Source organism: Pseudomonas sp. BN515 (genome assembly GCF_029873155.1).
Lineage (GTDB): Bacteria > Pseudomonadota > Gammaproteobacteria > Pseudomonadales > Pseudomonadaceae > Metapseudomonas.
The window spans coordinates 1-55363 of record NZ_SSOH01000025.1; the positions used below are offsets into that span (position 1 = coordinate 1).

The following is a 55363-nucleotide window of genomic DNA, read 5'->3' on the forward strand; positions in this document are numbered from 1 at the left end:
CTGGTGATTGTGGGTGCGACTGGTTGAAGTCGACAGACCGAAAATTGGCCTGAACCGCAAAAACAGACTGTCACATACCTGATTCGGGGGCGCGTCCTGGACGATCCCCCCACCGAATTGCTTGACGACCATAGAGCGTTGGAACCACCTGATCCCATCCCGAACTCAGCAGTGAAACGACGCATCGCCGATGGTAGTGTGGAGCTTCTCCATGTGAGAGTAGGTCATCGTCAAGCTTCTATCCCAAACCCCCGATACGCCCAGGCGTGTCGGGGGTTTGTCTTTGCGCGCAAGAAAACTCAAGCTCGCGAAATACAACCAAAAGCCCGTAGGCCAGGGCACCGAGCGGGATTAGGATGGCTGGGACTGCAGTACAACAAGAACGGAGAAACCATGTCCCCCTCCCGCAAGCTCCTGGTGCTCTATACCGGGGGCACCATCGGCATGCAGATGACCGACGCAGGCCTCGCACCCGCTTCCGGCTTCGAAGTACGGCTGAGAGCCGAGCAGGCCGCACACCCCGAGCGGCTCGTTCCTGATTGGATATTCCGTGAGCTGTCACCAATCCTCGACAGCGCCAATATGACCCAGGCTAACTGGCTGCAAATGCGGGATGCGATTGTCGAGGGTGTGGAAAAGGAAGGCTGCGATGCCGTCCTGCTCCTGCACGGCACGGATACCCTGGCCTATAGCGCCGCCAGCCTTTCCTTCCTGCTCTTGGGGTTGCCCGTACCGGTGGTACTGACCGGCTCCATGCAGCCAGCAGGCGTCGAAGGTGGCGATGCCTGGCCTAATCTCTTCGGCGCCCTGGAGCGACTTCATACCGGCATCGAGCCTGGTGTGTACCTCTATTTCAATGGCCATCTATTGCCGGGTACACGGGCTGGCAAGCAGAAGAGCGACGCCTTCGACGCCTTCACCGAATCACGGCGCCCGGCACGTGGCATTCGTGCCAGCAGCGTTCCTGACGCCCTCAACTATCGCCACCCCCGTCGTCCGGCGGTATTGGCAGTACAGCCGCTGTATCCAGGCCTAGGCGCGGCCCAGCTGCGCGCAACACTGGAAACGGGCGTCCAGGGCTTGCTGCTGGAATGCTACGGCAGTGGTACCGGCCCATCCGACAATGCCGAGTTGCTTGCTGCCTTGAAGGATGCTCACGCGCGGGGCGTGGTGCTGGCGGCGATCAGCCAATGCCCCGAAGGATCTGTCGAGTTCGACATCTATGCCGCTGGCAGCCTGCTGGCCAGTGCCGGACTGGTTTCCTGCGCCGGGATGACCCGGGAAGCTGCCCTGGGCAAGCTGTTCAGCCTGATCGGGCTTGGGCTTTCCCAGGCTGATGTCGAAAGCTGGCTGGTCCAGGACCTCTGCAGAGAGCTGGCGGGCTGACGCATCTCGCTTCAGTACCCTGCGCTGTTAGTCCCCTCGCCTGAGTCGACGGGCCAGCCACTTGCGTGGCCCGCTGTCTTCACCCGCAGAGTCCTTCCCCGCCACCTGGCAGCTTCTCCCTGGCCTGTCATCGAAGTGTCATGGGCTGCGCGGCACCATTTCCCATCCTTTTTATATGTTCATGGGTGGCCGCAGTAGTCGCCCGCTTGCCAGCCAGACAGGGACTCTCTGCATGAAAGGCGATGCTTCGCTGTTTGCTGCCGTGGATCTCGGCTCCAATGCGTTTCGCATGATGATCGGCCAGCGAGTGCTTCGGGATAAGCGCCTGGTCATCGAGAAGATCAAAACACTCCGCGAACCCGTTCGTCTCACCGAAGGCCTGCAGGACAATGCCCTCGACTCGCGCGTACTGGAGCGTGGCTGGCGGGCCCTGGGGCGATTCGGCAAGCGCCTGCGTGGCTTCGAGGAGGCGCGCGTGCGTGCCGTAGCCACCAGCGCCGTCCGTCAGGCCAGGAATGCTTCGACCTTCCTGGTGGGGGCCGAAGCGCGCCTGGGATTCCCCATCGACGTCATCTCCGGTCAGGAAGAAGCCACGCTTGTCTACGCCGGCATCGCCCATACGATGCCGTGCGAATCCACCACCCGCCTGGTGGTCGATATCGGGGGCGGCTCTACCGAGCTGATCATTGGCCGTGGAAGTCAGCTGATCTTCACCGAAAGCGTTGCCGTGGGAAGCGGCACCTTCGGTAAACGCTACTTCTACGACGGGCGCGTCGACAGCCGATCCCTCCAGATGGCCGAACAGGCGGCCTGCGTGCAGTTGGCGCGTGCAGCCCGGCAGGTGCGCCAGCATGGCTGGCACATCGCGGTTGGCTCCTCCGGCACGGCGCGCATGCTTGCCAAGGTACTCAAGGCCAATGAGCTCAACGACTGCGGTCGTGATGGCATCACCTATACCGGGCTGCTGCGCCTATCGCTGCAACTGCTCGAAGCGGGCCAGGTCAAGCGCCTGAAGCTGGATGGGCTGCAGACACACCGGCTTGGCACGCTCCCGGCCGGACTGGCCGTCATGCTGGCCGCATTCAAGGTATTCGGCATCGAGGAAATGTTCCCCTCCGAGCCGGGATTGCGTTTCGGCCTGCTGCACGGACTGATGCATGGCGGCGCCCGGCATTGCTGAGCGTCCATCCGCACGCGCACGCATGAATCTCGGCATGCTTTCAGGTCCCCAGGACGCCGACCTCCACGGTCTGCTCTATGGCTTCGTATTCCGTCCGGGGGAGTCGGGCCAGGAAGTCGACTCGGCCGAAGCCCTGCGCTGCCTGCACAATCCACGCTCGCCCGATGAGTTCCTCTGGCTGCATCTCAACCTGGCCCATGCGGCGTGCGAGCGCTGGATGAAGGTCAACCTCGACTTGCCGGAATCCTTCTTCGAGACCCTGCGAGAAGGCTCGCGCTCCACACGGATCGAACACGTCGAGGCCGCCCTGCTGGCTGTGGTCAACGACGTGGTCTTCAACTTCGGAATGGTTTCCTCGGACGTGTCCACCCTCTGGGCCTGTGCGCGCAGTCGCCTGCTGGTGAGCGCGCGGCTGCAACCGCTGCACTCGGTGGACAAGCTGCGCTCCTCGGTGAAGAAGGGCGAGCGCTTCAGCTCGCCGATCGAGTTGCCGGTCCACCTGCTGCGCGACCAGGGCGACCTGCTCACCCAGATCGTTCGGGAGGCCGGAATGAACGTCGACCGTATCGAAGACCAGATGCTCTCCCAGCGCCTCGCCGACAACCGCGCCGAGCTGAGTGCCATGCGCCGCGTCCTGGTGCGCCTGCAGCGGCTGCTGGCGTTGGAGCCGGGCTCTCTGTTGCGATTGCTCAACCGGCCTCCCGAATGGCTCCGGGAGCGGGACGTGCAGCAGTTGCGAGCGGCCACCGAGGAGTTCACCTTGATCATCAGCGACCTCACCAGCCTCGGCGAGCGCATCAAGCTCCTGCAGGAAGAGATCGCCGCCAAGCTCAACGAGCAGACCAACCGCACGCTCTTCACCCTGACGATGGTCACCGTGCTCGCCCTGCCGATCAACATCATCGCCGGCTTCTTCGGCATGAACGTCGGCGGCGTTCCCCTGGCGGGTGATCCCCACGGCTTCTGGGTGCTGGTGGCGCTAGTGGCCTCCTTCACGGTACTGGCCGGGCGCTGGGCGTTCCGCAAACGCGGCGACTACTGATCCAGTCAGTTCCCGTAATCCCCGTCGGCATCCTGCCGGGCTTCGGCACCGCTAGCATCCGCGTCCGGGTCTACAGGTAGGTCGCCCCTGCCGGTTCATGACATCGGATTTATCCGAAAACGAAAAAGGCCCCAGGATTTCTCCTGGGGCCTTCTCGTGTATGGCGCTCCGGCGGGATTCGAACGAGCTTTATAAGTCTCTGATATATAATCTATTTATGCCCTGTAGAAGGCGGCGGGATACATGAAGGGATACAAAGTATTGCTGATTCTCGCCCGCTGCTTTCAACTGAGCGACTTCATAGCAGCGGAAAAGTAGACCAAGCGGCTTAGCCTCCATGGAATCGTTCTGCCTCCGCCATCAGTGTCAAATTATGGATGAACTCTTCCGACATTCCAAATTGTTGTGTAAAGCGGTTCAGGTTGCACACATAGATGGTGTATCCACCCTCTGGACTATTTTCAAAATAGAGAAATCCCGCCTTAATTATATTACTGGAGTAGTCATCTAGGTGCGGATGGAAGATTCGATAATTTTTCTTGTCAGTCGGATACTTTTTCTTCGGGTTTGTTTTAATTGCAGGGTCTGCTAATACTTCTCTCTGGCTCTTGTATTCATTGCAGTCTGGGCAAGTGACACAGAGATTTTTGGGCTCAAACATGAACTGGGGGTAGATCGACTTTGGAACAATGTGGTCAACATGCGCTCCTTGAGCGGACCTGGCTGTAACTGGATTAAGGCAGTATGCGCAATTTAGGCGCTGTTCCTTTCTGTAAAAGTCCCTGACCTCGCACCTTATTGCCTCGAGATCAGGGTCGCTCCATCTTGTGTGGCTAAATTTAGGTTCTCGCTTCACTTCGCCGATCTTTATATTGCTTTGCTCAGTGAATTCAACTGAATTATTAATTGCTGGCATAGTGCTGATACAGCTCGTAGACGGAGTTGATTAGCGCAATGGTAGGGTCGCCGACGCTAAGTTTTTCTCTTAACTCAAGCAGTTTGTTTAATTCGTTTGTTGTTTCTGAGTCGATTGTCTTTCTAGCTCTCAGTTTTGCCATTAGGTTGAAACTAACTCTTGAGATGTACTCGTTCATTAGCCCAGGGGCATCAAATAGCTCTGCAAGTTGAAAATCAGCAGACTTGTTGTTGAAATCTTTTGAGCTGTATAGTCTGTCCTTGCTCAGGGAGTATATGTATGACTCGCAGTTGTCCATTCTGGCGACTATCTGGGGCGAGTGGGTTGCTACAATGAAGTGGCAATAACGATATCCAGAAAATGCCGATGTCAGAAGGCGCATAAATTCCTCTTGCCATCTAGGGTGCAAGCTTATCTCGGGTTCATCTATAAGGATAAGAGAGCCGTCTTCAATGTGCCCTGCTATTCCCAACATCATAACCATTAAGCACTGCTCGCCAGAGCTTGCTCTCTTCAAGTTTAGCTGCCCGTAGTCTTCTTTGTGGAGCCTAAGGTCCATCAGTCTGACTAGGCCAACATCCATTAATATTTGAATTGAATGGACAATATGAGGGTGCGTGCGAGAGCCACTCAAGTAAATTTCGTTTGTTGAAAAGTCAACTTCCAAGACGAGTGCTTTTCGCTGGTCGAAATGGCTGGCAAGATTGCTCATTGCATTTACGGCATTTGATTGGTCTTCCATGTCCAATCTTTGGTATGCATTTAGATATCTCTCGTCCAGGAATATGGCATCTAGTTCTTCGGCGGTGCTAATGCGGGCATAGTTAGGGCTAGGAGGGGCGAAAGCATCGTCGCTAGAATATTTGAAGAAAGCAGGCTTGAAAACAAAACCAACAAATGGCGAGAACGAGAGAGCCTCAAAAACTTCGAGGAAGTTTGCGTTGTTGTTTTGTTTTAATAGTTTGTTGAGCAAGCCCCTGGAGGCTGATGAAATAAGTGATACTGCAGAAGATGCGGAATATGGCCCCTCTCCCCTCATTCCTACGTACCGATAATTGCTAAGTTCAGAACTGCTTTTACTGCGATGGTTAGGGAATTTATCAAATGGGCTTGTTGATACAGCGATGACCATAGGGGGGTATTCGTAATAATTTCTATAGCCGACCCCATCAAAATCAATCATGCGGTAATAGTCTCGAGTAATTTTACTCTTTGCGATTGATGCTAGTAGGCGACTTTTTCCAACTCCGTTTTTTCCAACAACTACGGTATAGCTGTTTTTATCAATAAGCCGGGCGCTTTCTGGTAGCAGGCTAACCATTCGTTGATCGTGTAAAATTTCAGATACTCGCAGCATTAATCGACCTCTAGAGTGACTTTCTATGCGATGTGCTCTTCTGTTCCCGCTCTATTGCTGGAGAGCAAGTTTGGATAATTACTTTGGTTGATTTAGCTATTTGAGGCTAAATTTCCGACTAGCTACCAGTTGCTTTTTTGCGGCGCTGCCGAGTTCGTTGATTATTTTCGGTCGAAAGAAAGTCAACTATGCCTTGCATCCACGCTGGTCGCTCATTTGGGTTGGAAAGTTCAATGTACTTGAGAGCGAATTTGACTTTAAATCCGGCCATGGAAAATAAATCATCAATAATTTTCAGTTCAAGTCGACGTAGGTTAAGCGAAAATGAAGGGGGCATATTTTCATCTTGAGAACTCAGGCCCCCTATAATTTTTATTATCTCGGGCCCATAAATCTCGTCGCCTTGGAAACTCTTGAGTGTTTGAAGAAAGTAACGAGGTATTAGTGTGTCCTCGATTACAGTGGCTGGATGGAAATCGTTATTGTTCGTGTCGATTAACTCGGTTCTCTGAGTTTCTTCGTTGTTTTTTATTCGTTTGATTAGAATTTCTTTTATTGAGTCTTTGGAGTCGAATCTTTCATACTTCTTGTCTGTGTCAAGTAGCAGGAATACTCGCCCACTAATGTCGTCTTTGGCATCACTAAGGGCAAGTTCAAGATAGGTGTGTATTTTTTTTAGGGCGGGACTCCCACCAACAGCAACGATTAGATAGCCTTGACCTTTCAAGTAATGGTCAAGGTAGATTTTATCTGCGGACCCTTCACAGATAATCCATCTGTAACTTGCGGCCGTTATTGATGCCACGATGGATTGGACGAGGTCATTAACCCCTTTCAGTTCTAACTCTGCTGGCAGTCGACCACTGGTTACCTTTCTGAGCTTTTTTATGTCCTCTCGGAAGCACCTGAGGTCTATCAGAACTGGCTCACCCTCTATTTTAGGGCAGTAAACTGCGACTCCGCTCGATAAGATTGGCATGAACCCATACCAATGCGTGGTGACGAGCACCTGGACGCCACTCTCAGAAACGTCTCTAAGTTTCTCAAACTGATTGAAACATGCAGAAACATGCAAGGATAATTCGGGTTCATCAATAGCAAGAATTAACTGCTGACTCGTAGATGCAGTGGAAGAGGTTAGAAAGGCTTGTGCAACATCGATTAATGCCTGTCGCTTTTCGCCGGAGCTGAGATCGGCTGCTGGAACCGTGTTGTCTTTGCCGGTTTTCTTATTTAATACCTTTGATCCAAAGTAGGACTCGATAATCGTCTCGGTGAAATGGGTTAAGTTCACTAAGCTCTGCTTCAATGCCGGCTTACGGTACTCGTAATGGACAAGTCGCTCAGATAAGCTGTCAAGAAACTCTCCTAGCTTAGTGTTGATATCTGCGATAACGCTTTTGTCTATTAGCCCACGGACGATTTGGTCTATCTTTTGTCCCAACAAGGCTTGCATGGTTCTACTTTCAAGCTTGGTGTGCTCTCTAAAGTCAAGTTCCGACGGGAGGTATATGTAATTGTAGTAGGCTTGGACGCTTCTCTGGAGTTCTATTATCGCGTCCTGATACGTGGAGTAGTTTTGTAGTGCGGCACAGTCAGGTAGCGTTTCAAATATTGAAAAGTAGCTTGTTGGAGCTGCGGTTCTGTTGGATTTCAATATGCCGAATGGAAATAGATAGTGAGTGCTCTCATTGATTCCTGAACTGGAAAGCTCACCCCTTTGCTGGAAGAAGAGTTCCGCGTGAATCTTAACTGATGGGTTGAAGTCGGCTATTTTTGATTTCCATGTCATTTCACTGAGCTTGTTTATTAGCCAGTCATGACTGAGAGCGGGGAGGCGTGACTTTTCTATTAGCAGAATGGGGCATATAAATGGTTCTCGCTCTTGAAATCCCTTCGAAAGAGTGTGATTAAAGTTCCAGTCGGCACTATTGAAGTAGCTGTTGAGTGCCTCGAGTACCGAACTCTTCCCTGCTCCATTTTCTCCCACTAAGGCGCTAAAGGTTCTGCCATTTGAAAGAGCAATGTAATTAATGCCTTGGTAAGTTTTGAAATTTCTAAGTAGCAAGCTAAAAATCATAGTGCGTCCCTGCGGAATAAGTTCCTAAAGCCCGCTCAAGCCTTCTTGAGCAAGGTGGCCAAATGGTGGCAATTTGGTTCCACAACAATGGAGCATGTCAAGCACAGCTTCCCCGCGTACTGTGCAGAGATTTGCAGGGAAGGAGCCTTCGTAAATCCGTGGCCAACAGGCGCACCAAGGCCGGCTCAGGGGCTCTTGCAGGCATGCAGAAAAATCACCCTATCTAGCCCGCAGGCGTGGTGGGGGGACGACAGCGCGCGCCAGGAGATGGCGGCGGTGGCCGGGGTGGCTGCTCGCCAAGGGGACAGCTAGCGCCCCAAGTCGCTCCAGGGCGCACAAGAAAGCCGCCCGAGGGCGGCTTGATGGGGAAAGGGTAGGGGGCGGGTTACTCGGCGCTTACCGGCTGTTTCCGAGCGCTTAGCAGGGCCTCCAGTTCTTGGCGGCGGTTCTTGCGGTTCATGGGTCTGCCGATCTGTTCCTCCGGCAGCTCATATTCACTCAATGCTTCCGGTTCCAGTTGCTGCCAGATCGGGTCGTCCTGGTGCTCAACAGGATCGGCCGTGGCTTTCTGTACCAGGTCATTGAGTGCCTGGCCCTGGCGCAGTTGGAGTGCTTCGCGGATCTGCTTTTGCGTCGCCGCTTGGCCATCTGGTTCATAGGCAGGGTGCTTGGCCAGCTCGCGACTTATGGTGGGCCGGTAGCGGGCGAGGGCTCTGATGAAGGCCTGGCCTTCGGGCAGGGAGAGCAGGGCGGTGGCGGTGCTGTCCAGGCAGTGGCGCGCGTACAGGTCATGGACACTTTCCCGGCGTTGATCGACGCACAGGAATGCCTCCGCTGTGTCCAACTGCATCAGACCGAACTCCGGCTCAAGCTCCGCCACCAGGTGGCCGTACTCCTCGGCAAGCTCACGGGCATCCAGCTCTTCCCGCTTCAGGTCACGGATCTCCTTGCTCAGCTCGCCATCGGCGGCGCGGAACTTGGCGCGCCAGGTGGAGCCGGCCAGTTCCGATTGGGCCTTGGCAGCAGCCTCGGTCTTACGGTGTTTCTCCAGGCGCTCGCCAAGGACCTTCAACCGGTCGCGCAGGATCCAGTAACTGGCCTTGGCTTCCTGGTGGCGTTCCAGGGCGTCACGGATGGCTTCAGGTAGTGCAGAGGTGTGGTCGGTCATTTCTGATCTCCAGGGTAAATGGCCGAGGTTGCCGGCCAGGGAAAGGTGCTCGAGGAGGCGGAAGTGCCCCTCGAGCAGAAGGCTTGCCAGAGGTGGCGTGGAACGAGAGTCGAGAGTTGTGTCAATAAAAATCTCTCACACCCCCCTTGTTCACACGTCTGATTTCGAAATCGGTGGGAACGTGGCCCGAGGGGAACAACCCAGTAACCATGCGGGTTTCAGAGGTGCGTTTTGTTCCCGGCGTTTTTTTGGTGGGAACAGACAAGGCAAACTGGCTATTAAATGAACAGAGTTGTGTTCCCACGTTCCCACTCATCTCTAATAGGTGGGAACAGCTGTAAGCCCCGCCGTTGCTGGCTTGTTCCCCTGTTCCCACGTTCCCAGTGAATTTCCATCTAACTGGCAGGCGTGCTTTGCACCTTGTCATTGACTTTCTCCCTCCTTCTCCAATCGCTCGGGGTCGACGACGTAGAAACGGGAACTGCCTCCTCCTGGCAGGCGGTACTTTTTCGAGCGGCGGCCGCCCTTGGCATCTCCATCCGTTTTGGCCAGCGCTTTCGCTGTCATCAGTGCGCGCACAACTCGCTCAGCACCAAACCCTGGCGCCGCCTGTGCCAGTGCCGGCGAGTTGAACAGGAACAGGCGCCGGTCGAACTCCAGCTCGAAGTAGCCGGCCCGCTCGCGCACGGTGTTATCGGCGACTTGGGCGTGGATGCTGGAGAAGCGGCTGTCGCCGTGCAGGGCGATGAAGTCGGCGATGCCGCGCAGGATCTGCCGATCCTCCGCGTTGCCGTCGCCCATCCTGGCGAGCCATTCGTTGAACAGCTGGCGGCGCGCTTGCTCGGCTGTGCCGGCGGGCCAGTCCAGGAGCTGCTGAGAGATGGCCATCTCCCCGGCGAGCGCCATGATGGCGAAGCGGTCGGCCACGCGGCCGGCCTGCGAACTCTCGGTGTGGAAGCGCTCCCGCACTTGTTGGAAGGCAGCCAACAGGGCGTCCCGTTCTGGCTGCTCCACCAGCTGCTCGACGAAGCTCGGGCCGAGGTGGCCGTAGTGCTGAACCACTGTGTCGCTGAGCACGCGGTGGAACTCCTGGCCGGTCATGCCATGCACCTCATCGAAGGCGCGGAAGGGGCGGGTGCCGGCGTTCACGTCCACTAGGCGTAGCTCGGCGCCGGCGTGGGCGCTGTTGCCGCTGATGGCGGCGTGCTCGGACAGCGAGCGCTCGCCACTGGACAGAGCCAGCACGCGCCAGGTGAGCTTGGCGCGGCCTTCGCGCTCGCGGGTCATGGTGCCTTTGCCCATGCCGTTGGCGATGGCGTAGGCCATCTCCTGGACGCGCTTGGGGTCGGCGCGCTTGATCTCGTCCAGGATCAGCACCGTGTCGTTGCGCGAGGCGGCCTCGATCTCCACACCACCTTTGGACACGTCCCAGGACGCCGCGAAGGTGCCCGGGTTGCCCCACACCGAAGCGGCCACCAGCTGCGCCAGTGACTTGCCGCTGGAAGAGTCGCCCACCAGGTGCACGCCGCCACCGTTCACGCCCACCTTGGCCAGCAATGGCCCGGCCAGGGCGCAGCACACGGCGAGGATCAGCACCGGGTTGCCGAGGCAGTAGCGGCCCACCTCGGCGCGCCAGCCGTCCAGGGTGCCGCGACTGGTGAACAGGTTCACCGCGCGACCGGAGTCCTGGAAGCGCACGTTGTCGCCGCCAATCACCCGCGACGGCAGCACGAACGCCCCGGATTCATGCCAGCCCGGGCGGGTGGTGGTAGCGATCACCAGGTCGGGTGAATGCTGGCTCGCCAGATAGGGCGCCACATAGCGCCGCTGCTGGTATTCGATGGTCAGGCCCTGGCGCATCAGCGCCTTGAGCACTTCATCCGCCTTGCCGGCCAGCGCCTCCATGGGCATTGCCCACTCAATGCGTCGGCCGCGGTAGTGGAAGCTCAGCAGGCGGCCGATGCTGCCGTCCTCGCTGTTCACCGTCTCCGCCTCGATGTGCAGCGGGGCGCAGATCCAGTGGTCCACCGGAATCGTCTTGTCATCAGGGCCGCTCTGCCGCGCGCCGTGGTACCAGGTGCCGGCGCGATAGTGCTTGCCCTCGCGGTGGGTGTCCTGGTCGTACACGGCAAAGCAGGGCCGCTCGATCTTCTCGGGCGTGGGTTCAGAGGGCTCGCCCACCAGACTCAGATGAGGCTTGTGGTCCTGGTCCTTCATGGTCAGTGCTCCTTGTACTTGCGCGTCTGCCAGAGGTGCAGGTCGTTGAAGTCGGAAAGCTCGAGCGGGGCATCGGCCGGCCACTTCGGGTAGACCACCAGCGCCTCAGCGGCGAGCGCCGCGCGGTTGGCGGCAACGCGGCCCGGGTTGCCCTTGCTCTGGCGGTCGTCGTCGCCGGCAATCACCAGCTCGACGTCTGCGCCGTGCTGCGCACGCATGGCGATGGCCACCGCCTTGAGGTTGCCGGCGTTCATGGCACACACCACCGGGCAGCCGGTGTGGGCGTGCAGCGTGGCGCCCGTGGCCCAGCCTTCGCAGACGAACAAGCGGCCGGGGCCTTCGACTCGGCCCAGCGGCGAATAGGCGCCCTTCACGCGGCCGCCACTGAGGAAGCGCTTGTCGCCCTGGCTGTCGATGAATTGCAGATTCACCAGATGGCCATCCAAGCACAGAGGAACCAGCAAGCGGCCGCCGCGCAGTTGGCGCAGGTTGTAGGGCACTACATCCTTGGCTTGTAGGTAGGGATGGTGACGGTCAGCTGGCCGCGCCATCTCCCAGAGCCGCGAGGCTTCTGCGGCAACGGTCCGGTGACGCTGCTCCAGACGTTCCCGCTGCTCGCGCTGATAGGCCTCGCGGGCCAACCGATCGGCGTCGCTTTCCTGGGGCAGGGCCATGGCGTTGCCAGCAGAGCCAAACACGCCCAGGGCGAGGCGCTGGTCGATGGCTTGCGCGGCTTCCAGTTGGCCGCTGCCCTGCAGGTAGGCCAGCAACGACACGAGATCGCTGCCGTGGGCGCTGTCATCGGCAAAGTCGTTCCAGCGGCCACTGTCCAGGGACACGCCGAAGGAACCGGCGCGCCGGTCCCCTCGTACGGTGTTGCGCGCTACCCATTCGCGGCCTTGGCGAGTGCCTTCCGGTAGCCACTCCGGCAACAGTGTGTCGGCGGTGCGCAGGGCGTGCTCGGCCACGAGGCGAATCAGCTCCGGGATGCTTGGCTTCGTCATGGCTCACCTCCATCGCGCAAGGCAGCTTTGCGAGCGGCCTGGAACAGATCACTGGCGTCTTCCAGCAGCACGTAGGCGGCGTCGGCCACACGGCTAACGTCCTTGCCATCAGCGTGCGTGATCACCATGGACGACAGGCTCCAGAGCAGATCCCGGGCAGTGCTCAGGCGTTGTTCAGCGGCCTCCTGGAGCTCGAGGTAGGGGCGGGCAGCATCGATGAGCAGCACCGGCGCATTGGGGGCGTTAGTGGTGAGGGGCACGAGCTTAGTCATGGCGTTCTTCCTCCAGCAGCAGGCAGTGCAGGGCGACCAGGGGCACACCGTCGATGTGCTGTGCGCCGTGTTGGCGAGCATCGGCCACGGCGGCACGCAGCTCGGCCTTGGCTTCGGGGTTGTCGTTGAGGATCTCGATGGCGTCCATGACGCGCTCGAGGGCAGGGCGGGGCGCACCTTCACCAGGTGCCCAGTTCTGGAAGGCGCCGATCAGTTGGGCGAGAGCAGGAATGACGTCAGACATGACTCACCTCCCTGGCCAGCGATTGGCTTGAGACAAGGGGGTGTGAGAAGGGATGGCGGGATGAGTGAGGGCTAGACATGGCGCACCTCCTCGGCAACCTGCTCGGCGGCAGCGAGGCGGGCGAGATGCATGTGGTGGTTGTAGCGGGCGAGACGGGTGGAAAGGCTGGAGTTTGCGCGGAGTGCAGCGAAGGCCATGGCCCGGTGTGCGAGTGCGCGGGTGAAGCGTGGGGACGGATTGAGGGCGTGCAGAAGACGCATGGTGAGGCTCCAAGTTCGTAAATGGAGCTGCCACCAATCGTCGCCAAACGATTTAGGGTGGCAGCTGTGCGCAGGTTGGCGAACCGGAGAACTTGGAATCCGGCAGACCCGAAGGTCTCCCACGCACAGCTGCCATAGCACGACACTGCGGGCACAAAAAAAGCGCCTGCAATGGGGTATGGGCGCTCGTGCGCCAAGTTCTCAGATGGGTCGCCAAACCCACTCGCGGATTTTGCCGCGAGGTCGGGAATATAGGTCTGCTGGCCCGAGCTTGGCAAGGCTCCGGCGAGCTGTTGCAGGTTGTCAGAACATTCCGATGCCAGCGGGTGAAGCGCGCCAACAGGGGCGAAAGCCCTGGCCGTCGTGATAGGTTGCGGCCCGCGAGTTCTGCGGTAATTGGCCCTGGCAGCGTTGGCGCGCTTGCCGGGGCTTTGTCTTTTCTGAGGCATGAGAATCCCCTGGCCGCCCGGCGCGAGGCCGGGCAGCGGTTAGGCATTGAGTGGGCGGGTTAGCAGTCGGTGAGGATCTGGCCTTGCTGGCTCAGGAACTGGCGGCCGCCAGGCGGCGTCGGCGACTTCAGGCGACCGGGTGTGGCGCCCAGCTCCAGGGTGGCTGAGATGCGCCCTGAGCTGGAGTCGCGGAAAGCTTCTTTCCCCGGCTTGCGAGCGGCCTCGAGCATGACGGCCTCCAGAGCGGCGAAGTCTTCCAGGGTGAAGCGGATCGACTGGCCGTTGATGTTGAGGGTGTAGTGGTTCATGGCTGGATCTCCTGAGTGAGTCGAGAAGTGCGAGCCCCCCGCATCGCGCTTGCTCGGTTGCGTTCTGCCAGGCGGTCGGAGATCCACTGATCGACCTCCGCCTCCAGCCAGGCCACGCTGTTTCGCCCAATGGGCACCGGCTCCGGGAAGGTGCCGGCACGGATCTCTGCGTAGATCGCCGCGCGGCTCTTGCCCGTCTTCAACTCCACCTCACGCCGGCGCAGCAGGCGGTTGCCCAATTGCAGGCCTTGGTGCGGCTGAAAGGTTGCTGCTCGGCCCCGGCTCATCGGCATTCCCCCCGCGCCTCGATGCGCCCCTGAATCCACGCCTGCACCTCACTCAGCACGAAGGCAACCGGCGCGTTGCGAGCCTTGCTATCGCTGAGCTTTACGGGCTTGGGGAAGGTGGGGTCGCGCTTGAGCATCTTGTAAACGGTGGGTCGAGCCAGGCCGGTAAGCGACATCAATTCGGGCATGCGCACCAGGGCAAGCAGCGGCGAGGGCGTTTGCGGCTGGCCGCTCATAGCTCAACACCCTGCGGCCTTGGCAGACCCTTAAATTCAGGCGCCTGGTTCTCCATCTCACTTGGCAAGCCTTGTTGCTCGAGCACGCCACGGCGGAGCGCACTGGGTGCAAAGGGCAGAGTTATCGCTGGATTCGGCCGGCTTGGCGGACTCAGTCGGTGTGTGATCTCGTCCACCCCCGTGAAGGTCGCGCCGCACACCGCGTTGTGGCAGACGAGGTAGGTGGTGGACATGAGCAGGTGCTTGCTCTCGGAGCTGCGCTTGACCAGCGACGCTCCGCAGTCAGGGCAGCGTCGTTTGAAGATCCTGGTCGTGGGTTGGCGTTGGTCGAGTGGCTCGGTCATGAGCTGTGGGCCTCCGTTTTCTGGACGGCCCAAGCATCGTCAGGACTGGTGAGGAATGGAACGAGAGCGGGTTGTAGGAGGCGTTGCTACAAGGATTCCTTGGTGGCATGGTCTAGGTCCATGGCCCTGATGGAACGATGGGACGTGGACATCAAGGGGAGTTCGCTCGACAGGGCGTCAGATTCTCAGCTCGTGTTTTCACCGGCCTGATAGACTTTCTTGATGATTCAAAAAGCAGAAAACCGAATGGATGTCGGCATGCACCAAGATGTAGAGCGCGCCCGAATACTCGCCCGAGCACTCAGTCGACCCATATTCACTTCTTTGGCGAAAGGTGAAGAGCCCAAACGTGTGTTCAAGAGCCTGGTCGCGGCAGGTGTGACCACGGATTTTCGGACAGTCGGTGAGCTTTTTTCGGGGGCATATAAGGCTCTTCGTTCGACCTATCGAAATGAATATGTTTATAAGTCTGCGATAGCGAATCGAATAGTTTTCGGTCGCCACAGCCCAAGAACTACAGCGCTGTCGGTGGAGTTGCCGGTTGGTCGATCAATAGTCGATGTTGCTGTCTTTAATGGTACATCCACTGCGTACGAAATAAAGACTGAGTTTGACTCTCCTCGTAGATTGGTTACTCAAACTCCTGACTATCTGAAAGCGTTCGATCGGGTTTACGTTGTGACCCATCCTGACTTGGCGCAACGGTATGCTAGTTCATGCGATGAACGAGTTGGGGTTTTGTCACTGGACTCTCGTGACAGACTTAAGACTGTACGTGAGGCGGCGCGGAACATAGAGAATGTTGATCCGCGCGCTGTGTTTAGAATGCTCCGCCGGGACGAGTATGTTTCGGCTTTAGAAAAGAAGTTCGGCGTGAAAATAGATCTGCCGAATGGTTTGATTGCCAGCCATTGCGAAGAAGTTTTCTCAGAGCTTAATTATGATTTTGCTCATTATGCGTTTCTGTCAGCAATGAGAAAACGAACGATAAACGAAGAAGTTGTCGGCTTTCTAAGCGCCTTGCCAGAATGCTTGCGCGTTTTAGGATACTCATCTCCTTTGTCAAAGCCTCAGCGGCAACGAGCCTTAGCAGCATTGGAGATGCCTTGTAATTAACTTGGTCAACCAGGGAAGGATGTAATGTATAGCCCCTATTTGTACGCTCGTGCATCAGAACTGCTTGCTTTGAGGAATTTGCTTAAGAACGATGTCGACTTGTCCGCGCTCCTACCAATACTGGAACCGGTGGTTGCCAACGTCTCCAGTCTGCTCCGCTGTATGGACGAGTTTGGGAAGGCGGAGCGGCCGTTAATCATTGTCGTTAATCCGCTTCAGAATGAGTTTCACGATAATGTCGGAGCGCAGCAGCAATTCCGCGCTGATCTGGACGGGGTTTTCGCTAAATACCCGTCCTTGATTCCGGGTTACCTTGTTGGGCCGCATTCGACGAAAGCAAAAATAGAAAATTTCTGCGAAAAGTATGCAGGTCGTGCTTTGGCATTGCTCTACAGCAGCACTCCTCTAGATGATGCCGAATTCAAGTCAGTTATCTCTAATGCAAGAGTTGCGTATCATGCGGTTCTGAATGAGCGAATAGCTGCTGCTCAAGTGGCTATGCTGCCAAAAGAAAAGCTTATTGATGTTCGTGATGAGTTTAATAAGCTGCCTCGTAATGCTGACTATGATGGCGCTGAATTCTTCACGGATCGTCATAAGAATATTGGTAAGTCGTTTGCTGTCATAGGTGACTACACCATTACCGGGCGAGTCCTTGAAGTTGGCGGCGGCAAACCAGGTGCTATTGCTATCCACGCTACTTACAAAAATCAGAAGACTGCTGATGTGTGGGTGGAGCATTTCGTTTCCGATGATCGTGATCGGGATATAGGTGATGCGGCCTCAAAATTTCTTCAGGCGGCTCGGAAGCTCGTCGGCCAAGCGAAGAAAAGACCACGAGAGTTTGGGAGCGATGCTGCGTTGGACATGTACGCCGAGCACGTTGAGAACGGGACGTTCTCGGGCCTTCCGAAAAACAAGGAATACCAGCTCTATCATCACATCTGCCTGATGCTCTCGGTCGTCACCGGCAAGCTTTGAGGTCCGCGTGAGGCGGGGGCAACCCCGCCTTCGGCTATACCATTCCCCCCTTGAAATCACCCTGAACGACGTTTCCGCGTTCGAGCTCATCAAGATAATCTGCATACCACTGCATCATTGTCTTGCGCTGCTCCAGGTATATCGCCTTGTTGTAAACACCCGACACACCTTCCTCAACATGTGCGAGTTGGGCCTCCACATGTTCCCGAGGAAAGCCGTGCTCACGTAGCGTCGTCGACGCGATGTGTCGAAATCCGTGTCCGGTTTGGCGACCTTCATACCCCATCCGACGTAGCGCCATATTGAAGGCCATATTGCTACGTGGCTTCTTGCGATCGCTCCGGCCGGGGAAGAGAAGAGGGTAGCGCCCGGACATCACATGCAACTGTTTGAGCGCATCCAGCGCCTGGCGAGAAAGCGGTACCAGGTGATCGCGGCGCTTCTTCATTCTCGATGCCGGGATGCTCCAAAGAGCTTTGCGGAAATCAATCTCCTCCCATGGGGCCTCACGCAACTCGCTTGGCCGGACGCCTGTCAGCATCAGGAGACGAAGGCCGAGTCGTACGTCCTGGGCGTGAGGATAGGCACTAATGGCGCGCAGAAGTTCTGGCAGCTCCCGGGCCGTGACGTGTGCGTAGTTCTCCGCAGGTTTGGTCTGCAGAAAGCGATTGAGGCCTTCGAGCGGATTGTGAATGGCGCGGCCGGTGACGCGGGCGAGGTCGTAGATTTCCTTGCAAGAGCGACGCACACGGCTCATCTGCTCAATGATGCCCTTCTGCTCCATACCTCGGAGGAACTCCATCCACTCGATGGGCAGGATCTGCGCAAACGGGCGCTTGCCGAAGACGGGGAAGACATGAAGCTCCAGGGCGCCGACTGTGCGGACAGTAGTGTTCTCTGCCCAACCGGGTGTTCGGATCTTTATCCACTCTCTGGCCAGTTTCTCGAACGTATTGGTTGCCGCCTCGAGTTCGGCTGCCTGTTGCTCCCTCTTTATTAATAGAGGGTCGTTGCCGTGGGAGATTTCCTTCCGCAGTTCGGCTGCTTTCTTCCTAGCCAGCGCAGGGCTGATGGCGGGGTATCCGCCCAGACCCAGCCAGCTCCATTTCCCAGCCTGATTCTTGTAACGCAGCTGCCAGGACTTCTGGCCTTCTGGTTTCACCCGCAGGTAGAGGCCATTGCCGTCATGCTCGCGGTACTCCCGCGCCTCAGGCTCCAGGCCAGCTACAGCCGTGTCGCTGAGCGGCCTGCGCTTGATTTCTGATCGTTTCACACGCTTGTATCCCTTCAGTTCGATTTATCCCCAGGGGTACACAAGGGGATACACCAAGACCGAGTATAGGGAGACACAACGGGAGACAACCAGAAACGACAAAGCCCGCACTAGGCGGGCTTTTCCGATCGTTTCGTAGGCATCTGGAGACAACTAGAAACTATGCAATGGCGCATCCGGCGGGATTCGAACCCACGACCCCTGCCTTCGGAGGGCAGTACTCTATCCAGCTGAGCTACGGATGCTTATGGGGGCGCAATAATACCGATGTCAGGGCTTGGCGTCCATGCGGGTTCCTTTGTTCGTGATGTTGAACGATGGTCCAGCATCTGGTCATCTTTGATCAGGATTTCGACAAACAGTAACGACTTTTTGTTGATTTTATCGAACGGGCTATTGCCCTCAGGTTTTCGGCACCCTAGGATTCCGTTTGAGATTTCAAACGCCCCCTCGCCTTACCAGAAGCCGGGCCGTTCCAATCACTCCGTCCTGGCCAATCCCGCATTGGCTGAAGAACAACAACCTGCCCCGGGGCCCGTGCAGCGCCGGTGTGAAGGAGACAGAGATGCAATTGAAAGACGCCAAGCTGTTCCGCCAGCAAGCCTATATCGACGGCACCTGGCTGGACGCCGACAGTGGCCAGACCATCAAGGTCAACAACCCGGCCACTGGCGAAATCATCGGCAGCGTGCCGAAGATGGGCACCGCCGAGACTCGCCGCGCCATCGAGGCTGCCGAGCGTGCTCTGCCGGCCTGGCGTGCGCTGACCGCCAAGGAACGCGCCAACAAGCTGCGTCGCTGGTTCGAACTGATGATGGAGAACCAGGACGACCTCGGCCGCCTGATGACCATCGAGCAGGGCAAGCCGCTGGCCGAAGCCAAGGGCGAGATCGCCTACGCCGCTTCCTTCATCGAGTGGTTCGCCGAAGAAGCCAAGCGCGTATACGGTGACGTGATCCCCGGCCACCAGCCCGACAAGCGCCTGATCGTGATCAAGCAGCCCATCGGCGTGACCGCTGCCATCACCCCGTGGAACTTCCCGTCCGCGATGATCACCCGCAAGGCCGGCCCGGCTCTGGCCGCCGGTTGCACCATGGTGATCAAGCCCGCTTCCCAGACCCCGTTCTCCGCCCTGGCCCTGGTCGAACTGGCCGAGCGCGCCGGCATCCCGAAAGGCGTCCTGAGCGTGGTCACCGGCAGCGCTGGCGAAGTCGGCGGTGAGCTGACCAGCAACCCGGTCGTTCGCAAGCTGTCCTTCACCGGTTCCACCGAGATCGGTCGCCAGCTGATGGCCGAATGCGCCAAGGACATCAAGAAGGTGTCCCTGGAGCTGGGCGGCAACGCACCCTTCATCGTTTTCGATGACGCGGACCTCGACGCCGCCGTAGAAGGCGCGCTGATCTCCAAGTACCGCAACAACGGCCAGACCTGCGTTTGCGCCAACCGCCTGTACGTGCAGGACGGCATCTACGACGCCTTCGCCGAGAAGCTGAAGGCCGCCGTGGCCAAGCTGAAGATCGGTAATGGCCTGGAAGACGGCACCACCACCGGCCCGCTGATCGACGAGAAGGCGGTGGCCAAGGTCCAGGAGCACATCGCCGACGCCGTTTCCAAGGGCGCCAAGCTGCTCGCCGGTGGCAAGCCGCACAGCCTGGGTGGCACCTTCTTCGAGCCGACCATCCTGGTCGACGTACCGAAGAACGCCGCCGTGGCCAAGGAAGAAACCTTCGGCCCGCTGGCTCCGCTGTTCCGCTTCAAGGACGAGGCCGATGTCATCGCCATGGCGAACGACACCGAGTTCGGCCTGGCTTCCTATTTCTACGCCCGTGACCTGGGCCGCGTGTTCCGCGTGGCCGAGGCGCTGGAGTACGGCATGGTGGGTATCAACACCGGCCTGATCTCCAACGAAGTGGCGCCCTTCGGCGGTGTGAAGGCCTCTGGCCTGGGCCGCGAAGGTTCCAAATACGGCATCGAGGACTACCTGGAGATCAAGTATCTCTGCCTCGGCGGTATCTGATCCAAAGACGGGGCAAGGCGCGAAAGAGCGCGCGGCGCCCCAGCTCCACCCATGAAGAAACGGGCCTCCGGCAAGCCTTCGCAGTCGATCATCGTATGCTGCGACGGCCCCTACCGGGGGCATTCATCCTTGAGACTGAGCCGCCCGATGAGCGGCCGTGAGGAACTTATGAGCAAGAACGAATCCCTGCTGAAACGCCGTGCCGCAGCCGTTGCCCGCGGTGTCAGCCAGATCCACCCGATCGTCGCCGAGCGCGCCGAGAACGCCACCGTTTGGGACGTCGACGGCCGCGAGTACATCGACTTCGCCGGCGGTATCGCCGTACTGAACACCGGCCACCTGCACCCGAAAGTGATCGAAGCCGTTCAGGAGCAACTGACCAAGCTGTCCCACACCTGCTTCCAGGTTCTGGCCTACGAGCCCTACATCGAGCTCTGCGAAGAGATCGCCAAGCGCGTACCGGGTGACTTCGCCAAGAAGACCCTGCTGGTGACCTCCGGCTCCGAAGCCGTCGAGAACGCCGTGAAGATCGCCCGTGCCGCCACCGGCCGCGCTGGCGTAATCGCCTTCACCGGCGCCTACCACGGCCGCACCATGATGACCCTGTCCCTGACCGGCAAGGTGGTTCCGTACTCCGCCGGCATGGGCCTGATGCCGGGCGGTGTGTTCCGTGCCCTGGCTCCGTGCGAACTGCACGGCGTGAGCGAAGACGACTCCATCGCCAGCATCGAGCGCATCTTCAAGAACGACGCCCAGCCGCAAGACATCGCTGCCATCATCATCGAGCCGGTTCAGGGCGAAGGTGGCTTCTACGTCAACTCCAAGCCGTTCATGCAGCGCCTTCGCGCCCTGTGCGACCAGCACGGCATCCTGCTGATCGCCGACGAAGTACAGACCGGCGCTGGCCGTACTGGCACCTTCTTCGCCACCGAGCAACTGGGCGTCGTGCCTGACCTGACCACCTTCGCCAAGTCCGTTGGCGGTGGCTTCCCGATCTCCGGCGTCGTCGGCAAGGCCGAAGTCATGGACAGCATCGCTCCCGGCGGCCTGGGCGGCACCTATGCCGGCAGCCCGATCGCGTGCGCCGCGGCCCTGGCCGTGCTGAAAGTGTTCGACGAAGAGAAACTGCTGGAGCGCAGCCAGGCTGTAGGCGAGCGCCTGAAGGCCGGCCTGCGTGAAATCGCAGCCAAGCACAAGGTCATCGGCGACGTTCGTGGCCTGGGTTCGATGGTTGCCATCGAGCTGTTCGAAGGCGGCGACGAAAGCAAGCCGGCTGCCGAACTGGTTGGCAAGATCGTGGCCAAGGCTCGCGAGAAGGGCCTGATCCTGCTGTCTTGCGGCACCTACTACAACGTCATCCGCTTCCTGATGCCGGTCACCATTCCCGACGCACAACTGGACAAGGGCATCGCCATTGTCGCCGAGTGCTTCGACGAACTGGCCTGATTCCCCAGGTAGTGAAAAAAGACCCGCTTCGGCGGGTCTTTTTTTGCCTGCGCGAGTTGATTGCTGGCAGACCTTCGGCCTGCTTGGCGAATGAATTCGCCCCTACAGGCGTGGGCGAAGCTTCGCGCGGCATGGATAACGCCTTCCGGGAAGGGCGGCGGTGTCCCGCTCGAATTTTCCTGCGCTGCGTTCAACCTTGGTCTACACCACTATCCAGCGTGCAGGCCGCGGATTAGACTGCCCGCCGCAATTTCATGACGACAGATCCTCCCCCTGCTTCAGCCAATTCCTGGCCCTGCGCAGGGTTTGTCACGGACGACCCACCCGCCATTCGAGGTATCCATGCCCGCCGCCGCCCAGGTTCCGGAAGTCCTGATTGCCGAGGCCGACCCCTGGACGTCGGATCTGCTGGCGCAACTGGTCCTGGATATTCGCGGTGATGTCCGCGTGGTGCAGGTGGCCGACGGCCGCGAAGCCCTGTCGCGCTGCAAGCGGCGGCTGCCGGATCTGGTGATTGCCGACGGCGAGCTGGGTGGGATCGATGGGGTGGAACTGCTGCGCCAATTGCGCCGCCATCCGCGCACCCCAGCCCTGCCTTTCGTGCTGATCAGCGCCCGCGTCGATGCGGCCAGCGTGCGTGCCGTGCGGCCGCTGGCGCCATCAGCGTACCTCGGCAAACCGTTCAACGCCGCCAAGCTGCGCAAGCGTCTCGGCGCCCTGTTGCCCGCCGGTGAGGGCGCAATGGGCCAGCTGACGCCGGCCTTGCTGATGAGCAGCCTGAAGGAATTCCTGGACAGCGTTCGCGAGGAGGGCCAGGGAGCGCCCTTGCTGGACGATGTCCGCGACGCCGTGAGCCAGTGCCTGCAGGCGGATCAAGTCGACCTGCGCGATCTTGATGAAATCTTCTCCCGCGACCCACAGATCACTGCTCGGCTGATCGCCGCTGCCAACAGCGCGGCCCAGCACCTCGGCATGCCTTGCCAGACCCTGGCCCAGGCCATGCAGCGGCTGGGCGTCACCCGTGCGCTCAACCTTGTGCTCGGCATGGCCCTGGAGCGCAATGCCCGGTTGCGTGACCCGCGCCTGTCGGAGTTGGCTGACCTGGTCTGGCAGGCCGCCCAGCGCAGCGCCGAGCTGGCCTACTGGGTGGCCAGCGAGCTGGAGCTGGATGCCGAGCTCTGCTACACCGCCGGGCTGCTGCACAACATGGGCGAACTGGCCCTGCTGCGCAGCCTGCAGGATTGGCAGGACGCCGGCGGCAACCTTAGCAACGAGGAGCTGCAGGACGTGATGCAGCGGCGGTCGGCGGGCTTCGGTTCGGCCCTGCGCATCCGCTGGCGCCTGCCCTTCGGCCTGCGTGAGCTGGTGGCTGCGTTCCACGGCCTGGGCGCCGGAGTGTTCTCCCGCGAAGCCCTGGTGCTCAACCTCTGCGCCGCGCTGCTGCGCCTGCCCCATGGCGAAAGCCCGGCGAGCCTGACGGACGAGCGCGCGGCCCGACTGCTGCGCCTTGACCCCGCACTGCTGGAACGGTTGCCGGGACGCCTGCTGTCCTGATGCCGTCCGGGCTGGCGTGCCAGCCCCGGCATTGTCTAGTCTGCTGAAATGCTCGTTGCAGTTGTACGAGCGGTACAGGAAATTTCCGGGAGTTGAGCGGAACAGGATCGCCACGCATGGCTGATATGGAACAGGCACCGAGGGTGCTGATAGCCGACCCCGATCGCTGGAGCGCCGAGCTGCTCGTCGCGCTCGTGCGCAAGGCGCGCTGCGACGCCCAATTGGTGGTGCTGCAGGACAGCCTTAGCGTGCTCGAGCATTGCAGCACCGGCTGGCCCGACCTGCTGATCGTCGACTATGGCCTGCCCGGCGTCGGCGGGCTGGAGCTGCTGCGGGAAGTGCGCCGCCAGCGGCGCCATCCGCCCGTACCATTTTTCCTAATCACCGAACGCGTGGATGCGGCCAGTGTTCGCGCCGCCCTGCCGTTGGCCCCCACCGCCTACCTGGCCAAGCCATTCAACGCCGAAGACCTGTTGAAGCGCCTGCGCAACCTGCTGCTGGAACCGGGTGAGGAGGTCGCCTGCCCAGTGCCGTCCAGCTCCACCGGAAAAGCGCTGGACGACTACCTGGCCGAGGCGCGCGAATCCTCCGCGGGAGCGCCGCTGCTGACCACGGTGCTGGACGCGCTGCGGCTGGCCCTGGATGCCCCCGCGCGCGACCTTGCCGAACTGGAGCCGCTGTTCCACCAGGACCCGCAGCTCACCGGCCAACTGATCGCTGCCGCCAACAGTGCCGCCCAACACCTGGGCAGCGGCTGCCAGACCCTTGCCCAGGCCCTGTCCCGGCTCGGCCCACAGCACAGCCTCAACCTTGCTCTGGGCCTGGCCCTGCAACGCAGCGTCAACCTCACCGATCCCTTGCTGGTGCCCCACGGCGAGCGCATCTGGCGGCAATCGCAGCGCACCGCCGAGCTGGCGCGCTGGTTGGCGCAATGCCTGGAAGGGGATGGCGAGCGCTGTTATACCGCCGGGTTGCTGCACTCGCTGGGAGACCTCGCGGTGCTGCGTAGCATCCAGAGCTGGCGTGACGACGGCGGAGAAGGGCTGACCGAGGAGCAGGTCGACGCCGCGCTGCACACCCATGGCGCACCCTTCGGTTCGGCCCTGCGCACCCGCTGGCGCCTGCCTCTGGAACTGCGTCAGTTGATCGCCGCCGCCTATCAGCTCGGCGGCGGCGTCTACTCGAAGGACGCGCTCATCGTGCACATCGCCAAGCTCGCGGCCGAGTTGCCCGAGGGCGAAGACGCCAGCGGCCTCGCCCGGCACAAGGCGGCACGGATGCTCGGCCTGGATGCCACCTTGCTGGCGTCGCTGCCGAATCCGGTCGCTGCCGGCTAGGCCAGCGCCTCCTCGACGAAGTCCAACCGGTCCTGGCCGAAGTACATCTCCTCGCCGACGAAGCAGGTGGGCGCGCCGAACACGCCGCGCTTCACCGCTTCCTCGGTGGAAGCCTTCAGCGCGTCCTTCACCTCCTGATCGCCCACCAGGGCCAGCAGCGCTTGCGGATCGAAGCCGGCTTCCTGCAGGACGGCGGCCACCACGGCGGGGTCGCCGAGGTTGCGCTTGTCCTGCCAGAGGGCGCGGAACATGGCGTCCAGATAGGCTTCGAAGCGTTCCGGCTGGCGCAGCTGCACGCCGATGGCGCCGCGCATCAGCGTCAGGGTGTTGATGGGGAAGTAGGGGTTGAAATGCATCGTCACGCCGTAGCGACGGGCGAAGCGCTGCATGTCGATCATGGTGTGGCGGGCCTTGGCCGGGACTGCGGCCGGGGACGCGTTGCCAGTGGCCTGGAACACGCCGCCCAGCAGCATCGGGCGGTAACGCAGCGTCGCATCATGGCGCGCGCAGATACCTGGCAGCTGCGTCCAGGCCAGGTAGCTGGCCGGGCTGCCGAGGTCAAAGAAGAATTCGACCGTTTTGGTCATGGGTGCATTCTCGTCGTTGGTTGTCGGCTACGGCCAGGGATTACCAGCGTTCCATCCAGGGGCGCAGATCCAGTTCAAACGTCCAGGCATCGCGGGGCTGGCTATGCAGATACCAGTAGTTCTCGGCGATGTGCTCGGGGGCGAGGATGCCGTCCTCGTCCTTCAGTGCATAGCGCTCGGGGAAGCTCTCGCGGATGAATTCGGTATCGATGGCGCCGTCCACCACCACGTGGGCCACGTGGATGTTCCTCGGTCCCAGCTCGCGCGCCATGCTCTGGGCCAGGGCGCGGATGCCGTGTTTGGCACCGGCGAAGGCGGCAAAGCCAGCGGCGCCACGCAGGCCAGCGGTGGCGCCGGTGAAGAGGATGGTGCCGCGCCCGCGAGTGACCATGCGCTTGGCCACCGCCTGGCTGGTGAGGAAGCCGGAGAAACAGGCCATCTCCCAGATCTTGAAGTATTTGCGCGCGGTCTCTTCGAGGATGCTGCAAGGCACGTTGGCGCCGATGTTGAAGACGAAGGCTTCAATCGGGCCGATGTCCCGCTCGATGGTTTCCACCAACTCGGCGACGTCTTCTTCCTTGCGTGCATCGGAGCCGAAGCCATAGGCCTCGCCACCGTCGGCGCGAATGGCATCCACCAGCGGCTGCAGCTTGTCGGCGCTGCGCCGGGTCACGCAGGCCACATAGCCCTCGCGGGCGAAGCGCCGGGCGATGGCACCGCCGGTGGCGTCACCCGCACCAATTACCAGTACGACTTTCTTGTTTTCGGTCTCGCTAGCCATGCTGTTCACCTTTACTGAACGATCGTTAGCTGAACGGACGTTATGCTATGCTCGCCAACGCGTCAAGCCAGTCCACCGGAGGTCGTCGTGCGTTATTCAGCCAATCACAAGGAAGAAACCCGGCAGAAGCTGCTGGAAAGCAGTGGCGCCATCGCCAAGCGCGGCGGGTTCTCCACCACCGGCGTCGATGGCCTGATGAAGGCCATCGGCCTGACCGGCGGGGCCTTCTACAGCCATTTCCCGTCGAAGAATGACCTCTTCACCGCCATCGTCCAGCGCGAGCTTTCACAAAGCCTGATCGGCCATGTCGCCCGCGGCGAAGGCTTCTGCCGCGACAAGCTGGAGCGCTGCCTCGACCGCTATCTGAGCATGGCCCATCTGCAGAACCCCGACACGGGCTGCGCCATCCCCGCACTCGGCGCAGAAATCGCCCGCGCCGAACTTCCTGTGCGCGAGGAAGCCGAGCATTGGATGCTGGAGTTGCAGCGGGCCTGGGCGGAAATCCTCGAAGACGGCGAACTGGCCTGGGCACTGATTTCCCAGTGCGTTGGTGCCCTGGTGGTGGCGCGCATGCTCGCCCGCGAAGAGACCCAGTCCGAAGTGCTGAGTGCCAGCCGGAGTTTCCTCGGCCGGGTGGTGGATGACCGGCTAGAGCAGTGACTGCTCCGCGCAGACGCTCAGAATCTGCTCCCTCAGCCAGACATTCGCCGGGTCCTGGTCGAAAGGCTGCGCCCAGAGGAGTTCCAGGGAAAAGCTCGGCAGATCGGGCAGCCGGCTGGTGACGGTGCGGGCGTCGCCCAGGCGTTCGTGAACCCGCGCCGGCATGACCATCAGCAGCTCGCTGGCGGGGATCAGTTGCAAGGCCGCCAGGTAGTTGTTGGTCCGGGCGGCGATCTGCCGCGAGCGGCCCTGCTGCTGCAACCAGCCATCGATCATGTTGCGGTCCGAGTCCCAGGGCGTGGGAAATACCTGGCGCCGCGCACAGAAGGCATCCAGGTTATCCACAGCAGCGGTGCCGGCAGCGCGTACGCAAAGCAGGTCGTCCTTCAGCAGCGCCAGGCTCACGAGGCCAGGATGGGCGCGGTGCTGGTGCGGGCCGAAGCCCAGGGCCAGGTCCAGTTCGCCATGGACCAGCGCCTCAGCGGGGATTTCTCGCCCCAGGCGCTGCACATCAAGGCTGACCGGGTAGCCGGCATCGCTCAGCCGACGCAGCAAGGGCGGCAGGATCAGCAGCTCGAAATACTCCGGCGCGCAGAGCCGGAAGGTGCGCGGAGCCTGGCTGGGGTCGAAGGCGTTGGCCTCGCTGAAGCAGGCGTTCATCAGCTCGATCATGGCGCGGGCGTGAGGGCGCATGGCCAGGGCCTTGCGGGTGGGGCGCATGCCGCTGCGGGTGGCGATGAACAACTCGTCGTCCAGGGTACTGCGCAGTTTCTTCAGGCTGTAGCTGACGCTGGAGGCACTGAGATTCAGCGCCTCCGCCACCTCGCCCAGGTGCTGGCGCTCGTGGATTTCGAGGAAGACCAGCAGGTCCTGGATATCTATCTTGCGCAGTCCGTTGGCGAGCAGCATGGCCGGGTTCCATTGGGCGGGAGCGCCATCAGAACCCGCGCCAGTCGACATAGCAAGCACTCAGGCGGCCGCCGTGCGCGCCGGGCTCAAGCGCGCCAGCCAGAGCATGCCGAGGACGATCAGCACGGCGCCGGCCCAGGCCAGCGGCGCGGGCGCCTTGTGCAGCCAGAAGCTCTGGAGCAGCAGGGCGAACAGACCGCTCAGGTAGCTGTAGGCGATCACCGTGGCCGGCGGCAGCCAGTGGATGGCCCGGTGCAGCAGCCAGAAGGTGGCCAGGGTGGCGGTCAGGGCCAGGTAGAACAGCCAGGCGACGTCGCGCAGGGCGATCCCTTGCAGGCCTTCCCAGCGTTGTCCGAGGGTGCTCACCAGGGCCAGCAGCAGGCCGCCCGCCAGCAGGTTGCCGCAGGCCACGGAGGCGGCGCTGCGCTCGCCGCCGAGCCAGGGTTTCAGGCGCTGGCTGAGGGGGCCGTAGAGGGCCATGGCGAAGCAGCCGACGCCGTAGACGCTGTAGGCGTAAGTATCGAAATGGGCGTTGTCGAGACCGAGCAGGGCCAAGGCGCCGAAGGCCGCGACCAGGGTCGGCCACAGGCGTTGCAGCACCGGCTTGTGCAGCAGCAGGCGTTCGCCACAGAGGGTCAGCAACGGCACGCTGACATACAGCAGCGCGGTATCCAGCGCCTTGGTGTGCTTCAGGGCTTCGAACAGGCTGCCGAAATAGAGGGCCAGCAGGCCGCCCAGCAGCGCATGGGCCAGCAGCGCACGGCCGCCGGGGAGACCGGTGCGGCGCAGCAGCAGGAAAGGCAGGAACAGGCTGCCGGAAATCAGCAGGCGCAGGGCAGTCAGGGGCAGGGCGTCGAGGGTGGGATTCACCTCGGCGGCGGCGAAGAACGACAGCGCCACCAGCAACGCCCAGAGCAGCATCGAAGCGTGGGCGTTGAGACCGGGGGAGAGGGATGGGCGCATGGTGAAGCTCCTGTGTGTGCAGGTGGCTATTGCGCCAGCGGGGCAAAATTCCGGCAAATCAGAAACTCGCGAGTGGATTCGGGAAATTGAATTGCCCAGCATGACGCTAGAGTTATCCACATGCCCCCGCCTGGAGATGCCCTTCATGGGTCAGGATCAAGCGTCGCGCGCTTTCTTTGCCGCACTCTGTGCCTTGCTGACGAGCGCGCCAGCCCTCGGCGATTCCCTCGCCGCCGCCAGCCGTGCCTACCTGCTGGAGGACAGCCATTTCCTTCGTGACGCCGCCTCCGAGCGCATCCAGCAGATCCGCTTTTCTTTTCGCGAGCCGCCCCTGGAAGAGGACCAGACGCCAGCCTGGATGCGTGCCTTCGGCAGCCACGGTTCTGCCGATGCCGACCACCACGCGCCGCGCCGGGAACGTGATATCGGCGGCGGGCTGCTGGGCAGCGAGCGCAAGCTGGGCAACTGGCTGGTGGGTGGATTGGGCGGCTATTCGGCGAGTTCGGTGGACGTGGAGGGCGAGGACGCGGATATCCACAGCCTGCACCTGGGCGTCTACGCCGGTACCAAGATCTACAACCAGATCGGCGTGAAGCTGGGTGCGGCCTGGAGCGGCCATGACGGCGACCGGCGCGCGGCCGACGGGGACAGCGGCCAGGTGTTCGGCGAGCTCAGCTATTCCCTGGATTTCCGCGATTTCAGTGCCGAGGGCTTCAGCGAGCTGGCCTACGTGCGACTGGACAGCGATGCGCTTGGCGCCCTGGACAACCAGCGCGATGAGATCGGCTACAGCACCTTCGGCCTGCGCGGCACCACGCGCATCGAACTGGCTTCGGGGCGGCGCCTGACGGCGCGCATCAGCTCCGGCTGGCGACATGCCTACAGCGATAGTCGGCTGGAAGATGAGAGCGGCGGCGCCGTGGCCCTGACCCGCGATGCCTTCAGGCTGGATGCGGGCTTGGATTACCAGCTCACCGAACAGGCTTACGCCGGGCTGTTCTACAACGGCACCTACGCCGAGGATGCGCGCGACAACGGGGTGACGGCGCGGGTAAGCCTGAGGTTCTGAGCAGCGCGGGCGGTTCCCGGAGCCGCGGGGGATGAAACCTGTAGGAGCGAATTCATTCGCGAAGCAGGCCGAAGGACTGCCCTTCATGGCATTGGCGTCGCATCAATCGCGAATGAATTCGCTCCCACAGCGAGGTGGCATCGCAAATGCCAGCTCAGATTTCCTGCATATCGAAGTCGTTCTTGCCGACGCCACAATCCGGGCAGATCCAGTCATCCGGTACGTCGTTCCAGGGGGTGCCGGCGGGGATGCCCTCTTCGGGCCAGCCTTTGGTTTCGTCGTAGATCAGGCCGCAGACCACACAAATCCAGGTTTTCATGCCGCTACCTCTTGCTTGCAGCTGTGCTCGGGGAAAGGCGCGCGCCGGGGGCGCGCGCAGTCGCGATCATAGGGGCGGCGGTGCGTCGCCCGTGCCCTAACCAAGGGTGGGTTGGGCGGGTTGCGCGGCAGCCTTCTCCTTCGGGGTCCAGCGGTTGGCGCGGACGAAGGTGCCGAAGTCGTTGAAGCGCACGCCCATCTCGCGCATCACCCTGTGCGCCACAGGTGCGGTCATCTGGCGGATGTAGAAGGGTTCCTTGACCACGAAATGGTGGATGGCGTGGGTGCTGCCGAAGTTGAAGCAGAACGCCTGCAGCGGCCACATCCACCAGGGGTTGAGCACCTGGGTCTGCTGGATCACGTTGCCCAGTTCGACATCACCGTAGTAGTGCATGTTGGAGCTGACGAAGTGCAGGCAGAAGGTGCGCAGCACGTTCGGCCCTACCAGCACCACCACGGCAATGTTGACGATGTTCATTGCCTCCAGGGTGCCGGCCGACCAGGCGATGGGGGCATTCATGGCCCAGGCCAGGGTGTCGAGGGCGTGGAAGCCGAGGAACACGTACCAGGTGCCCCAGTTCAGCAGGGCCAGCGGAGCGTAGACCTTCAGGGTGCGCCAGAGGATGCTGCGTTTCTGCGCCCAGGTCTTGGCACGGGCCATGCGGATCAGCGAGGACATCACGTTGTCCCCTACCATCAGCAGGCGCGCCAGGCCCCAGGGTTCGCCGTTGGTAATGGCGCGTTCCTCCATGTCGGTCTCGGTGCCCGAAACCTTGTGGTGGTTGAGGTGCAAGTGACGGCGGACCCAGGGGTTGATGGTGCTCGGCCGCGCCATCCAGACCAGCGCCATCATCAGGTTGTGCGGCACCTTGCGCTTGCGGAAGTACATGCTGTGGATCAGGTCGTGCTCCAGCTCGTGGGTCAGCGAGGCGAAGAACGCGTTGAGCAGCAGGCAGGCCCACCAGGCGAGCTGGTCGTTCAGGTAGAGCAGGGCCGAGCCCAGCATGCCGACCAGGGCGAAGGCGAGGATGCCGGCGCCGATGGCGTCCTGGTGGTTCAGTACGGGGTAGCGCTGGCGCAGCTCGTTGCCGCGGGCCATCACCACCTCACGAATATGGGCTGATCGCTGCTGGTCATTCAGTGCGCGGGGGCTTGCAGGCGTGGTGGACATGCTTCCATCCTCTTGTTGGCGATGGTCCTACTCTGCCGGCAGGACCCCTCGCCGCGCCCGACCGAGCACGCCAACCTGTTGACCGGAAACGCCAACCTGCATGAGCGAACCCACCACCCTCGCCAGCTGGACCCGAGCCCTGCGCAAGCAGTTGGACGCGCTTGGCCTCGACAGCGCCGACCTGTGCCGGCAGGCGCAGCTCGACCCGGCGCTGATGGACGACCCCAACGCACGCTATCCCTTGTCCGCCACCACCCGGCTCTGGCAACTGGCGGTGGAGGCCAGTGGCGACCCGGCGCTGGGGCTGAATATATCGACCTACGTCAGCCCCACCACCTTCCACGCCCTGGGCTATGCCCTTGTGGCGAGTGGCAGCCTGCGGGAAGTCTTCGAGCGCATCGTGCGTTATCACCAGGTGGTCAGCGACGCGCTGGAGCTGGAACTCAGTCGCCAGGGCGAGCGCTATCTGTTCCGCCTGCGGGTGCGCGAAGACGGTTTCGAGCCGGCGCCGGAAGCGGTGGATGCCTTCGCCGCGATCTATGTGCGCACCTGCCGCAACCGCATTGGCCGCGACTACGCGCCGCTGGCCGTGCACCTGCGACGGCAGGAGCCGGCGGACCCGCAGCCCTGGCACCAGGTGTTCCGCGCGCCGCTGGTCTTCGGTGCCGAGGAAAACCTGCTGGAATTCGCCGCCGAGGATTTCGAGCGGCCGCTGGACGATGCCAATGCGGAACTGGCCGAACACAACGAGGCGGTGCTCAAGCGCACCCTGGAGCAGCTTCAGCAGCCCACCTGGTCGCGCAAGGTGCGGGCCTGCCTGGAGGCCCAGTTGCCCAATGGCGAGCCTTCCGCCGAGCGCATCGCCCACTCCCTGCACCTCAGCCTGCGCAGCCTGCAACGCCATCTGGCGGACGAAGGCTGCAGCTACGAACAACTGCTCGGCGACACCCGCCAGGCGCTGGCGCTGGTCCACATGCGCGACCCGCGCTGCTCCATCAGCGAGATCGCCTACCTGCTCGGTTTTGCCGACACCAGCAGCTTCAGCCGCGCCTTCAAGCGCTGGACCGGGCAGAGCCCGAGTCAGTATCGCGAAAGCCTCACCGCAGGTCGTTGAGCGCAGCTGGTTTCCTGTAGGGGCGATTTCAATCGCCAAGCGAACCGCAGGTTCGCCATGGAGTCGCAGGGGGCGGCTGCTCCACCCTTGGCGAATGAATTCGCCCCCACAGCTGAAGGGCTACGATTTGCCCTGCGCTGCACGCTTGAGCAGCTCCGGATCGAGAATCTCGATCTCCCCGTAGGTCAGGCGCACGGCGCCCAGGGCTTCCAGGTCCTTGAGGATCTGGTTGGTGGTCTGGCGGGAGATCGACAGCATCAATGCCAGCTGCTCCTGGGCAAGGTGGATCGAGCGCCGGCGCACCGTCAGGCCGCCATATCCCTCGGCGATCATCAGCAGCCGCCGCGCCAGGCGCTGGGGTGCCGGCAGCAGGCTCATTTCCTCCAGGGCGATGAACGCCAGGCGCAGCTTCTGGCTCATCAGCAGGGCGAAGTCGCGCCAGTGCGAAGGCTGTCGATCTAGCAGGGCCAGCAGCGGCGCCTGGGGCAGGTGGAGCAGGGTCACCTGGCCGTCGGCGAAGGCATCGTGGGTTCGTGGCTGACCGTCGAACAAGGAGATTTCGCCGAACCAGTGGGGTGGTTCCACCAGCACCAGCAAGGCCTCCTTGCCACTTTCGCTGATGCTGCCGACGCGGACCGCACCCTCCAGCACTGCATAGAGTCCACAGGGCGGATCGCCCCGGCGGAACAGGCGCTGGCCGGGTTCCAGCCGGCGTAACTGGGCCATGGCCAGGAGCTCGTCCTGCAGGGCGGCGGGCAACAGGCTGAACCATTGGCCGGTCAGCAGGAGGTCGCGATGGTGCTTGAATTCGATCATGGGCTTTGTCGGCTAGCTGACAGAGGTTGCCTGGGGCATGACGCCATTATCGGCGCAACTGCCTGCAAACCTGAGGACACAACAATGAAAACCCTCATCGACCAACTTGGCCAGTACGCCGAGTACCACCGCGACCGCCGCAACATCGCCACCCATTTCGTCGGCATTCCGCTGATCGTCGTTGCCGTCGCTGTGCTGCTGTCCCGTCCGGGGACCGAAGCCTTCGGCCTCTGGCTGTCGCCGGCGGCGTTGGTCAGCCTGGTTTCCGCGCTCTACTACTTCCGCCTCGATCTGCGTTACGGCCTGGTGATGACCGTGCTGCTCGCACTGAGCCTGTGGATCGGCGCGGCCCTCGCCGTCCAGGGCTCCGCCGCCTGGCTCGGCGCCGGGCTGGGGCTGTTCGTGGTGGGCTGGATCATCCAGTTCGTCGGCCACTACTACGAGGGCCGCAAGCCGGCCTTCGTCGACGACCTCACCGGACTGATCATCGGGCCGCTGTTCGTGGTGGCTGAACTGGGCTTCCTGCTGGGGCTGCGCAAGGAAGTCGAGCACGCCGTGGAAGAGCGTGCGGGCCCGACCTGCATTCGGGAGAAGAAGGCGGCGGTTTGAGCTGAAGAATTTCGCCCTCACGGACTGCTCCCTCTCCCTCCGGGGTGAAGAGGCATGCTTTCGGAAGCACTGCTTCCGTTGCCGATGAACGCCTGAGCGCGAAGCGATCAGGCTGGGGCGCAGGGCGGGGCTGGGGTGAGGGTGCCAACCGCTGCGCGGTGCTCCCCATAACTTGCCCTCCACCGATCTTCGCGACTGAAGTCGCTCCCACAACGGCAGGCCTTCGGCCTGCTTGGCGAATGAATTCGCCCCTACAGGGTTCGTGCCGCCGGGGGAGCAAATCAGTCTCAGAGGACGCCCAGCGTCAGCAACTGCCCACTCATCGACCGCGCCTGGCGGTCCACCATCATCGGCGCGTAGGGCCGGCCGGAGGCGCTGACCAGCGTGTTGCTCTGGCTGTTCAGATCGCTCAGTGCAGTCCTCAGGAACCCCCAGCGAGTCTTCAGCTTGGCCAGCGCCGGGTCGGCTTTTTCGTCCAGCGGCGCCAGTTGCTCGTCGATGGCCGGCAGCAGGCGGCGCTCGTCCTGGCCGATGTAGGTTTCGCCGTTCTCGCGGGCAATCTCGAAGGTGCCGATATAGGCCCGGCTCAGGTACTGGACGTTGAGGTATTCCACCTTGGCGGGCAGCTCCTCGGCCGCGCCTGAGCCGGCCTGTGAGCGGGCGGCGATGAGGAAATCGCGCAATGCCTTGGCCAGCTCCTGGGGATAGCGCCATGGCACGTCTTCTTCGTTGTGGCCGTAGGAAACGCCCTGTTCGAGTTGGGTAACAAAGGCGTCGTGCGCCTTGCGCAAGTCTTCGCTTGGCGTGGCGATGCGCTGGTAATCGGCGTCCAGGGCCTTGAGGTCGGTGCGCATCCGCTCGGCATGGACGTCCTGGAATCCCTCACCCCGAAACAGCAGCAGGCTGGCCGTGGCACGGCTGGCATGGACCTGTACCAGCTCCAGAGGTGGGAGCTCGGCGGCGAGGATGGGCATTGCGATGCCCAGGAGAAGGCTGAATAGCGGGTACAGCAGAACCTTGCGGATCATGGCGGGTGCTCCTGTTCTTGTTGTTCTGAGGAGTCGTGAAAGGTGCCGGCACAGCTTACTGGGCTGTGATCCCGAGGCTACTACCCGAAAGAACGATTTGTTGTGGGTGAGTCGAGTTTTTTCAGGCGCCCGCCAGCAGCCTGCGTAACAACTCGGCACTCGCCGGGTCGGCGGGAAACAGGGTTTCCAGCCCCAGTTCGGCCAGGGTGACGTCCACTGGGGTGCCGAACACCGTGATGGTGCTGATGAAACTCATGACCCCGACCTGTGTGCGCAGCTGCAACGGCACGAGCACCGCGTCGCTGGGCAGCCCTTCAGGTGGAGGCGGGGCGGGGTAGCCGCTGAGCTCATCGAACAGGTTCTGCAGTTGTGGATCGCCGCTGACTTCGATATCCCGGCGCAGGCGTTCCAGCAGGTGCGCTCGCCACTGGCCGAGATTGACGATGTGCGGCGCCAGGCCCTGTGGATGAAGAGACACGCGCAGCACATTGAGCGGCGGCGCCAGCAGTTCCGGGGCCACGCCTGACAACAGAGGCGCGACCGCGCCGTTGGCTGCCAGCAGGTTCCAGTGCCGGTCTACCGCCAGCGCCGGGTTGGGTTCGTGGGCCTTCAGCAGTTGCTCGACCGCTGCACGGGCGCCGGCCAGGGCCGGGTCATCGAGCGAACGCTGGGAAAACAGCGGCGCATAGCCGGCCGCGGTCAGCAGGCGATTGCGCTCGCGCAGGGGAATCTCCAGTTGCTCGGCCAGGTGCAGCAGCATCTCGCGGCTGGGGTGGGCGCGACCGTTCTCGACGAAGCTCAGGTGGCGCGTGGAAATCTCCGCGTCGCAGGCGAGGTCAAGCTGGCTCAGGCGGCGCCGCTGGCGCCATTGGCGCAACAGGGCGCCGACGGGTTGGGTGTGTGCGTTCATGGCTCCGACGATAGTCCAGCCGGGGAATGCCGGCCATTACCTGGCAGGTAATCGACCCGCTGCGGCGATCGCGCAAATCTGTCGCCAAGCGCCACCCCGGCGCCCCACTCGACAGGAGAATCACCATGACTCATCTCGATATGTCCCCGCTGCTGCGCCGCGCCCTGCAAGCCGATGCCCTGGCCAGTGGCGCCGTGGGCCTGTTGCTGGCGCTGGCCGCCGGCCCGCTGGAAGAACTGCTGGGCCTGCCCCGCGCGCTGCTGTTGGGCGCGGGTATCGTAATGCTGCCCTACGCGCTGGTTCTCGGCTGGCTGGTCAACCGCGCCACCGTGCAGCGCGGCTGGATCTGGGCGGTACTGGCGATCAACGCAGTGTGGGTAGTGGACAGCCTCTCATTGCTGGCCCTTGGCTGGGTGGAGCCGACCCTGCTGGGCAAGGTATTCGTGATCGGCCAGGCCGTGGCGGTGGGTGTGCTCGCCGAACTGGAGTTCTTCGGCCTGCGTCGCTGCCAGGCGGTCAGCGCGTGACGGCTGTTGGCGCCGGCCTTGGCCGGCGCCTTGTTTTCAGAACAGGCCGCGCAGGGCCAGGTCGCTGCCGAGCAGCAGCAGGCCGATGAAGAACCAGCGGCGGAAGCGCTCGGCACTGATGCGCTTGCGCAGCCATTGCCCGCCAGCCATGCCCAGCAAGGCGGGCACCAGGGCCAGCAGGGAGGCACCCAGCACCGCCGGTTGCAGCAGCTCGCCGCTGTGGCCAAGGCTCACCGCCAGGGCAATGGTGGAGGCGCTGAAGGACAGTCCAAGGGCCTGCACCAATTCATCCTTTTCCAGGCCAATGGCCTGCAGGTAAGGCACGGCGGGGATCACGAAAACCCCGGTCAGCGCCGTCAGGGCGCCAGTCACCGCACCGATCACCGGCCCCAGCCAGCCTTCGTTGGCCGGCGCCACGGCGAAGCGCACCGAAGCGAGCCCGAGCACCGCGTAGACCACCAGGGCGATGCCGAGGATCGAGGTCGCGCCGGGCAGGTCGGCGGCATTCACCACCCAGGCCATGGCCCAGGTGCCGACGAAAATACCGGCCAGCATCGGCCACAGACGGCGCAACATCGCCAGCGGACTGCTGCCGGCGGCGAGCTGCCAGATATTGGTGACCATGGACGGCACGATCAGCAGGGCGGCAGCCTGCATGGGCGGCATCACCAGCCCCAGCAGCCCGACGGAAATGGTCGGCAGGCCAAGGCCGACAACGCCCTTCACCGTGCCGGCGAGCAGGAAGGTGGCGGCTATCAGGGGCAGGTAGGCAATCAGGGAATCGGCCACGGTTTCACTCCTTGTGTGGGGCGCATGTTGGTGCGCCGGTGAATTCGTGGCCAGTATCCGTGGCGCGGGAAGGGGATGATTCGGGGTGGAGTGAAGTGTGGAATGCAGGGTGACGCGCCTCCCTCTCCCCCGTCCCCTCTCCCTGAAGAGGAGAGGGGTGACTCGCGCCTGGTGGTTACGAGATCGCCGGAAACTCGGTGACTGCCTGAAATCCGAATCTGAACCAGGCGCGTCCTGGCTCCCCTCGCCCTTCAGGGAGAGGGGCAGGGGGAGAGGGGAGCTCCGCTCGGTGTTAGAACCCCGCCGCCTTCTGCCAGGCCTTGGGCTTGAAGAACAGCGTCTCGCCACGCACCAGGCCGATCAGGCTGTCGTGGTCCTTCACCACTTCGGCCTCGATCAGTTCGTCCTGGCCGTCCACCTTCAGGGTCACCCGGGTGATGGCGCCCAGCGGGCGGATGTCGCGGACTTCGGCGGCGCGGTGTTCGGCCACTTCGGAACGCGAGAGCGAGACTTCATGGGGACGGAACAGCAGGTGCTGGTCGTCGCCCAGGTGCAGGCGGTTGGAGTCGCCCAGGAAGTGGTAGACGAAGTCGCTGGCCGGGTTCTCGTAGACCTCGCCCGGTGCGCCGATCTGCTCGATCACGCCCTTGTTCATCACCACGATGCGGTCGGCCACTTCCATGGCTTCTTCCTGGTCGTGGGTGACGAATACGGAGGTCAGGTTGATCTCCTCGTGCAGGCGCGCCAGCCAGCGGCGCAGCTCCTTGCGCACCTTGGCGTCGAGGGCGCCGAAGGGTTCGTCCAGCAGCAGGATCTTCGGCTCCACCGCCAGGGCGCGGGCCAGGGCGATACGCTGGCGCTGGCCGCCGGAGAGCTGCTCGGGGTAGCGGTCGGCGAGCCAGTCCAGTTGCACCATGTTCAGCAGTTCATGGACCTTCTCGGCGATCTGCTTCTCGCTCGGGCGCTCGCGCTTGGGCTTCATGCGCAGGCCGAAGGCGACGTTGTCGAACACCGTCATGTGGCGGAACAGGGCGTAGTGCTGGAACACGAAGCCGACGTTGCGATCGCGCACGTCGTGCTGGGAGACGTCCTCGCCGTGGAACACGATGCTGCCCACGTCCGGGGTTTCCAGGCCGGCGATGATCCGCAGCAGGGTGGTCTTGCCGCAGCCGGACGGGCCGAGCAGCGCCACCAGTTCGCCGCTGTGGATATCCAGGCTGATTTCGTTGAGGGCCTTGAAGGCGTTGAAGTTCTTGCTGACGTTGCGGATTTCAATGCTCACGGTGGTTACTCCTCATCAGCATTCGACTTGAGACGGGACAGGCGCGACTCGCTCCACTGCTTGAGCAGAAGGATGCACAGGGCGAGCACCAGCAGCAGGCTGGCGACGCTGAAGGCGGCGACGTGGTTGTACTCGTTGTAGAGGATCTCGACATGCAGCGGCAGGGTGTTGGTGACGCCACGGATGTGGCCGGACACCACCGATACCGCGCCGAACTCGCCCATCGCCCGCGCGGTGCAGAGCACCACGCCGTAGATCAGGCCCCATTTGATGTTCGGCAGGGTCACGTGCCAGAACATCTGCCAGCCGTTGGCGCCCAGCAGGCGTGCGGCTTCTTCCTCCTGGGTGCCCTGTTCCTGCATCAGCGGGATCAGTTCGCGGGCGACGAAGGGGAAGGTCACGAAGATGGTCGCCAGGACGATGCCGGGCACGGCGAAGATGATCTGGATGTCGCGGTCCTGCAGCCATTCACCGAAGTAACCCTGGGCGCCGAACAGCAGCACGTAGATCAGACCGGCGATGACCGGCGACACCGAGAACGGCAGGTCGATCAGGGTGACCAGCAGGCTCTTGCCGCGGAACTCGTACTTGCTCACGCACCAGGCGGCGGCGACGCCGAACACCAGGTTGAGCGGCACCGAGATGAATACGGCGATCAGGGTCAGCTTCAGCGCGGAGAGGGCGTCCGGCTCGAAGATGGCGGTGAAGAAGGTGCCCAGGCCTTCCTTCAGCGCCTCGCTCAAGACCACCAGCAGTGGCAACAGGAGGAAGACAGCGAAGGCCACCCAGGCGGAAACGATCAGGATGCGGCGACCCAGTGCGCTGCCCCGGCGGGCGGCGTTGGCGGAGGACGCGGCGGTCAGGCTTGCGGAACTCATGGCGTTCTCCTCACGGGGTCTCGATGCGGCGTTGCAGCAGGTTGATCAGCAGCAGCAGGACGAAGGCGACAACCAGCATCAGCACGCCAATGGCGGTGGCGCCGGTGTAGTCGTACTGGTCCAGCTTGACCATGATCAGCAGCGGCAGGATTTCGGTCTTCATCGGCATGTTGCCGGCGATGAAGATCACCGAGCCGTACTCACCCACGCCACGGGCGAAAGCCAGGGCGAAACCGGTCAGCCAGGCTGGCAGCAGGGCTGGCACGAGCACGTGGCGGAAGATTTGCAGCGGCTTGGCGCCGAGGCAGGCGGCGGCTTCTTCCACTTCGCGGGGGATGTCGGCCAGTACCGGCTGCACCGTCCGCACCACGAAGGGCAGGGTGACGAAGGTCAGCGCCAGGGTGATGCCGAGCGGGGTGTAGGCGATCTTGAAACCGAGGTCGGTGGCGAACTGGCCCACCAGGCCTGCGGGTGCATAGAGGGCGGTGAGGGCGATACCGGCGACCGCGGTGGGCAGCGCGAAGGGCAGGTCGACCATGGCGTCGATGACCTTGCGGCCGAAGAAGTCGTAACGCACCAGAACCCAGGCCAGCAGCGTGCCGATGATGCCGTTGATCACGGCGGCGGCCAGCGCGGTGCCGAAACTGAGCTTGAGGGCGGCGATCACGCGGGGGGCGCTGATGATGGCCCAGAACTGATCCCAGCTCAGTTGCGTCGTCTTGAGGAACAGGGCACCCAGGGGAATCAGGACCAGCAGGCTGAGATACACCAGGGTGTATCCCAGGGTCAGCCCGAAGCCGGGTATGACCGGGGAGATGCGTCGCGACATGTTCTGTCCTTACTCTGCGTTGGAACGCTTGGTTTCTCTCCCGCTGACAGCAAAGAGGCCCGATCCGGAGATCAGGCCTTTTAGCCCCCTCTCCCTTCAGGGAGAGGGTTGGGGAGAGGGGGCGTTTTCCGCGCTTACTGCGCCTGGTAGATCTGGTCGAAGATGCCGCCGTCGTTGAAGAACTTGGGTTGGGCTTCTTTCCAGCCGTTGAAGTCCTTGTCCACGGTCACGAGGTCCAGTTTCGGGAATTGCTTGGCGAACTCGGCCGCGACTTTCTCGTTACGCGGACGGTAGAAATTCTTCGCCGCGATGCGCTGGCCTTCCTCGCTGTACAGGTACTGCAGGTAGGCTTCGGCGACCTTGCGGGTGCCCTTCTTGTCGACGTTCTTGTCGACCACCGATACCGGCGGCTCGGCCAGGATCGACAGGCTCGGCGCGATGATCTCGAAGTTTTCGCCGCCTTGCTCTTTCAGAGCCAGGAAGGCTTCGTTTTCCCACGCCAGCAGCACGTCGCCGATCTGGTTGTTGACGAAGGTGATGGTCGAGCCACGAGCGCCGGTATCCAGTACCGGTACGTGCTTGTACAGCTCCTTCACGTATTCCTGTGCCTTGGCGTCGCTACCGTACTGCTTCTTGGCCCAGGCCCAGGCAGCCAGGAAGTTCCACCGGGCGCCGCCGGAGGTCTTCGGGTTTGGGGTGATGACTTCAACGCCTTGCTTGGTCAGGTCGCCCCAGTCCTTGATGCCCTTGGGGTTGCCCTTGCGTACCAGGAACACGATGGTCGAGGTGTAAGGGGTGCTGTTCTGCGGCAGGCGTGCCTGCCAGTCTGCCGGGATCAGCTTGCCGAGTTTCTGCAGCTCGTCGATGTCGCCGGCCAGGGCCAGGGTCACCACGTCGGCCTTCAGGCCGTCGATCACGGCACGGGCCTGCTTGCCGGAGCCACCGTGGGATTGCTGGATTTTCACGTCGTCGCCACCTTCAGCCTTCCAGTGTTTGGCAAAGGCAGCGTTGTATTCCTGGTAGAGCTCGCGAGTCGGGTCGTAGGACACGTTGAGCAGTTCGGTGGCGGCGGCAGCCGGGCCGGCGATCGAAGCGCTGGCGAGGGCGGCGAGGGCGAAGCGGCGAATCGACATATCAAGCTCCTGGAACTGAAATTTTTTTAGATGTTGGCTAGGGCTGGTTGTTGTGTGTTCGTCGAAACGCCCTCCGGCCGTCCGGTCGGGCTTCAAGCCGGGTGAGGCTTGAATGGTGTCCTTTGAATCAGTTACCGCGCTGGTTCGGTTGCTGCAGGCGGAATTTTTCCTTGCGTTCGATCTGCACGACCTGGCCGTTGTGCACGGTGATCTCCACCGAGCCGAAACGCAGGCCGTGCAAGGCACTCTGGATTTCACGCAGGATGCTGGCCTCGTCCTGGCCTTCCACGCTACGAAGGGTTGCGCTCATGGTCGTGCTCCTAGAAATGGGGCCCGCGGCGTGGGTCAGGAAGGGTATTCCGCGTGGCGTGGAGCGAATCTTAAGCAAGGGCGGGATATTCTTAAAAATACTATTTAAGAATTTTTATATAACCAGAAATAGATTCGGCTCAGACGAGCAGATCGGCGCGCCTGCGGTGGCGGGGGCTGCTGGTGTCGCCACCCTCAAGCGGTTGGCCAGAGGCGCTCCACTTCGCCCACCGGCAGCGGGCGGCTGAACAGGTAGCCCTGGCCGTAATCGCAACCCAGTTCGCGGAGGAAACCGACCTGGGCGTCGGCCTCGATGCCTTCGGCCAGCACGCAGAGGCCCAGGCTGTGTCCCAGCGCGGTGACCGCGCTGGCGATGGCGATATCGTTCTGGTCCTCAGGCAGGCCTCGGATGAAGCTCTGGTCGATCTTCAGCTTGTGTACCGGCAGGCGCTTGAGGCGCTGGAGCGAGGAATAGCCGGTCCCGAAGTCGTCGATGGCCAGGCGTACGCCCAGATCGCGCAATCGGGTGAGCAGGGCCTCGGCAGTATCCGGGTCTTCCATCACCGCGCTTTCGGTGATTTCCAGCTCCAGGTGTTTCGGGTCCAGGCCGGTGGTGGCCAGCACGCGCGCCACTTCCCCATCCAGTTCGGCGCGGCGGAATAGCCGGCAGGACAGGTTCACCGCCACGAAGGACAGCGCATGGCCCTGTTCCAGCCAGCACTGCATCTGCCGGCAGGCCTGTTCCAGCACCCAGGTATCGATGCTGCCGATCAACCCGCTCTCCTCGGCTATCGGCAGGAACTCGCCGGGCGGCACCAGGCCGCGCACGGGGTGCTCCCAGCGCACCAGCGCCTCGAAACCCACCAGGCGGCCGTCGGCCAGGGACTGGATGGGCTGGTAGTGAACCCGCAGCTGGTCCTGCACCAGCGCCAGGCGCAGGGCGCTGACCAGCTCGATGCGCTGGCGTGCCTGCTCGGTCAGCTCCTGGCTGTAGAAGGCATAGGAGTCGCGGCCCGAGCTCTTGGCCTTGAACAGCGCCGAGTCGGCGTTGCGCATCACCTGCTCGACGTTGGCGTCGTCATCCGGGAACAGGCTGATGCCGAGGCTGGTGCTGATGAACAGATCGTGGCCACCCAGGCGGAAGGGTGTCGACAGATCGGCGCGGATGCGCTCGGCCAGTTCCGCCGCCTGGTTGGCCTGGGGGCAGTTATCCCAAAGCACGCCGAACTCGTCCCCGCCCAGGCGGGCCAGGGTCATGCCGCCTTCCAGCAGGCCCTGCAGGCGCACGCCGACCATCTTCAGCAGCAGGTCGCCCTGGGAGTGGCCAAGGCTTTCGTTGATGTGCTTGAAGTGGTCCAGGTCCAGCAGCAGTACCGCGCCGTGCTGCTTCTCGCGGCGGGTGCGCTCCAGCACCTGCTCGACGCGCTCGGTGAACAGCAGCCGGTTGGGCAGGTTGGTCAGCGGGTCGTGGTGGGCGAGGAAGTCCAGTTCGTGCTGGGAACGTTTGATCGCACTGATGTCGGAGAACACCGCCACGTAATGGGTGAGTTGGCCGTCCTCGTCGTGGATGGCGCGGAGGTTCTGCCACAACGGGTAGATCTCGCCATTCTTGCGTCGGTTCCAGACCTCGCCGCTCCACTCATAGCGGTTTGTCAGCGCATGCCACATGGCCTGGTAGAAGTCTGGCGTGTGGCGCCCGGAACTGAAAATTCGCGGGTTCTTGCCGAGCACCTCGGCTTCCTCGAAGCCGGTGATGCGGGCGAAGGCGCGGTTGACGTGGACGATGTTGCTTTCGGCATCGGTGACCAGCACGCCTTCCTGGGTGCTGTCGAAGACCGCGGCGGCCTGGCGCAGGCTGCTTTCGTGGGCACGGCGGGCGTCCAGGTAGTCCTTCAGGTGGCGCAGCTGCAGGCAGGCCAGGGCGAACAGCAGCACACTGGTGACCAGCACGAAGAGCAGCCCCTTGGCGGTCTGTAGCTCGGCCAGATGCTCCGGGTCGTTCACCAGGGCAAGCAGGATGCGGTCGCTGAACAGCACCCAGAGGCTGGCGAGAATGGAGTAGGGGAGCACCAGTTTCAGGGCGCTGAATTTGGAACGCATGGGCGCGGCCTTCCTGGCTGGGGTCACACATGGGGTGCGCATTATAGAAGCAACCGACGACCGGGGGGCTTCTATCTAAAAGACAGGATGGTTTTCTCCGGGGGCTTTGTGATAATCCGAGCCAGATTCGCGCAATAAAGCCCCGATTCACTTCACCCGAGGCAACACCATCCATGTGGTACAACGGTTTTCTCGACCTGTCGCTGTGGCAGCTGGTGGCGGTCACCCTGGTGATGACCCACATCACCATCGTCAGCGTCACCGTCTATCTGCACCGCTACTCGGCGCACCGTTCGCTGGAGCTCCATCCGGCGCTCAAGCATTTCTTCCGCTTCTGGCTGTGGATGACCACTGCCATGAACACCCGCGAGTGGACCGCCATCCACCGCAAGCACCACGCCAAGTGCGAAACCGTCGACGATCCTCACAGCCCGGTGGTCAAGGGCCTGTGGACCGTCCTGCGCACGGGCGCCGAGCTCTACGCGGAAGAGGCCAAGAACGAAGAGACCCTGCGCATCTACGGCAAGAACTGCCCGGATGACTGGATGGAGCGCAACGTCTACAGCCGCTACCCCATCGGCGGCGTGGTGCTGATGGCGCTGATCGACCTGGCGCTGTTCGGTGCCGCCGGCATCACCATCTGGGCCGTGCAGATGGCCTGGATTCCCGTCTGGGCCGCCGGCGTGATCAATGGCCTGGGCCATGCCATCGGCTACCGCAACTTCGAATGCCGCGACGCTGCCACCAACCTGGTGCCTTGGGGCATCCTCATCGGCGGCGAAGAACTGCACAACAACCATCACACCTATCCGAACTCCGCCAAGCTCTCGGTGAAGAAGTGGGAGTTCGACATGGGTTGGGCCTGGATCAAGCTGTTCAGCTTCCTTGGCCTTGCCAAGGTGCAGCGCGTGGCGCCCATCGCCCATCGCGTCGAAGGCAAGGGCAGCATGGACATGGACACCGCCATGGCCATCCTCAACAACCGTTTCCAGATCATGGCCCAGTACCGCAAGCTGGTGATCGGCCCGCTGGTGAAGCAGGAACTGGCCAAGGCCGACGAGTCCGTCCGTCACCTGTTCCGCCGTGCCAAGCGCCTGCTCTCCCGCGAGACCAGCCTGCTCGACGAAGGCCACCAGGCGCGCATTGCCGCCATGCTGGAGCAGAGCCAGGCCCTCAAGGTGATCTACGAGAAGCGCCTGGCGCTGCAGCAGATCTGGGTCAAGACCAGCGCCAATGGCCACGAGATGCTCGAAGCCATGAAGCAGTGGGTGCACGAGGCCGAGGCCAGCGGCATCCAGTCCCTGCGCGACTTCGCCGAACAGCTGAAGACCTACTCCCTGCGTCCGGCCGCAGCCTGACGCTGGAAGTGCCCATGAAAAAGGCCGGCTCGATGCCGGCCTTTTTTGTTTCTGCCTGCTGCTCCGAACCTGCACCTGACCCCCCAGGTCGGTGCGCATGGCGCACCCTACAGCGGAGCTGGGGGCTTGGGTTCCCGCTCGATGCCAACCGTAGGGTGCACCGCGCGCACCAGGGGATGCTGACTATTGCAGTGCTTCGGAATCTGAATCAGAACACCTCGATCGGGTAGTCCACAATCAGGCGCAGCTCGTCGACGTCGTTGTCCACCGCGCTGTAGCCGTTGCCGCCGCGATGGTTGGCCCAGCGGGCGCGCAGGGCGAGGTCCTTCGCCGGGCCTTGCTGGACCACGTAGCGGATATCCAGGTCGCGCTCCCAGTGCTTGGCGTCCTTGCCGTCGGCGCTGAACCAGTAGCCGTAGCCGGGGCTGTTCGGGTCCACCTTGGTCAGGTCCAGCTCGCCCCGGGAGTAGGCCACCTGGGCGCTCAGGCCGGGCATGCCGAGACCGGCGAAGTCGTAGGCGTACTGCAGCTTCCAGGATTTCTCGTTGGGGCCGTTGAAGTCCGAGTATTGCTGGGAGTTGTCCAGGTAGATGCTGTCGCCCTGGTTGATGTAGTCGAACGGCGTGTTGCCGTTGACCTTCTGGTAGACGGCAGTGACGGTGTGGTGGCCGATGCCCACCGCGAAGTGCGCGCTGTAGGTGTTGTTCTCGATATCGCCGAGCAGGGCGTCGCCGGCGTCCTGGGTGCGGTAGTAGTTGATGCCGGGATTCAGGCTGACCAGCTCGTTCAGTTGCCAGCTGTAGTCGAGGTTCGCGTAGTACTGCTTCCACACATCCTGCAGCTCGGCGGTATAGAGGCTGCTGGAAAGGCCTTCGATGCCGGTCCAGGTGCCGCCCAGCCAACTGATGTGATGGCTTTTGCGGTCGTCCGGGAAGACGCCGTAGGAGGTGTCGATACGGCGGTGGCCGCTCTGGTTGTAGGGCTTGTTGAAGCTCACCTGGCCGCCTTCCAGGCGCAGGTCCCGGACGCTCTGGTTGACCAGGCTCACGCCCCGGAAGGTCTGCGGCAGCATGCGGGTGGCGCCGCCGGCGATCACCGGGTTGCTGATGAACTGGTCGCCGAGCTTCAGCTCGGAGTCGAAGCCACGCAGCTTGAGCGCCGCGCCGCCGCTGGAGAAGGAATCTGGTGCTTCGCCGTACTTGAGCCCCTCCTTGTCCGGCGCGGTGACCGGGAGAATGGACGAGCCGCCGGTACCGCCACCGCCGTCCAGCTTCAGGCCGAGCATGCCGTAGGCATCCACGCCGACGCCGATCGTGCCCGGCGTATAGCCGGAACTGAACAGGCCGATGAAGCCCTGGCCCCATTCCTGGCTGTTCTGCACCTGCGGGTCGCGGCGGTCGCGGTTGAAGTAGTAGTTGCGGGTCTGGATGGTCAGATGGGAACCGTCGACGAAGCCTTCGCCTGCGGCGGTATCGTCGGCCTGTGCGTTGGCGGCCAGCAGCGCGAGGGCGAGCGGGGTCATCAGGTACTTGGCGTTCACGTTCTTGTTGCTCCTTTGGTCTTGGCAGTGCAAGGGGTCGCGGCGCGGCCGCCTCTGGCGGGCGACTAGGCCGGTGAAACGTCAACCTCCTGGTGTTGGCTGCGGACAGCGCAAAAAAAGGCCGCTCATGGTGAGCGGCCTGAACAGGACGTCGATAAAGGAGCTGTCACGCATCAACGTCAGGAGGTGGAGAACAGGGAGGGGCGGGGATCAGCTGTCCTGGTTGGCTTCGGACTGCGTCTGCTGATCGGCGCCTTGCTTGGCGATGGCTTCCTGCTGGGCGGCGTCAGCGCGCTGCTCGGCCAGCGCTGCATTGCGCGCAACAAAGGAGCCGGATTCTTCGGCCAGGGTCAGTTGCGAGAAAAACAGAGGAATTGCGGAGAAAATGGCGGCAAAAATCGCATTACGTTGCATAACTTGGAACCTCTCAGATGGTTTCTTGCGAAACATGGCGCCATCTTAGGGAGGCCCCTGCAGGGGAAAAATAGCGGTTTCAGTGAAGAACTATTTCTCGCGACGCAACAATTTGGAATTGATGGCCCAGTGCTTCGGATCTTCCAGCAGGGTCTCGTCCTGGGTCAGCAATGGGGGCAGCTCGGCCTTGAGGAACTCCACCCAGGTCTTGATCTTGGCGTCGAGGAAGCGCCGCGACGGGTAGATCGCATAGATGTTGCGCTCACGCAGGCGGTGCTCCGGCAGCAGCCGCAGCAGCTTGCCCTCGCGCATGGGCGGGCAGGCGACGAAGGAGGGCAGCAGGCAGATGCCCATGCCGGCCTGGGCGGCCTTGGCCAGGGACTCGGCGACGTTCACCTGGAAGCTCTCGGCGGGCAGCACGTTGAACTCGCCCTGCTCGCCGTTGAACACCCAGCTGTCCTCATAGAGTGGGTCGAGCAGGCGCAGGTAGCGGTGATGCTGGAGGTCCGTCGGGCCGATGGGGACGCCGTGCTTCTTCAGGTAACCGGGCGCGGCGCAGAGCACGCTGAACATCGGCCCCAGCACCTGGGCCACCATCTGCGAGTCGGGCAACTCGCGGGCGAAGGTGATGATGACGTCGTGGCCGTCTTCCAGCAGGTCGGGGGTTCGCTGGGACAGGGTCAGCTCCACCACCACTTCCGGATAGAGCTCGGAGTAGCGCGCCACCAACGGAGTGAGGTGCTGCAGGCCGAGGCCGGTCATGGTGTGCACGCGCAGACGGCCATGGGGCTTGAGATGGGCGCCGCGCGCCTCGGCGGCGGCTTCGTCCACTTCGCCGAGGATCTGCCGGCAGCGCTGCAAGTAGCGTTCGCCCACTTCGGTCAGTGCCAGGCGGCGGGTGGTGCGATGCAGCAGGCGGGCCTGGAGCTGCTGCTCCAGCTCCGACACCAGGCGAGACACCTGGGCGGTGGACAGGTCCATGGCCTGGGCGGCGGCGGTGAAGCTGCCGGTGTCTATCACCCGGACGAAAACCCGCATGCTGTGGAGCGTGTCCATTGTTACCCCTCGTGTAAGGCAGCTTCTCTCAATCGCGAGATTATCCACGATTCCCTGATAAATATACTGGCTCCCCAGAGCGGCGAAGGCCGAGGTCTTGCCGTTCCAGTCTTCCCACCCGCCTTCGCTGCGGGCCCCTTCGAGGTACGCATGACTCCGGATCAAAGATTCGCCCGTCGGGTCCAGGCGGCCATCGTCCTGTTCGTCCTGCTGTTCGCCTACTTCCTGGCGGCGGACCTGTGGATGCCCATCACACCCCAGGCGCAACTGACCCGCCCGGTGCTGCGCATCGCACCACGGGTGGACGGCCAGGTCCTGGATGTCGCCGTTGCCAACAACCAGCACGTCGAGGCCGGCCAACTGCTGTTCCGCCTCGACCCCGAACCCTTCCGCCTCGCCGTAAGCGCCGCCGAGCTGGCGCTGGAGCAGGCCGGGCAGGACAACCGCCAGCTCGACGCCGCCATCGCCGCTGCCCGCGCAGACCAGACCGCCGCCCAGGCCTCGGCCACCGAGCTGCAGCGTGAGGCCTCGCGCCTCAGTCGCCTGGTGCAGAGCCAGCACGTGTCGCGCCAGCTATTCGAGCAGACCGAAGCCCAGCGCGAGGCCGCCCAGGCCAAGCTGGCTGCCGCCGGTGCGCGGATTCGCGAGCTGTCGGCCCAGCGCGGCGCCGCCGGTGACGACAACCTGCGCCTGCGCCAGGCCCGCAACGCCCTGGAGCAGGCCCGCCTGCAACTTCAATACAGCGAAGTGCGCGCCGAACGTGCGGGCACCCTGAGCAACCTCCAGCTGTCCCCCGGCGCCTTCCTGCATGCCGGCAACCCGGTGGCCGCCCTGGTGGCGGACGACGCCGACATCAGCGCCGACTTCCGCGAGAAGGCCCTGCGCTACGTGCGCCTGGACGACGGCGCTTCGGTGGTGTTCGACGCCCTGCCCGGGCACATCTTCCAGGCCAGGGTCAGCGCCATCGACGCCGGCGTGAAAGAAGGCCAGCTCGATGCCAACGGCGACCTCGCCGCACCGGCGATCTCCGACCGCTGGGTGCGCGACGCCCAACGCCAGCGCCTGCACGTCAGCCTCACCGAAGCCTTGCCCCACGCGCTGCCCAGCGGCGCCAAGGCGACGGTCCAGCTCTATCCGCGCGACTCGCACCTGGCCGACCTCTTCGGCCGCCTGCAGATCGCCGTGATCAGCATCCTGCATTACGTGTACTGATGAGCCGCAAGACCGCCCTCACCGAGAACGACCTGCGCCAGTGCCTGCGCCTCGCCGGCGGCGGCACCCTCGGGCTGTTCATTTGCAAGCTGATGGGCTGGGACAACGGCTCCTTCTTCTGCGTCTACCCCATGCTCCTGCTTGGCCTCACGCCCAGCATCAACGCCCATGTCGTCCGCCAGTTCCTCTTGCAGTCGGTGGTGGTCAGCGTCGAGGTGCTGCTGATCTACGGCCTGTTCGGCGACCGGCCACAGCTGATGGCGCCCCTGACCTTCCTGGCGTTCCTCTGGCGTTTCCGCCTGATGGCCCAGGGGCCGCTGTTCATGTTCGGCGCACTGGGCAGCGTGTTTCTCTCCATCCAGCTGCACTTCGCCAGCTACCCGGACACCCACCTCTACGACCTGGTCACCAGCAACCTGGTGGCCGCCGGTCTGACGGTGCTGATTGCCTGGCTGATGTTCTACCTCTTCCCCGACGCCGAGCCGCGCCCGCCCCGGCAGATGCCGGCCAAGGACCTGCCCAGCCAGCGTCACGAGGCCGTACTCGGCGCCACTATCGCCACCCTGTCGTTCATGGTGTTCCAGAGTTTCGACCTGCGTGACTCGCTGTCGGCGCAGGTGGCGTCCATCCTGGTGCTGTTCCCCATGCACTGGAACGGCATCCGCTTCGCCGGGCGCATCCGCGCCATGGGCACCCTGCTGGGCTGCGCCATCGGCCTGGTGCTGCAACTGGTGCTCTACAGCCACTACGACGTGCTGCCGCTGGTGACCCTGATGTACTGGACGGCGGCCTTCTGCTGCGCTCGCATCCATGTGCTGGAAGGCGCCCAGGGTATCGGCTTCGGCGCGTTGACCACCCTGGCCATCGTCTTCGGCCAGTACCTCACGCCGCAGCACGACGTGGTCTATTCCATTGCCTACCGCCTGAGTTCGGTGTGCGTGGCGGTGTTCCTCACCCTGGTGGCGGTGTTCGCCCTGCACCGGTTGCTCAACCGCTTCGCCGCCTTCCGTCATGCCAGCCACGCCTGACCGTCGGTTCTATCGCCGGGAGCACTTTTGCCCGCCTAATCTGTCGAAGGCAGGTCCTTTTAAGGTAGTGGCCGAATGGAAACGTCCCTCGAATCCCCAAGCGAACTGGAAAAACTCACCCTTGCCCTGCTTCACAGCCGTGGCGAGGTGGAACGGCTGCGCGAGCGCGAAGCGATCTACAGCAGCCTGCTGGGCAGCGTGAATGCCGTGCTCTGGGCCTTCGACTGGGAGGCCCAGCGGATCATCTACGTCAGCCCTGCCTACGAGACCATGTTCGGCCGCTCGGCAGCCCTGCTGCTGGCGGACTACAGCGAGTGGCGCAACTGTATCTACCCGGACGACCTGGACTACGCCGCGCAGAGCTTCGCCGAGGTGCTGGAGAAGGGCGCCATCGAGGCGCGCGAGTACCGCATCATCCGCGCCGACGGCCAGCTCCGCTGGATCAGCGACAAGTGCTTCATCAGCCAGCGTGGCGGGCAAGGGCATTCGACCATCGTTGTCGGTATCGCCGAAGACATCACCGAGAAGAAACAGCTGGAAGGCGAGCTGCACCGCCTGGCCACCACCGACGTGCTGACCAAGAGCAGCAACCGCCGGCACTTCTTCGACTGCGCCCAGCGCGAGTTCGAGCACTCCGTGCAGTTCGGCAGCCCGTTGGCGTTCATCCTGCTGGACGTCGATGACTTCAAGAAGATCAACGACACCCACGGCCACCAGATGGGCGACCAGGTGCTGCAGCGCATCGCCCAGTGCGGCGCCAACACCCTGCGCCGGGGCGACCTGTTCGGCCGCATCGGTGGCGAGGAATTCGCCGCGCTGCTGCCCGGATGCCCGCCGGACCTGGCGTTGCAGATCGCCGAACGCCTGCAGCGGGAAGTGCACCGCCTGCTCTTCAACGTCGACGGTACGAGCTTCGGCATCACCGTCAGCCAGGGCCTGGCCAACCTGCGCGACGACGGCAACCTCGACAGCCTTTACGCCCGCGCCGACGCCGCGATGTATCAGGCCAAGCGCGGTGGCAAGGACCAGATCGTCCTCGCCGATTGATCGTGCAGCGAAGCCCAACACGGTGCGGGCGCCGACGCCGATCAGAGCGCAATGAACTCCGGCCGTACCCCCTCCACCCGCTGCAGAACCGGCGGCAGATAGTCGCCATCCCCCGTGAGCTGGTGCAGCAATTGCTCCCGCAGCCTGTGGAAATCCGCCCCCGTGCGCTGCCGTGGATGGGGCAGGTCGATCTCCACCACTGACTTGATCCGTCCGGGCCTCGGCGCCATGACCACCACCCGGTCGGCCAGGTAGATGGCCTCTTCGGCATCGTGGGTGACCAGCAGCGTAGTGATGCCGGAGCGTTCGCGGATGGCCAGCAGCTCGTCCTGCAATTGCTGGCGGGTCAGCGCATCGAGGGCGCCGAAAGGCTCGTCGAGCAACAGGATGCGCGGACTGGCCACCAGACCGCGGGCGATCGCCACGCGCTGCGCCATGCCACCGGAAAGCTGGTGCGGGTAGGCCGACTCGAATCCCTTCAGTCCCACCAGTTGCACGAACTCGTGCACCCGCCGGGCTCGCTCGCCCTGGGTGAGCTTCTCGTTCACCAGCCCCAGGCCGATGTTCTGCGCCACCGTCAGCCAGGGGAACAGCCGGTGCTCCTGGAACACGATGCCGCGTTCGCCGCCAATGCCCGAGACTGGCGCGCCGTCCACGCGGATTTCACCGCTGAATTCCGTGTCCAGTCCCACCAGCAGGCGCAGCAGGGTGGACTTGCCGCAACCGCTGGAGCCGACGATGGCGATGAACTCGCCCTCGTTGATCGCCAGGCTGAAATCCTGGATGGCCTCGAAGGCCTGGCCGTCCACCGAGAAGACCTTGCCCACCCGATCGAAGCTGACCAGGGGCGCAATGGCGTGGGGCTGGTTGGCCGCTTCCCGGACCGAGGGATTGAAAGCATTCATGCGTGTCTCCAGCGCGTCGCGCGCGTTTCGATGCGTTGTCCGAGGGCGCCGAGCAGGGCGCCGACCAGGCCCACCAGCAGCATGGCGGCCATGACCTGATCCATGCGGAACAGCTGCTGCGCGCCGAGCATCAGACTGGCGATGCCGCCATCGGATGGCATGAAGTACTCGGCGCCGATGGTGCCCAGCCAGGCATAGATCAGCGCCAGGCGCAGGCCAGCGAATATCGCCGGGGCCGCGCCGGGCAGCACCAGCAGGAGCAGGCGTTTGCCCAGGTTCAGGCGCAGCGCACGAGCGGCTTCCTCCAGTTGTGGCGACAGGCCGGCGATGCCGCGCTGGGTGGCGATGAACAGCGGGAAGAACGCCGCCAGGCTGACGAACACCACCTTGGCCGCTTCGCCCAGGCCGAACCAGGCGGTGAGCAGCGGCGCCCAGGCGAACAGGGCCACCTGACGCAGCGCCGACAGGCTCGGCCCCAGCAGGCGTTCGGCTCGGGCCGAGAGCCCCAGCAGCAGGCCCAGCAGGAAACCTGCGCCTCCGCCGACGGCCAGACCGGCCAGGGTGCGTTGCAGGCTTAGCTGCATGGCCTGGGGCAGGGAGCCATCGTTGAAGCCGTCCGCCAGGCTGCGCGCCACGTCCAGCGGCGAGGCGAGGATGTTGCGGTCGACCCAGCCGAGGCTGCTGCTGGTTTGCCAGATTGTCAGCAGCGCGAGGGGCAGCAGGGCGCCTTGCAGACGTCGCCAGCCACCGGCGGCATGACGCTGGCGCTGCTCGCCAGTGGCTGGCTGCGGCCAATGCAACAGGTGCCGTTCCACTACGCCAAAGCCGCGGTCCATCAGCGCCCCGACCAGGCCGATGAGCAGGATGCAGAGGAACACCAGATCGAGCATGAACAGCTGGCGGCCCCAGACCATCAGGTAGCCCAGGCCTTCGCTGGAAGCCAGCAGCTCCACCGCCAGCAGCGAGGTCCAGCCGGTGGCCAGGGCCAGACGCAAGCCGGCGAGGAAGGCAGGCAGGGCGGCCGGCAACAGCAGGCGCAGGAACAGCAGGTGCCGGGGCAGGCGCAGCACGGCGGCTGCCTCGCGCAGCTTGGGCTGGGCATCGCGCACGCCTACCAGGGTATGCAGGGTTACCGGGACCACGACCGCCTTGATCAGCACCACCAGCTTGAGCAGCTCGCCGATGCCGAAAAACAGCATGAAGAGCGGAATCCAGGCTAGGGTGGGGATCTGTGCCAGAGCCACGAAGGTCGGGTACACCAGTGCCTCGGCGCGTTTCGAAGCGCCCAGCCAGGTGCCCAGCAACAGGCCGCCGGCGACACCCACCAGCAGGCCCCAGAACAGCCGCTGCAGACTTATCCACAGGTGGCTCCAGAGTTCGCCGGAGCCGAATTCCACGGCGCTCTGCCAGACCAGTGCGGGCGCCGGCAGGATCTGCTCGCTCATCCAGTGGAAGCGGCTCGCGAGGACCCAGAGCAGGGCCAGGCCGAGGGGCAGCAGCCAGGGTAGAAGGGCATCGGCATGACCGCGCAGCCAGCCGGGTGGGGCAAGTGCAGCGGGCGCCCAGGTCAGGGTTCGGCTCATTTCCATCTCCCGAACGGTGGTTCTTGAATTATTCTTTTGTGGAATAAAAACAAGTTAATTAATGACTTATATGGATAAAAACACGCTGATTCAGCGACGGGAAGGCGCCAACCGATGCCTTCTGCTCATATTTTTTATGCCTTTGCTGCATGCCCCATTGCAGGCCGCGCCGCGCTTCGCTTAGGTCGTTCAGTTACTAAAAAATGAATTTTTAATATTTGTTTGGCCTATGAACTCGCGCCTAGCTTCCGCTCCACAGCGCCGGTGATTGCCGGCGGCAGCCAGCCAAGGAGCGCGCCAGCATGAAAACCCTGCTCAACCATGTTCTCGGGGCCTTTGCCTCTCCATTGCTGATCGGTCTGCTCGGAGCCTTTCCGCTGGCCGCCCAGGCCGCCTCGGCCCAACCCGAATCCATCCGCATCGCCGTGCCCGACCTCAGCGCCGGCAGCGGGCACAGTGGTGGCGGCGTGGTTGACGTCCTGCGTGAGCGCAAGCTCTTCGAGCAGGAGTTCGCCAAGGACGGTATCCGCATCGACTGGCGCTTCTTCAAGGGCGCCGGCCCGGTGATCAACGAAGCCCTGGCCAACGGCCAGGTGGACTTCGCCTACCTCGGCGACCTGGCGGCCATCGTCGGCAAGGCCAACGGCCTGGATACCCGGGTGGTCAGCGCCAATACGCGTGGCGTGAAGAGTTACCTCGGCGTGGTACCGGGCTCCGGCATCAAGACCCTGCAGGACCTCAAGGGCAAACGCGTCGCCGTGTTCCGTGGCACCGCCCTCCAGCTGTCCTTCGCCAGCGCCCTGGCCAGCCAGGGCCTCAGCGAGCGTGACCTGAAAGTGATCAACCTCGACTTCAATGCTGCCGGCGCGGCCCTGGCGGCCAAGCAGATCGACGCGACCTGGGGCCTTTCCAACCTGATCGCCCTGCGCGAGCGCGGTCTCGCGGAACTGCCGCTGAGTTCCCGCGACCTCGACGGCGCCGGCAGCACCCAGGCTGTGCTGGTGGCCACCGGTGACTTCATCCGAAATTACCCGGATGTGGTGGGGCGCCTGGTAAAGGCCCAACAGCAGGCAGTGAGCTGGCTGCGTGACGACGCCAACAAGGACGCCTACGTGGAACTGGTATCGCGCCTGGCCAGCTACCCGCCGGCGATTCTCAAGAACGACCTGGCCCAGGAGAATTTCAGCCGGTACTTCGATCCCCGCCTGGATGCCGAATTCATCACCCTGCTTCAGCAGGGTGTGGATCTGGCGGCCAAGGAACGCCTGATCCGCCGGGGATTCCAGGTGAGCGAATGGGTGGATCCGCGTTTCATCGACGCGGCCTTGCAGGGGCCAGGACAGGCCTCGCGTTGACAGGGAGGTCTTGGACAGGAGGTCGCTGACAGGGAGTCATGAGAGCCGCCGCAAGGCGGCTTTTTTTATCCACAGGACATCGCGATTGAAATCGCCCCCACAGGGAGTGCATCAGCCCGGAGACCCGCACGGATAGCCCCCTCTCCCCCTGGGAGAGGGTTGGGGTGAGGGAAATGTAGGTTCTGCACCTGCCAGATCGCCCGCACGGACGCCCCCTCTCCTCTTCAGGGAGAGGGCTGGGGTGAGGGCAACAAAAGCCCCTACGCCGCCACCTCCACCGCATCCATCTCCACCAGCACCTCGATCAGCGCCCGCGCCGCCGGCGACAGGCGATAGCCCGTGCGGGTGACGATGCCGCAGCGCGCGGCCAGGCTGTCCATTCGCTCGGGCAGATTGCGCCAGTGCAGCAGGGCCAGTTCGCCGCGCTCCAGCAGCGGGGCAATGGTTTCCTGCTGGGCAATGCCGATGGCATCGGTCTGGCGCACCACCTGCACCAGGGTGGGCACGTGGTCGCATTCCAGGCTGAGCTGGAAATCCGCCATCCCGCTGTAGCTCGCCAGCAGCTTGCGAATACCCGCTGGCAGGCGCGTGGCCGCCAGCGGGTAGTCG

General features: G+C 62.9%; 54 protein-coding genes, 1 tRNA gene, 1 rRNA gene and 1 pseudogene (1 of these 57 cut by a window edge). 20 read left to right on the top strand and 37 right to left on the bottom strand.

The annotated features are described in order from the left end of the window. Positions 1–120 precede the first annotated feature (120 nt). From rrf to E8E91_RS06775, 4 genes are all read left to right on the top strand, one after another. A 5S ribosomal RNA gene (rrf, locus tag E8E91_RS06760) occupies positions 121–236 on the top strand. Positions 237–393: 157 nt separating this feature from the next. Next, positions 394–1386, top strand: a complete 993-nt coding sequence (locus E8E91_RS06765; protein ID WP_280375113.1) for an asparaginase — start codon at positions 394–396, stop codon at positions 1384–1386. Between the two features lie 232 nt (positions 1387–1618). Continuing rightward, positions 1619–2566 (top strand): Ppx/GppA family phosphatase, encoded by a 948-nt coding sequence (locus E8E91_RS06770; RefSeq protein WP_280375114.1) that lies wholly within the window; start codon positions 1619–1621, stop codon positions 2564–2566. A 22-nt stretch (positions 2567–2588) separates the two neighbouring features. Then, complete coding sequence (locus tag E8E91_RS06775; RefSeq protein ID WP_280375115.1) at positions 2589–3608, top strand: transporter; 1020 nt, start codon at positions 2589–2591, stop codon at positions 3606–3608. A 328-nt stretch (positions 3609–3936) separates the two neighbouring features. On the opposite strand, the gene E8E91_RS06780 is transcribed toward E8E91_RS06775, so the two are convergent. The 13 genes from E8E91_RS06780 to E8E91_RS06840 form a co-directional block, all read right to left on the bottom strand. Then, positions 3937–4464: an HNH endonuclease gene (locus E8E91_RS06780; protein ID WP_280375116.1), complete on the bottom strand. Its 528-nt coding sequence runs from the start codon at positions 4462–4464 to the stop codon at positions 3937–3939. A gap of 46 nt (positions 4465–4510) precedes the next feature. Beyond that, a complete protein-coding gene (locus E8E91_RS06785) occupies positions 4511–5845 on the bottom strand; it encodes an ATP-binding protein (protein ID WP_280375117.1) in 1335 nt (444 codons plus the stop codon). A gap of 154 nt (positions 5846–5999) precedes the next feature. Then, entirely contained in the window at positions 6000–7961 is a 1962-nt protein-coding gene (locus tag E8E91_RS06790) for an AAA family ATPase (protein WP_280375118.1), read from the bottom strand. A 385-nt stretch (positions 7962–8346) separates the two neighbouring features. Beyond that, entirely contained in the window at positions 8347–9129 is a 783-nt protein-coding gene (locus E8E91_RS06795; protein ID WP_280375119.1) for a hypothetical protein, read from the bottom strand. A 423-nt stretch (positions 9130–9552) separates the two neighbouring features. Next, on the bottom strand, positions 9553–11346 hold the full coding sequence (locus E8E91_RS06800) for a DUF927 domain-containing protein (protein WP_280375120.1): 1794 nt from the start codon (positions 11344–11346) through the stop codon (positions 9553–9555). Between the two features lie 2 nt (positions 11347–11348). Next, positions 11349–12350, bottom strand: a complete 1002-nt coding sequence (locus tag E8E91_RS06805) for a toprim domain-containing protein (RefSeq protein ID WP_280375121.1) — start codon at positions 12348–12350, stop codon at positions 11349–11351. Continuing rightward, positions 12347–12622, bottom strand: a complete 276-nt coding sequence (locus E8E91_RS06810; protein ID WP_280375122.1) for a hypothetical protein — start codon at positions 12620–12622, stop codon at positions 12347–12349. The genes E8E91_RS06805 and E8E91_RS06810 overlap by 4 nt, the downstream gene beginning before the upstream one ends. Continuing rightward, positions 12615–12866, bottom strand: coding sequence for a hypothetical protein (locus E8E91_RS06815; protein WP_280375123.1), 252 nt, complete (start codon positions 12864–12866; stop codon positions 12615–12617). Before E8E91_RS06815 ends, E8E91_RS06810 begins: the two co-directional genes overlap by 8 nt. A 71-nt stretch (positions 12867–12937) precedes the next feature. Further along, entirely contained in the window at positions 12938–13117 is a 180-nt protein-coding gene (locus E8E91_RS06820) for a hypothetical protein (protein WP_280375162.1), read from the bottom strand. Between the two features lie 517 nt (positions 13118–13634). Further along, the gene (locus E8E91_RS06825; protein ID WP_226284020.1) at positions 13635–13883 is read right to left on the bottom strand and encodes a hypothetical protein; all 249 of its coding nucleotides are present in this window, start codon (positions 13881–13883) and stop codon (positions 13635–13637) included. Then, a complete protein-coding gene (locus E8E91_RS06830) occupies positions 13880–14122 on the bottom strand; it encodes an AlpA family transcriptional regulator (protein ID WP_348532208.1) in 243 nt (80 codons plus the stop codon). The genes E8E91_RS06825 and E8E91_RS06830 overlap by 4 nt, the downstream gene beginning before the upstream one ends. 44 nt (positions 14123–14166) lie before the next feature. Then, positions 14167–14406 carry an AlpA family phage regulatory protein gene (locus tag E8E91_RS06835; RefSeq protein ID WP_280375125.1) on the bottom strand — a complete coding sequence of 80 codons (240 nt, stop codon included), beginning with the start codon at positions 14404–14406 and terminating at the stop codon, positions 14167–14169. Further along, positions 14403–14750 (bottom strand): ogr/Delta-like zinc finger family protein, encoded by a 348-nt coding sequence (locus E8E91_RS06840; RefSeq protein WP_280375126.1) that lies wholly within the window; start codon positions 14748–14750, stop codon positions 14403–14405. The genes E8E91_RS06835 and E8E91_RS06840 overlap by 4 nt, the downstream gene beginning before the upstream one ends. 222 nt (positions 14751–14972) lie before the next feature. Between E8E91_RS06840 and E8E91_RS06845 the strand changes: the two genes are divergently transcribed. Continuing rightward, entirely contained in the window at positions 14973–15866 is an 894-nt protein-coding gene (locus E8E91_RS06845; protein WP_280375127.1) for a sce7726 family protein, read from the top strand. A 24-nt stretch (positions 15867–15890) separates the two neighbouring features. Next, positions 15891–16847, top strand: coding sequence for a sce7725 family protein (locus E8E91_RS06850; RefSeq protein ID WP_280375128.1), 957 nt, complete (start codon positions 15891–15893; stop codon positions 16845–16847). Between the two features lie 34 nt (positions 16848–16881). On the opposite strand, the gene E8E91_RS06855 is transcribed toward E8E91_RS06850, so the two are convergent. Next, the gene (locus E8E91_RS06855) at positions 16882–18120 is read right to left on the bottom strand and encodes a tyrosine-type recombinase/integrase (protein WP_280375129.1); all 1239 of its coding nucleotides are present in this window, start codon (positions 18118–18120) and stop codon (positions 16882–16884) included. A gap of 168 nt (positions 18121–18288) precedes the next feature. Beyond that, positions 18289–18365, bottom strand: a tRNA-Arg gene (locus E8E91_RS06860). 320 nt (positions 18366–18685) lie between these two features. On the opposite strand from E8E91_RS06860, the gene gabD reads away from it, so the two are divergent. The 4 genes from gabD (at position 18686) to E8E91_RS06880 (ending at position 24474) form a co-directional block, all read left to right on the top strand. Beyond that, positions 18686–20137, top strand: a complete 1452-nt coding sequence (gene gabD / locus E8E91_RS06865; protein WP_190834870.1) for an NADP-dependent succinate-semialdehyde dehydrogenase — start codon at positions 18686–18688, stop codon at positions 20135–20137. Positions 20138–20305: 168 nt separating this feature from the next. Next, the gene (gene gabT, locus E8E91_RS06870; RefSeq protein WP_280375130.1) at positions 20306–21583 is read left to right on the top strand and encodes a 4-aminobutyrate--2-oxoglutarate transaminase; all 1278 of its coding nucleotides are present in this window, start codon (positions 20306–20308) and stop codon (positions 21581–21583) included. Between the two features lie 342 nt (positions 21584–21925). Then, on the top strand, positions 21926–23137 hold the full coding sequence (locus tag E8E91_RS06875) for an HDOD domain-containing protein (protein ID WP_280375131.1): 1212 nt from the start codon (positions 21926–21928) through the stop codon (positions 23135–23137). Between the two features lie 116 nt (positions 23138–23253). Further along, positions 23254–24474 (top strand): HDOD domain-containing protein, encoded by a 1221-nt coding sequence (locus E8E91_RS06880; protein ID WP_280375132.1) that lies wholly within the window; start codon positions 23254–23256, stop codon positions 24472–24474. Here E8E91_RS06880 and E8E91_RS06885 read toward each other — a convergent pair. After that, positions 24471–25061, bottom strand: coding sequence for a 2-hydroxychromene-2-carboxylate isomerase (locus E8E91_RS06885; RefSeq protein ID WP_280375133.1), 591 nt, complete (start codon positions 25059–25061; stop codon positions 24471–24473). The two genes, E8E91_RS06880 and E8E91_RS06885, sit on opposite strands and share 4 nt — an antisense overlap. Before the next feature lie 40 nt (positions 25062–25101). Beyond that, positions 25102–25842, bottom strand: coding sequence for an SDR family oxidoreductase (locus E8E91_RS06890; RefSeq protein ID WP_280375134.1), 741 nt, complete (start codon positions 25840–25842; stop codon positions 25102–25104). 87 nt (positions 25843–25929) lie between these two features. Here E8E91_RS06890 and E8E91_RS06895 point away from each other — a divergent pair, with 87 nt between their 5' ends. Further along, positions 25930–26502: a TetR/AcrR family transcriptional regulator gene (locus tag E8E91_RS06895; RefSeq protein WP_280375135.1), complete on the top strand. Its 573-nt coding sequence runs from the start codon at positions 25930–25932 to the stop codon at positions 26500–26502. Here the strand turns inward: E8E91_RS06895 and E8E91_RS06900 are convergent. Then, a complete protein-coding gene (locus E8E91_RS06900; RefSeq protein ID WP_280375136.1) occupies positions 26491–27411 on the bottom strand; it encodes a LysR family transcriptional regulator in 921 nt (306 codons plus the stop codon). The genes E8E91_RS06895 and E8E91_RS06900 overlap by 12 nt on opposite strands. A gap of 60 nt (positions 27412–27471) precedes the next feature. Next, complete coding sequence (locus E8E91_RS06905) at positions 27472–28374, bottom strand: DMT family transporter (RefSeq protein WP_280375137.1); 903 nt, start codon at positions 28372–28374, stop codon at positions 27472–27474. A gap of 145 nt (positions 28375–28519) precedes the next feature. Here E8E91_RS06905 and E8E91_RS06910 point away from each other — a divergent pair, with 145 nt between their 5' ends. Beyond that, positions 28520–29443: an autotransporter domain-containing protein gene (locus E8E91_RS06910; RefSeq protein WP_280375138.1), complete on the top strand. Its 924-nt coding sequence runs from the start codon at positions 28520–28522 to the stop codon at positions 29441–29443. Positions 29444–29597: 154 nt separating this feature from the next. Here E8E91_RS06910 and E8E91_RS06915 read toward each other — a convergent pair whose 3' ends face one another. Both E8E91_RS06915 and E8E91_RS06920 read right to left on the bottom strand, forming a co-directional pair. Then, a complete protein-coding gene (locus tag E8E91_RS06915; RefSeq protein WP_280375139.1) occupies positions 29598–29762 on the bottom strand; it encodes a rubredoxin in 165 nt (54 codons plus the stop codon). Between the two features lie 96 nt (positions 29763–29858). Beyond that, positions 29859–30932 (bottom strand): fatty acid desaturase, encoded by a 1074-nt coding sequence (locus tag E8E91_RS06920; protein WP_280375140.1) that lies wholly within the window; start codon positions 30930–30932, stop codon positions 29859–29861. Between the two features lie 100 nt (positions 30933–31032). Between E8E91_RS06920 and E8E91_RS06925 the strand changes: the two genes are divergently transcribed. After that, positions 31033–32046, top strand: coding sequence for an AraC family transcriptional regulator (locus E8E91_RS06925; RefSeq protein WP_280375141.1), 1014 nt, complete (start codon positions 31033–31035; stop codon positions 32044–32046). Between the two features lie 120 nt (positions 32047–32166). Here E8E91_RS06925 and E8E91_RS06930 read toward each other — a convergent pair whose 3' ends face one another. Next, complete coding sequence (locus E8E91_RS06930) at positions 32167–32862, bottom strand: Crp/Fnr family transcriptional regulator (protein ID WP_280375142.1); 696 nt, start codon at positions 32860–32862, stop codon at positions 32167–32169. 84 nt (positions 32863–32946) lie between these two features. Between E8E91_RS06930 and E8E91_RS06935 the strand changes: the two genes are divergently transcribed. Further along, positions 32947–33471, top strand: a complete 525-nt coding sequence (locus E8E91_RS06935; protein WP_280375143.1) for an Mpo1-like protein — start codon at positions 32947–32949, stop codon at positions 33469–33471. Between the two features lie 287 nt (positions 33472–33758). On the opposite strand, the gene E8E91_RS06940 is transcribed toward E8E91_RS06935, so the two are convergent. Further along, positions 33759–34499: a hypothetical protein gene (locus tag E8E91_RS06940; RefSeq protein ID WP_280375144.1), complete on the bottom strand. Its 741-nt coding sequence runs from the start codon at positions 34497–34499 to the stop codon at positions 33759–33761. Positions 34500–34620: 121 nt separating this feature from the next. Continuing rightward, positions 34621–35409: a helix-turn-helix domain-containing protein gene (locus E8E91_RS06945; RefSeq protein ID WP_280375145.1), complete on the bottom strand. Its 789-nt coding sequence runs from the start codon at positions 35407–35409 to the stop codon at positions 34621–34623. Positions 35410–35534: 125 nt separating this feature from the next. Between E8E91_RS06945 and E8E91_RS06950 the strand changes: the two genes are divergently transcribed. Beyond that, positions 35535–35936 (top strand): hypothetical protein, encoded by a 402-nt coding sequence (locus E8E91_RS06950; RefSeq protein WP_280375146.1) that lies wholly within the window; start codon positions 35535–35537, stop codon positions 35934–35936. Positions 35937–35972: 36 nt separating this feature from the next. Here the strand turns inward: E8E91_RS06950 and E8E91_RS06955 are convergent, their stop codons facing one another. The 7 genes from E8E91_RS06955 to dibA form a co-directional block, all read right to left on the bottom strand. Beyond that, positions 35973–36713: a sulfite exporter TauE/SafE family protein gene (locus tag E8E91_RS06955; RefSeq protein WP_107504069.1), complete on the bottom strand. Its 741-nt coding sequence runs from the start codon at positions 36711–36713 to the stop codon at positions 35973–35975. A gap of 304 nt (positions 36714–37017) precedes the next feature. Further along, positions 37018–38007, bottom strand: a complete 990-nt coding sequence (locus E8E91_RS06960) for a sulfate ABC transporter ATP-binding protein (RefSeq protein WP_280375147.1) — start codon at positions 38005–38007, stop codon at positions 37018–37020. 5 nt (positions 38008–38012) lie between these two features. Further along, entirely contained in the window at positions 38013–38885 is an 873-nt protein-coding gene (cysW, locus tag E8E91_RS06965; RefSeq protein ID WP_280375148.1) for a sulfate ABC transporter permease subunit CysW, read from the bottom strand. 10 nt (positions 38886–38895) lie between these two features. Then, positions 38896–39714 (bottom strand): sulfate ABC transporter permease subunit CysT, encoded by an 819-nt coding sequence (gene cysT / locus E8E91_RS06970; RefSeq protein WP_280375149.1) that lies wholly within the window; start codon positions 39712–39714, stop codon positions 38896–38898. 134 nt (positions 39715–39848) lie between these two features. Further along, the gene (locus E8E91_RS06975; protein ID WP_280375150.1) at positions 39849–40847 is read right to left on the bottom strand and encodes a sulfate ABC transporter substrate-binding protein; all 999 of its coding nucleotides are present in this window, start codon (positions 40845–40847) and stop codon (positions 39849–39851) included. Between the two features lie 127 nt (positions 40848–40974). Next, positions 40975–41157 carry a sulfur starvation response protein OscA gene (gene oscA, locus E8E91_RS06980; RefSeq protein ID WP_077524552.1) on the bottom strand — a complete coding sequence of 61 codons (183 nt, stop codon included), beginning with the start codon at positions 41155–41157 and terminating at the stop codon, positions 40975–40977. 194 nt (positions 41158–41351) lie between these two features. Further along, on the bottom strand, positions 41352–43256 hold the full coding sequence (dibA, locus tag E8E91_RS06985; protein ID WP_280375151.1) for a phosphodiesterase DibA: 1905 nt from the start codon (positions 43254–43256) through the stop codon (positions 41352–41354). A gap of 173 nt (positions 43257–43429) precedes the next feature. Here dibA and desA point away from each other — a divergent pair, with 173 nt between their 5' ends. After that, positions 43430–44614, top strand: a complete 1185-nt coding sequence (desA, locus tag E8E91_RS06990) for a delta-9 fatty acid desaturase DesA (RefSeq protein ID WP_280375152.1) — start codon at positions 43430–43432, stop codon at positions 44612–44614. 208 nt (positions 44615–44822) lie between these two features. On the opposite strand, the gene E8E91_RS06995 is transcribed toward desA, so the two are convergent. From E8E91_RS06995 to E8E91_RS07005, 3 genes are all read right to left on the bottom strand, one after another. Beyond that, complete coding sequence (locus E8E91_RS06995) at positions 44823–46154, bottom strand: OprD family porin (RefSeq protein ID WP_280375153.1); 1332 nt, start codon at positions 46152–46154, stop codon at positions 44823–44825. Positions 46155–46364: 210 nt separating this feature from the next. Beyond that, a complete protein-coding gene (locus E8E91_RS07000; protein WP_280375154.1) occupies positions 46365–46604 on the bottom strand; it encodes a hypothetical protein in 240 nt (79 codons plus the stop codon). Positions 46605–46658: 54 nt separating this feature from the next. Beyond that, positions 46659–47624 carry a LysR family transcriptional regulator gene (locus E8E91_RS07005; RefSeq protein WP_190834831.1) on the bottom strand — a complete coding sequence of 322 codons (966 nt, stop codon included), beginning with the start codon at positions 47622–47624 and terminating at the stop codon, positions 46659–46661. Between the two features lie 150 nt (positions 47625–47774). On the opposite strand from E8E91_RS07005, the gene E8E91_RS07010 reads away from it, so the two are divergent. The 3 genes from E8E91_RS07010 to E8E91_RS07020 all read left to right on the top strand — a co-directional run bounded on the left by E8E91_RS07010 (position 47775) and on the right by E8E91_RS07020 (position 50911). Then, entirely contained in the window at positions 47775–48836 is a 1062-nt protein-coding gene (locus E8E91_RS07010) for an HlyD family secretion protein (RefSeq protein ID WP_280375155.1), read from the top strand. After that, positions 48836–49864, top strand: a complete 1029-nt coding sequence (locus E8E91_RS07015) for a DUF2955 domain-containing protein (RefSeq protein ID WP_280364444.1) — start codon at positions 48836–48838, stop codon at positions 49862–49864. Before E8E91_RS07010 ends, E8E91_RS07015 begins: the two co-directional genes overlap by 1 nt. Before the next feature lie 75 nt (positions 49865–49939). Then, entirely contained in the window at positions 49940–50911 is a 972-nt protein-coding gene (locus E8E91_RS07020) for a sensor domain-containing diguanylate cyclase (protein WP_280375156.1), read from the top strand. Positions 50912–50952: 41 nt separating this feature from the next. On the opposite strand, the gene E8E91_RS07025 is transcribed toward E8E91_RS07020, so the two are convergent. Beyond that, a complete protein-coding gene (locus E8E91_RS07025) occupies positions 50953–51816 on the bottom strand; it encodes an ABC transporter ATP-binding protein (RefSeq protein ID WP_280375157.1) in 864 nt (287 codons plus the stop codon). Continuing rightward, positions 51813–53333 (bottom strand): annotated as a pseudogene (locus E8E91_RS07030) (ABC transporter permease subunit); the annotation flags it as partial. The pseudogene E8E91_RS07030 and the gene E8E91_RS07025, both read right to left, overlap by 4 nt. A gap of 368 nt (positions 53334–53701) precedes the next feature. Here E8E91_RS07030 and E8E91_RS07035 point away from each other — a divergent pair. Further along, positions 53702–54754: an aliphatic sulfonate ABC transporter substrate-binding protein gene (locus tag E8E91_RS07035; RefSeq protein ID WP_280375158.1), complete on the top strand. Its 1053-nt coding sequence runs from the start codon at positions 53702–53704 to the stop codon at positions 54752–54754. Positions 54755–55014: 260 nt separating this feature from the next. On the opposite strand, the gene E8E91_RS07040 is transcribed toward E8E91_RS07035, so the two are convergent. Then, positions 55015–55363, bottom strand: the 3' end of a protein-coding gene (locus tag E8E91_RS07040) for a LysR family transcriptional regulator (RefSeq protein ID WP_280375159.1). Its footprint extends 566 nt past the window's final position; 349 of the gene's 915 nt are visible here — the last part of the coding sequence; its start codon lies beyond the right edge, outside the window — the gene reads right to left on this strand; its stop codon occupies positions 55015–55017.

Excerpts from the sequence above, each read along its gene's own strand:
- E8E91_RS06765 (WP_280375113.1), top strand. The coding sequence starts at position 394 with ATGTCCCCCTCCCGCAAGCTCCTGGTGCTCTATACCGGGGGCACCATC.
- E8E91_RS06770 (WP_280375114.1), top strand. The coding sequence starts at position 1,619 with ATGAAAGGCGATGCTTCGCTGTTTGCTGCCGTGGATCTCGGCTCCAAT.
- E8E91_RS06775 (WP_280375115.1), top strand. The coding sequence starts at position 2,589 with ATGAATCTCGGCATGCTTTCAGGTCCCCAGGACGCCGACCTCCACGGT.
- E8E91_RS06785 (WP_280375117.1), bottom strand. The coding sequence starts at position 5,845 with ATGGTTAGCCTGCTACCAGAAAGCGCCCGGCTTATTGATAAAAACAGC.
- E8E91_RS06790 (WP_280375118.1), bottom strand. The coding sequence starts at position 7,961 with ATGATTTTTAGCTTGCTACTTAGAAATTTCAAAACTTACCAAGGCATT.
- E8E91_RS06795 (WP_280375119.1), bottom strand. The coding sequence starts at position 9,129 with ATGACCGACCACACCTCTGCACTACCTGAAGCCATCCGTGACGCCCTG.
- E8E91_RS06800 (WP_280375120.1), bottom strand. The coding sequence starts at position 11,346 with ATGAAGGACCAGGACCACAAGCCTCATCTGAGTCTGGTGGGCGAGCCC.
- E8E91_RS06805 (WP_280375121.1), bottom strand. The coding sequence starts at position 12,350 with ATGACGAAGCCAAGCATCCCGGAGCTGATTCGCCTCGTGGCCGAGCAC.
- E8E91_RS06810 (WP_280375122.1), bottom strand. The coding sequence starts at position 12,622 with ATGACTAAGCTCGTGCCCCTCACCACTAACGCCCCCAATGCGCCGGTG.
- E8E91_RS06815 (WP_280375123.1), bottom strand. The coding sequence starts at position 12,866 with ATGTCTGACGTCATTCCTGCTCTCGCCCAACTGATCGGCGCCTTCCAG.
- E8E91_RS06825 (WP_226284020.1), bottom strand. The coding sequence starts at position 13,883 with ATGAACCACTACACCCTCAACATCAACGGCCAGTCGATCCGCTTCACC.
- E8E91_RS06835 (WP_280375125.1), bottom strand. The coding sequence starts at position 14,406 with ATGAGCGGCCAGCCGCAAACGCCCTCGCCGCTGCTTGCCCTGGTGCGC.
- E8E91_RS06840 (WP_280375126.1), bottom strand. The coding sequence starts at position 14,750 with ATGACCGAGCCACTCGACCAACGCCAACCCACGACCAGGATCTTCAAA.
- E8E91_RS06845 (WP_280375127.1), top strand. The coding sequence starts at position 14,973 with ATGATTCAAAAAGCAGAAAACCGAATGGATGTCGGCATGCACCAAGAT.
- E8E91_RS06850 (WP_280375128.1), top strand. The coding sequence starts at position 15,891 with ATGTATAGCCCCTATTTGTACGCTCGTGCATCAGAACTGCTTGCTTTG.
- gabD (WP_190834870.1), top strand. The coding sequence starts at position 18,686 with ATGCAATTGAAAGACGCCAAGCTGTTCCGCCAGCAAGCCTATATCGAC.
- gabT (WP_280375130.1), top strand. The coding sequence starts at position 20,306 with ATGAGCAAGAACGAATCCCTGCTGAAACGCCGTGCCGCAGCCGTTGCC.
- E8E91_RS06875 (WP_280375131.1), top strand. The coding sequence starts at position 21,926 with ATGCCCGCCGCCGCCCAGGTTCCGGAAGTCCTGATTGCCGAGGCCGAC.
- E8E91_RS06880 (WP_280375132.1), top strand. The coding sequence starts at position 23,254 with ATGGCTGATATGGAACAGGCACCGAGGGTGCTGATAGCCGACCCCGAT.
- E8E91_RS06885 (WP_280375133.1), bottom strand. The coding sequence starts at position 25,061 with ATGACCAAAACGGTCGAATTCTTCTTTGACCTCGGCAGCCCGGCCAGC.
- E8E91_RS06890 (WP_280375134.1), bottom strand. The coding sequence starts at position 25,842 with ATGGCTAGCGAGACCGAAAACAAGAAAGTCGTACTGGTAATTGGTGCG.
- E8E91_RS06900 (WP_280375136.1), bottom strand. The coding sequence starts at position 27,411 with ATGCTGCTCGCCAACGGACTGCGCAAGATAGATATCCAGGACCTGCTG.
- E8E91_RS06905 (WP_280375137.1), bottom strand. The coding sequence starts at position 28,374 with ATGCGCCCATCCCTCTCCCCCGGTCTCAACGCCCACGCTTCGATGCTG.
- E8E91_RS06910 (WP_280375138.1), top strand. The coding sequence starts at position 28,520 with ATGGGTCAGGATCAAGCGTCGCGCGCTTTCTTTGCCGCACTCTGTGCC.
- E8E91_RS06915 (WP_280375139.1), bottom strand. The coding sequence starts at position 29,762 with ATGAAAACCTGGATTTGTGTGGTCTGCGGCCTGATCTACGACGAAACC.
- E8E91_RS06920 (WP_280375140.1), bottom strand. The coding sequence starts at position 30,932 with ATGTCCACCACGCCTGCAAGCCCCCGCGCACTGAATGACCAGCAGCGA.
- E8E91_RS06925 (WP_280375141.1), top strand. The coding sequence starts at position 31,033 with ATGAGCGAACCCACCACCCTCGCCAGCTGGACCCGAGCCCTGCGCAAG.
- E8E91_RS06930 (WP_280375142.1), bottom strand. The coding sequence starts at position 32,862 with ATGATCGAATTCAAGCACCATCGCGACCTCCTGCTGACCGGCCAATGG.
- E8E91_RS06935 (WP_280375143.1), top strand. The coding sequence starts at position 32,947 with ATGAAAACCCTCATCGACCAACTTGGCCAGTACGCCGAGTACCACCGC.
- E8E91_RS06940 (WP_280375144.1), bottom strand. The coding sequence starts at position 34,499 with ATGATCCGCAAGGTTCTGCTGTACCCGCTATTCAGCCTTCTCCTGGGC.
- E8E91_RS06945 (WP_280375145.1), bottom strand. The coding sequence starts at position 35,409 with ATGAACGCACACACCCAACCCGTCGGCGCCCTGTTGCGCCAATGGCGC.
- E8E91_RS06950 (WP_280375146.1), top strand. The coding sequence starts at position 35,535 with ATGACTCATCTCGATATGTCCCCGCTGCTGCGCCGCGCCCTGCAAGCC.
- cysW (WP_280375148.1), bottom strand. The coding sequence starts at position 38,885 with ATGAGTTCCGCAAGCCTGACCGCCGCGTCCTCCGCCAACGCCGCCCGC.
- cysT (WP_280375149.1), bottom strand. The coding sequence starts at position 39,714 with ATGTCGCGACGCATCTCCCCGGTCATACCCGGCTTCGGGCTGACCCTG.
- E8E91_RS06975 (WP_280375150.1), bottom strand. The coding sequence starts at position 40,847 with ATGTCGATTCGCCGCTTCGCCCTCGCCGCCCTCGCCAGCGCTTCGATC.
- oscA (WP_077524552.1), bottom strand. The coding sequence starts at position 41,157 with ATGAGCGCAACCCTTCGTAGCGTGGAAGGCCAGGACGAGGCCAGCATC.
- dibA (WP_280375151.1), bottom strand. The coding sequence starts at position 43,256 with ATGCGTTCCAAATTCAGCGCCCTGAAACTGGTGCTCCCCTACTCCATT.
- desA (WP_280375152.1), top strand. The coding sequence starts at position 43,430 with ATGTGGTACAACGGTTTTCTCGACCTGTCGCTGTGGCAGCTGGTGGCG.
- E8E91_RS07000 (WP_280375154.1), bottom strand. The coding sequence starts at position 46,604 with ATGTTTCGCAAGAAACCATCTGAGAGGTTCCAAGTTATGCAACGTAAT.
- E8E91_RS07005 (WP_190834831.1), bottom strand. The coding sequence starts at position 47,624 with ATGGACACGCTCCACAGCATGCGGGTTTTCGTCCGGGTGATAGACACC.
- E8E91_RS07010 (WP_280375155.1), top strand. The coding sequence starts at position 47,775 with ATGACTCCGGATCAAAGATTCGCCCGTCGGGTCCAGGCGGCCATCGTC.
- E8E91_RS07015 (WP_280364444.1), top strand. The coding sequence starts at position 48,836 with ATGAGCCGCAAGACCGCCCTCACCGAGAACGACCTGCGCCAGTGCCTG.
- E8E91_RS07020 (WP_280375156.1), top strand. The coding sequence starts at position 49,940 with ATGGAAACGTCCCTCGAATCCCCAAGCGAACTGGAAAAACTCACCCTT.
- E8E91_RS07025 (WP_280375157.1), bottom strand. The coding sequence starts at position 51,816 with ATGAATGCTTTCAATCCCTCGGTCCGGGAAGCGGCCAACCAGCCCCAC.
- E8E91_RS07035 (WP_280375158.1), top strand. The coding sequence starts at position 53,702 with ATGAAAACCCTGCTCAACCATGTTCTCGGGGCCTTTGCCTCTCCATTG.